Source organism: Bacteroides sp. L10-4 (genome assembly GCF_013373675.1).
GTDB classification, from domain to species: Bacteria; Bacteroidota; Bacteroidia; order Bacteroidales; family Bacteroidaceae; genus Bacteroides; species Bacteroides muris.
Genome location: NZ_JABXJH010000046.1, coordinates 1 through 42,632, shown reverse-complemented (window position 1 = coordinate 42,632; position 42,632 = coordinate 1). Strand labels below are relative to the sequence as shown.

Annotated in this window: 40 protein-coding genes, 1 tRNA gene and 2 pseudogenes; 8 read left to right on the top strand and 35 right to left on the bottom strand. The window is 46.9% G+C overall.

Going from position 1 to position 42,632, the window contains the following annotated elements:
- Positions 1–135: 135 nt before the first annotated feature.
- The 8 genes from HU824_RS20060 to HU824_RS19825 form a co-directional block, all read right to left on the bottom strand.
- Positions 136–330, bottom strand: a complete 195-nt coding sequence (locus tag HU824_RS20060) for a DUF1573 domain-containing protein (RefSeq protein WP_353889732.1) — start codon at positions 328–330, stop codon at positions 136–138.
- A 496-nt stretch (positions 331–826) separates the two neighbouring features.
- Positions 827–3,085 (bottom strand): bifunctional (p)ppGpp synthetase/guanosine-3',5'-bis(diphosphate) 3'-pyrophosphohydrolase, encoded by a 2,259-nt coding sequence (locus tag HU824_RS14565; RefSeq protein ID WP_176469211.1) that lies wholly within the window; start codon positions 3,083–3,085, stop codon positions 827–829.
- 76 nt (positions 3,086–3,161) lie between these two features.
- Positions 3,162–4,478, bottom strand: coding sequence for a lytic transglycosylase domain-containing protein (locus HU824_RS14560; RefSeq protein ID WP_136011390.1), 1,317 nt, complete (start codon positions 4,476–4,478; stop codon positions 3,162–3,164).
- A gap of 27 nt (positions 4,479–4,505) precedes the next feature.
- Positions 4,506–5,342, bottom strand: a complete 837-nt coding sequence (locus tag HU824_RS14555; protein ID WP_136011389.1) for a DUF5683 domain-containing protein — start codon at positions 5,340–5,342, stop codon at positions 4,506–4,508.
- On the bottom strand, positions 5,343–6,227 hold the full coding sequence (locus HU824_RS14550; protein WP_136011388.1) for a ParB/RepB/Spo0J family partition protein: 885 nt from the start codon (positions 6,225–6,227) through the stop codon (positions 5,343–5,345).
- Between the two features lie 130 nt (positions 6,228–6,357).
- Positions 6,358–7,131 (bottom strand): ParA family protein, encoded by a 774-nt coding sequence (locus HU824_RS14545; RefSeq protein WP_136011387.1) that lies wholly within the window; start codon positions 7,129–7,131, stop codon positions 6,358–6,360.
- Between the two features lie 335 nt (positions 7,132–7,466).
- Complete coding sequence (locus HU824_RS14540) at positions 7,467–7,931, bottom strand: HU family DNA-binding protein (protein ID WP_176469214.1); 465 nt, start codon at positions 7,929–7,931, stop codon at positions 7,467–7,469.
- Positions 7,932–7,942: 11 nt separating this feature from the next.
- Positions 7,943–8,065, bottom strand: coding sequence for a hypothetical protein (locus HU824_RS19825; RefSeq protein ID WP_255260528.1), 123 nt, complete (start codon positions 8,063–8,065; stop codon positions 7,943–7,945).
- Between the two features lie 250 nt (positions 8,066–8,315).
- On the opposite strand from HU824_RS19825, the gene HU824_RS14535 reads away from it, so the two are divergent.
- Together HU824_RS14535 and HU824_RS14530 are read left to right on the top strand one after the other, a co-directional pair.
- Positions 8,316–8,843, top strand: coding sequence for a hypothetical protein (locus HU824_RS14535; protein ID WP_176469210.1), 528 nt, complete (start codon positions 8,316–8,318; stop codon positions 8,841–8,843).
- Entirely contained in the window at positions 8,840–9,517 is a 678-nt protein-coding gene (locus HU824_RS14530) for a hypothetical protein (protein ID WP_176469209.1), read from the top strand. Before HU824_RS14535 ends, HU824_RS14530 begins: the two co-directional genes overlap by 4 nt.
- 25 nt (positions 9,518–9,542) lie before the next feature.
- On the opposite strand, the gene HU824_RS14525 is transcribed toward HU824_RS14530, so the two are convergent.
- Both HU824_RS14525 and HU824_RS14520 read right to left on the bottom strand, forming a co-directional pair.
- Entirely contained in the window at positions 9,543–10,016 is a 474-nt protein-coding gene (locus tag HU824_RS14525) for a DUF456 domain-containing protein (RefSeq protein WP_176469208.1), read from the bottom strand.
- 45 nt (positions 10,017–10,061) lie between these two features.
- Entirely contained in the window at positions 10,062–11,498 is a 1,437-nt protein-coding gene (locus HU824_RS14520; RefSeq protein WP_176469207.1) for a DUF1080 domain-containing protein, read from the bottom strand.
- 156 nt (positions 11,499–11,654) lie between these two features.
- On the opposite strand from HU824_RS14520, the gene surE reads away from it, so the two are divergent.
- From surE to HU824_RS14505, 3 genes are all read left to right on the top strand, one after another.
- On the top strand, positions 11,655–12,419 hold the full coding sequence (gene surE, locus HU824_RS14515; RefSeq protein ID WP_136011381.1) for a 5'/3'-nucleotidase SurE: 765 nt from the start codon (positions 11,655–11,657) through the stop codon (positions 12,417–12,419).
- Between the two features lie 24 nt (positions 12,420–12,443).
- Positions 12,444–13,586, top strand: coding sequence for a lipid-A-disaccharide synthase (gene lpxB, locus HU824_RS14510; RefSeq protein WP_176469206.1), 1,143 nt, complete (start codon positions 12,444–12,446; stop codon positions 13,584–13,586).
- A 104-nt stretch (positions 13,587–13,690) separates the two neighbouring features.
- Positions 13,691–14,440 carry a NigD-like protein gene (locus tag HU824_RS14505; protein WP_176469205.1) on the top strand — a complete coding sequence of 250 codons (750 nt, stop codon included), beginning with the start codon at positions 13,691–13,693 and terminating at the stop codon, positions 14,438–14,440.
- A gap of 114 nt (positions 14,441–14,554) precedes the next feature.
- Here the strand turns inward: HU824_RS14505 and HU824_RS14500 are convergent, their stop codons facing one another.
- The 3 genes from HU824_RS14500 to rsfS are packed head-to-tail and all read right to left on the bottom strand — an operon-like array spanning position 14,555 to position 17,768.
- Positions 14,555–15,397: a phosphatidate cytidylyltransferase gene (locus HU824_RS14500; protein ID WP_176469204.1), complete on the bottom strand. Its 843-nt coding sequence runs from the start codon at positions 15,395–15,397 to the stop codon at positions 14,555–14,557.
- Positions 15,387–17,399, bottom strand: a complete 2,013-nt coding sequence (gene ftsH, locus HU824_RS14495; RefSeq protein WP_176469203.1) for an ATP-dependent zinc metalloprotease FtsH — start codon at positions 17,397–17,399, stop codon at positions 15,387–15,389. Before ftsH ends, HU824_RS14500 begins: the two co-directional genes overlap by 11 nt.
- A 9-nt stretch (positions 17,400–17,408) precedes the next feature.
- A complete protein-coding gene (gene rsfS / locus HU824_RS14490) occupies positions 17,409–17,768 on the bottom strand; it encodes a ribosome silencing factor (RefSeq protein WP_005824036.1) in 360 nt (119 codons plus the stop codon).
- Between the two features lie 217 nt (positions 17,769–17,985).
- Between rsfS and HU824_RS14485 the strand changes: the two genes are divergently transcribed.
- Positions 17,986–18,059 (top strand) — tRNA-Gln (locus HU824_RS14485).
- Positions 18,060–18,524: 465 nt separating this feature from the next.
- On the opposite strand, the gene HU824_RS14480 is transcribed toward HU824_RS14485, so the two are convergent.
- From HU824_RS14480 to HU824_RS14450, 7 genes are all read right to left on the bottom strand, one after another.
- Complete coding sequence (locus HU824_RS14480; protein ID WP_176469202.1) at positions 18,525–18,884, bottom strand: hypothetical protein; 360 nt, start codon at positions 18,882–18,884, stop codon at positions 18,525–18,527.
- 73 nt (positions 18,885–18,957) lie between these two features.
- Positions 18,958–19,515: a flavodoxin family protein gene (locus HU824_RS14475; RefSeq protein ID WP_217994209.1), complete on the bottom strand. Its 558-nt coding sequence runs from the start codon at positions 19,513–19,515 to the stop codon at positions 18,958–18,960.
- A gap of 5 nt (positions 19,516–19,520) precedes the next feature.
- On the bottom strand, positions 19,521–19,664 hold the full coding sequence (locus HU824_RS14470) for a twin-arginine translocation signal domain-containing protein (protein WP_176469201.1): 144 nt from the start codon (positions 19,662–19,664) through the stop codon (positions 19,521–19,523).
- 6 nt (positions 19,665–19,670) lie between these two features.
- Positions 19,671–20,852 carry an iron-containing alcohol dehydrogenase gene (locus HU824_RS14465; RefSeq protein WP_176469200.1) on the bottom strand — a complete coding sequence of 394 codons (1,182 nt, stop codon included), beginning with the start codon at positions 20,850–20,852 and terminating at the stop codon, positions 19,671–19,673.
- Between the two features lie 21 nt (positions 20,853–20,873).
- Positions 20,874–22,325, bottom strand: a complete 1,452-nt coding sequence (locus HU824_RS14460; protein WP_255260527.1) for a flavodoxin — start codon at positions 22,323–22,325, stop codon at positions 20,874–20,876.
- Positions 22,326–22,338: 13 nt separating this feature from the next.
- The gene (locus HU824_RS14455; protein ID WP_255260530.1) at positions 22,339–23,367 is read right to left on the bottom strand and encodes an alpha/beta hydrolase; all 1,029 of its coding nucleotides are present in this window, start codon (positions 23,365–23,367) and stop codon (positions 22,339–22,341) included.
- A gap of 35 nt (positions 23,368–23,402) precedes the next feature.
- Positions 23,403–23,558, bottom strand: a complete 156-nt coding sequence (locus tag HU824_RS14450) for a hypothetical protein (RefSeq protein ID WP_176469197.1) — start codon at positions 23,556–23,558, stop codon at positions 23,403–23,405.
- A 324-nt stretch (positions 23,559–23,882) separates the two neighbouring features.
- On the opposite strand from HU824_RS14450, the pseudogene HU824_RS14445 reads away from it, so the two are divergent.
- Positions 23,883–24,798: pseudogene (locus HU824_RS14445) on the top strand (helix-turn-helix domain-containing protein).
- Between the two features lie 31 nt (positions 24,799–24,829).
- Here the strand turns inward: HU824_RS14445 and HU824_RS14440 are convergent.
- From HU824_RS14440 to rsmA, 4 genes and pseudogenes are all read right to left on the bottom strand, one after another.
- Positions 24,830–25,086 (bottom strand): annotated as a pseudogene (locus HU824_RS14440) (hypothetical protein).
- 382 nt (positions 25,087–25,468) lie between these two features.
- Positions 25,469–27,322, bottom strand: coding sequence for a DUF349 domain-containing protein (locus tag HU824_RS14435; RefSeq protein ID WP_136011315.1), 1,854 nt, complete (start codon positions 27,320–27,322; stop codon positions 25,469–25,471).
- A gap of 116 nt (positions 27,323–27,438) precedes the next feature.
- Positions 27,439–28,779: a magnesium transporter gene (gene mgtE, locus HU824_RS14430; protein WP_176469212.1), complete on the bottom strand. Its 1,341-nt coding sequence runs from the start codon at positions 28,777–28,779 to the stop codon at positions 27,439–27,441.
- A 32-nt stretch (positions 28,780–28,811) separates the two neighbouring features.
- The gene (gene rsmA, locus HU824_RS14425; protein WP_136011316.1) at positions 28,812–29,606 is read right to left on the bottom strand and encodes a 16S rRNA (adenine(1518)-N(6)/adenine(1519)-N(6))-dimethyltransferase RsmA; all 795 of its coding nucleotides are present in this window, start codon (positions 29,604–29,606) and stop codon (positions 28,812–28,814) included.
- A gap of 135 nt (positions 29,607–29,741) precedes the next feature.
- On the opposite strand from rsmA, the gene HU824_RS14420 reads away from it, so the two are divergent.
- Entirely contained in the window at positions 29,742–30,719 is a 978-nt protein-coding gene (locus HU824_RS14420; protein WP_136011317.1) for a lysylphosphatidylglycerol synthase transmembrane domain-containing protein, read from the top strand.
- 12 nt (positions 30,720–30,731) lie between these two features.
- On the opposite strand, the gene HU824_RS14415 is transcribed toward HU824_RS14420, so the two are convergent.
- The 11 genes from HU824_RS14415 to HU824_RS14365 form a co-directional block, all read right to left on the bottom strand.
- Complete coding sequence (locus HU824_RS14415; RefSeq protein WP_136011318.1) at positions 30,732–31,292, bottom strand: cysteine peptidase family C39 domain-containing protein; 561 nt, start codon at positions 31,290–31,292, stop codon at positions 30,732–30,734.
- A complete protein-coding gene (locus HU824_RS14410) occupies positions 31,285–32,793 on the bottom strand; it encodes a radical SAM protein (RefSeq protein ID WP_176469195.1) in 1,509 nt (502 codons plus the stop codon). Before HU824_RS14410 ends, HU824_RS14415 begins: the two co-directional genes overlap by 8 nt.
- The gene (locus HU824_RS14405) at positions 32,780–32,986 is read right to left on the bottom strand and encodes a hypothetical protein (RefSeq protein ID WP_136011320.1); all 207 of its coding nucleotides are present in this window, start codon (positions 32,984–32,986) and stop codon (positions 32,780–32,782) included. Before HU824_RS14405 ends, HU824_RS14410 begins: the two co-directional genes overlap by 14 nt.
- A gap of 23 nt (positions 32,987–33,009) precedes the next feature.
- Positions 33,010–34,146 carry an HlyD family efflux transporter periplasmic adaptor subunit gene (locus HU824_RS14400; RefSeq protein WP_176469194.1) on the bottom strand — a complete coding sequence of 379 codons (1,137 nt, stop codon included), beginning with the start codon at positions 34,144–34,146 and terminating at the stop codon, positions 33,010–33,012.
- A gap of 11 nt (positions 34,147–34,157) precedes the next feature.
- A complete protein-coding gene (locus tag HU824_RS14395; RefSeq protein ID WP_176469193.1) occupies positions 34,158–36,359 on the bottom strand; it encodes a peptidase domain-containing ABC transporter in 2,202 nt (733 codons plus the stop codon).
- Positions 36,356–37,252: a hypothetical protein gene (locus HU824_RS14390; protein ID WP_136011323.1), complete on the bottom strand. Its 897-nt coding sequence runs from the start codon at positions 37,250–37,252 to the stop codon at positions 36,356–36,358. The genes HU824_RS14395 and HU824_RS14390 overlap by 4 nt, the downstream gene beginning before the upstream one ends.
- A gap of 15 nt (positions 37,253–37,267) precedes the next feature.
- Entirely contained in the window at positions 37,268–37,510 is a 243-nt protein-coding gene (locus HU824_RS14385) for a hypothetical protein (protein WP_136011324.1), read from the bottom strand.
- A 36-nt stretch (positions 37,511–37,546) separates the two neighbouring features.
- Positions 37,547–37,834: a DUF3244 domain-containing protein gene (locus HU824_RS14380; protein ID WP_176469192.1), complete on the bottom strand. Its 288-nt coding sequence runs from the start codon at positions 37,832–37,834 to the stop codon at positions 37,547–37,549.
- A 298-nt stretch (positions 37,835–38,132) separates the two neighbouring features.
- Positions 38,133–40,001: a tetratricopeptide repeat protein gene (locus tag HU824_RS14375; protein ID WP_176469191.1), complete on the bottom strand. Its 1,869-nt coding sequence runs from the start codon at positions 39,999–40,001 to the stop codon at positions 38,133–38,135.
- 171 nt (positions 40,002–40,172) lie between these two features.
- On the bottom strand, positions 40,173–42,041 hold the full coding sequence (locus HU824_RS14370) for a tetratricopeptide repeat protein (protein ID WP_176469190.1): 1,869 nt from the start codon (positions 42,039–42,041) through the stop codon (positions 40,173–40,175).
- A 171-nt stretch (positions 42,042–42,212) separates the two neighbouring features.
- Positions 42,213–42,632, bottom strand: a 420-nt coding sequence (locus HU824_RS14365) for a helix-turn-helix transcriptional regulator (protein ID WP_369692703.1), incomplete at its 5' end; no start/stop codon positions are given.

The window sequence follows — 42,632 nt, the reverse complement described above, 5'->3', positions numbered from 1 at the left end:
CTGATAGAGGTCGTACACCTCCTGGTAGTTTACTTTTTCTTTTGCCATAATCTTTGTTAGTAATTGGTTATGGCGCAAAGATATGCTGGGTTGCGATGCGTGTCAAGGCGGAAAATAGAATGGTTACCTTAAAGACTATTTTATAAAACCTTTAACGCGAATAATTTCAATGTCATTAGTCGCATTTGATTTAATGAAGATTGCTTTATTAAAGACTCCCTTTTTGTTTCTTATATTAACTAAGACTTCTATACTTCCGACTTCTCCTCTGGACAAAGGAGGGCTTTTATTCACAGCTGTGAGGCAATTGCATGAAACATCTGTCTTAATCTCGATTGCCCAATATTTGCGTAAGGGAAATAGATTAAAATTTCAGATGTTTGTTTCTCCATTATGGTACCAAAATCAATAACTTTATCTTTAAATAGAAGAAGACTTTCATTATTCTTACCCAATGAATCTAATTGGAAATTTTTTAAACAGGCTCTCAGTATTCAGAACCAATGTATTGGAAACTTTATTTGTACAGCTAACCAGGAAGATTCCAAGGCATAAAATTAGTTGTGTTCTCATTATTATAATGGTTATTTATAACGACTTTAATTGTGTCAATAAAGGTGGTATTTAATTCCACTATGCATATTTATTTTTAATTGCTTTATATAAATATTCAAATTACTATCAGTGTATTCACTACCAGAATATTGCTTTACTGTCAGTTGAATGTCGGTTGGTTCGCTGGAGGTTAATTGGCTTTTAACTATGTTGAGAATACTTTTTCTTAATCTATTTTTATAAGGAAAGTTAATTCTGCCATGCTTTTGCTTTAATCCTCTATTCTCACCACCTGCTTGATGTTCTGTATCTGCTTCAGATTATTACAGATAGTACGCACGTCCTCCACATCGTGTACGTAGAGCTGTATCTTTCCTTCGAAGATGCCGTCGTTGGTTTCGATGGTCAGTTTGCGGATGTTCACGTTGAGCTGGCGGGAAATGACCTGGGTCACTTCGTTCAGCAGTCCCATGCTGTCTATACCTTTTATATATATAGTGACGAGGAACGACAAATCCTTGTGCGTGTCCCACTCGGTGGCGATGATGCGGTTTCCGTAGCTACTTTTGAGGCGGGCGGCAACGGGGCACTGACGCTTGTGGATGATGACGCGGTTTTCTTCATCGATATATCCCAGGACATCATCGCCCGGAATAGGGTGGCAGCAGTCTGCCATGATATAATTCTTGGAGATGGCCTCTTCGGTCAGTTTTAGAATCTGTTTGGTATTAATCTTTTCTTGAGGGGCTTTTTCTTCCGGCTGCTCCTTGTTCTCTTTATTGTCTTTGTTTCCAAACGAAAAGGTGAGATATTTCTTCCAGTTGCTGCTCTGTCTTTCTTTGAATGCATTCTTATCTGCATCACCCAATACAATCTTCTTGCTACCGACGGCTACGAGCAATTCATCCCGGGTATGGAATTTATGCAGTTTGGTCAGTTTGTCCAATGCGGCGTCATCAATGCGGATATCTTCATTTTTGAAGAAGTCGGCGATTATGGTTTCACCCTCTTTTTGGTAAGCCTTTGCTTCTTTACGCAGGATAGAAGCTATTTTGGCACGGGCACGAGCGGTGGTGGCATATACTTCCCACTCCGGCTGCACGCGCTGTGACTTGGAGGTCAGTACCTCTACCTGGTCACCGCTTTGCAGCTTGTGGCTTAGGGGGACTAGTTTGTGGTTTACTTTGGCGCCGATGCAGTGGCTGCCTATGTCGGTGTGCAGGGAGAAGGCAAAGTCCAGTGCTGTGGAGTTCTGCGGCATGGTCTTGAGGTCGCCTTTCGGGGTGAAGACGAAAATCTCCGATGCAAACAGGTTCAGTTTGATGGTATCGAGAAAATCGATGGCGTCCGGTTGCGGGTCGTCCAGAATTTCCTTGATGGTACGCAACCATTTCTCCAGTTCGCCTTCATCTTCGCTGCCTCCGCCTTCTTTGTATTTCCAGTGGGCGGCAAAGCCTTGTTCGGCAACGTCATTCATACGCTCACTGCGGATTTGCACCTCAATCCACTGCCCGTGGTTGCCCATCAGGGTGACGTGCAGGGCTTGGTAGCCGTTGGCTTTGGGATGGCTGACCCAGTCGCGCAGGCGGTCGGGGTGGGGCTTGTATATCTTGGAGATGGAGACATAGATGTCGAAGCAGTCGTTCAGCTCCTCTTCCATATTGCGCGGTTCGAAGATGATGCGTACGGCAAGCAGGTCATAGATTTCCTCGAAAGGTACATGCTTGGTCTGCATCTTGTTCCAGATGGAATAGATGGATTTTACCCGGGCGAGGATACGGTATTTCAGGCCCATCTTATCCAATTGGGCACGTATAGGGGTAGTGAAGTCTTTGAATACCTTGTCACGCTCAACGGCGGTGGCTTCCAGCTTCTTTTCTATTTCGCGGTATTCTTCGGGGTGTTCGTATTTGAAACTCAGGTTCTCAAGCTCGGTCTTTATCTTGTATAAGCCCAGCCGGTTGGCAAGCGGAGCATAGATGTAGAGTGTTTCGCCTGCAATCTTGAACTGCTTGTTGGGCAGCATGGAGCCAAGCGTGCGCATGTTGTGCAGACGGTCGGCTATCTTGATAAGGATGACACGGATGTCGTCGGACATGGTGAGGAGCAGCTTCTTGAAGTTCTCCGCCTGCGCCGAGGCACGGTCGCCGAAGATGCCGCCGGAAATCTTTGTCAGCCCGTCTACAATCTGGGCGATTTTGGGGCCGAAGATGTTTTCGATATCCTCTACGGTGTAGTCGGTGTCCTCCACCACATCGTGCAGCAATGCCGAGCATATGGAAGTAGACCCCAGTCCTATCTCGTTGCAGACAATCTTTGCCACGGCAATGGGGTGCATGATGTAGGGCTCGCCGGAACGACGCTTGATGCCCTTATGCGCCTGGTTGGCAAAATTGAATGCTTTGGTTATTATTTCGACGCGCTTGCGGTGCTTGGTGCCCAGATAGTCGTTCAACAGTTCTTGGAATGCCTGTTCGATCATTTCATCTTCGGCTTTTTCCTTTTCCTTCTGACTTATGTTTTCTTCCATATACTGCTTTCTCCTTTCTTCACTTCACTTTTTGCAAAAATAAGCAATTTTCAACACGGGACAAGCGTTTATGTCTTTATTTATAAATCTTCAAGCGCTTTCCTGCGGAGATTCTGGTACTGCGCAATCCATTCCAGCTTTTTAGCTGATTGACAGTGACGCCGTATTTCCGTGCGATGCTGCCAAGGTTCTCGCCACTGCGTATCTTGTGGTAGGTGACATTCCCCGTAGCGGTACTGCCTTTGCTGTTGCGTGCCGTCGAGCGTGTATCGGAAACGGCTACTACTCTGCGGTTCTTGAACAACTCGTTGCTGCGGTGGGCATAGATGGTATCTTGTTTGTCGATAAAGGCACTGATGTGGTTGATGGGGAGGCGTAGTGTCTGCGGCTTGCTCTCTCCGGGGATGATGCTTTTCTTGAACTGGGGGTTCAGGCTCTTTATTTGGTCCAGGCTGATGCCGCATATATCGGCAATCTGCTCGAAATGAAGGTTGCGGCTTATCTGCACCGTATCTGTTGCCTCCGGAATGTCGGTTTCCATGGGGCAGATGTTGTGTTTGCAGTAATAGGTCATTACGTAGTTGGCGGCAATGAAGGCCGGTACGTAACCGCGTGTTTCTTTGGGCAGGTAGTTGTAGATTTCCCAATAATCCGTTTTCCCTCCCGAGCGGCGGATGGCTTTGTTGATGGTGCCCGGACCGCAGTTGTAGGCGGCAATCACCAAGTTCCAATCTTTGTAGATGTCGTACATGTCCTTCAGATAGTGTGCTGCGGCCCAGGTCGCTTTTATCGGGTCGCGGCGTTCGTCTACGAGGCTGTTGCTTTCCAGTCCGTATATCTTTCCGGTGGCGAGCATGAATTGCCATAGTCCGCAGGCTCCCGCACGGGAGACGGCAGAAGGGTTGAGGGCAGACTCTATGACGGGCAGGTATTTCAGTTCGAGCGGCAGGCCGTAGGCATCCAGTGCTTCTTCGAAGATGGGCATATAGAAATTGCAGGCGCTCAGCATGAAGGCAACTTGGTTGCGCAGGCGTCCGGCATACATGTCGATGAACTTGCGTACAATTTCGTTGTAGGGCATTTCCATGACGGTCGGCATGCGCGACAACCGGTCTATGTATACGGAGTCGCTGAACATCGGGTTCACGGTAGAGGTGCTGCAGTCTTTTCCCAAGTCTATGTAGTTCTTGGCTTTCCAGTCATTGAGCAGGCTGTCCAGCGGATAGGTCATGCTTTTGGGCAGTTCGATGGATTCTTGGCGTTCTGTACCGTTTTCGCGGATAAGCACTTCCACGCTTTCCTGCGCATGCGTGGCCGGAGCGGCGAAGAGGGTGCAAAGCAGAATCGAGGCTCCGAGGATAATTCTTCTGGTATGGATGGACTTATGTATCATATAGGTATTATGCTTTAATTTTCGTTTTTAGAATCGGAAACTGCATTGTACGCCGACGTTTCTTTTAGAGGAGCCGGTCATCTGGCTGTTGATTATGGCAGGCTCCACTTTCATGCTGAGGTCGGGGGTGATGTCGAAGTTGGACAATTCTGCGTCTACGTATGCGTCGACAACAGACAGCAGGTATACGCCGATAAAGGCGAAGATGCTCAAGTCGCGGTATCGCCGGAAAGTGTCCTTGCGCTTCCGCAGTATTTCCGTCAGCTGGCTGTTGCTGTAATTATGGTTGGGCGGAAGCAGGTCGGTGATGCTGCTGGAAGTCCAGTTTTCGTTTACGGCATCCTTGTAGGCTGCCGAATAGTCCTTGTACATCTTGCCGTTCCACGTGAGGGCGTAGGCACAACCGGCAAATCCACCATAGAAGATGGGCAGTTTCCAATATTTGCGGTTGTAGATTTGTCCGCCTCCGGGAATGACGAGAGCAAGCCAGGTGGCTTTCGTAGGATTGGGCACCCATCTTTTGGGGTCGATGGCCTTTTGCAGGCTGTCTGTAGGCACGGGCTGTTCCTTCAGGTCGGGGCTGGCGGTCATTTCCAGCATCTTCCGTTTGTTTTCGGCTGCAAGACTGTCGGCCACGGCAAGGCTGTCTTTTCCCATGGTGGGCCGTCGTCGTATTCGGTCTGTCGTCCGGTTCAGACTGTCGGCTTGCGGGCGCACGGTGTCGAGAGTATCGGTCTGATGCCGCTGTGCACGCTTTGAAGCGGCGCGCGGACGGTCCTGACCATACATAGCAATCCCTGCCATCTGTAAAAAACAGAGCAGCAGGGCAATGGCTAACTGATGTATTCTTCCTTTTTTCCTCATTTATTTCTTCAGCGTATCAAGAATGCCGATGATACGTTCTAATTCTTCTTCGTTATTGAACGGGATACTGATTTTGCCTTTTCCTTTCTCCGAGCAAGTGAGCTGCACTTTGGTACTGAAAAAGCTCGAGAGCTGTTGTTTCAGCATATTGAATTCTTCGGGCAGTTTGGCGCGTTTGGGGGCAATCTTGCGACCGCCGCTCTTCACGGTTTCGCCTTCGCTCAGCGACTTTACTATTTCTTCCACTTTGCGCACGGAATAGCCATGCTCCAGGATTTCCTCGAAGATCTTCACCTGCAGTTTGGGGTCGCCCAGCGTCACCAACGCGCGGGCATGTCCCATGTCTATCTGCTTGTTCTGCAGTCCCATCTGGACGGGAGCGGGCAGTTTGAGCAGGCGCAGGTAGTTGGCAATGGTGGTACGCTTCTTGCCTACGCGTTCGCTGAGGCGCTCTTGCGTCAGTCCATATTGCTCCAGCAGATGCTGGTAAGCGAGGGCTATTTCTACGGAGTTCAAGTCTTCGCGCTGTATGTTTTCGATGAGCGCCATTTCCATGACGTTCTCGTCATCTGCAGTGCGGATATAGGCGGGGATGCTGGTCAGTCCGGCAAGCTGCGAAGCGCGGAAACGACGCTCGCCGGCGATAATCTGGTATTCGTCGTCGCTAAGCTTGCGCAGGGTGATGGGCTGTATGATGCCGATTTCGGAGATGGAATCAGCTAACTCCTGCAACGCAACCGGGTCGAATTCATGACGGGGCTGGTTGGGATTGACCGTAATCTTCGACAACTCTATTTCATTGATGGAGGAGGAACCTTCGGTCTGCACTTCATCTATGGAGAACAGGGCGTCCAGCCCGCGTCCTAATGCATTTCTTTGTGCCATCTGTTTATTTACTATATTGACGATTTACAATTTACTATTTAGCCATGCGGGGTGATTTTGTTGTGTATTGTAAATATGGTATTTATCACTAACCCCTAATCATTAATCACTAACCGCTTATCCTTAACCACTAATCCCTTCTTGCGTTTCTGCTTATCAGCTCCTTGGCAAGTGCCATGTGGTTCTTGGCTCCGGTTGAGTCTGCGTCATAGAGAATGGTGGGCAGGCCGTAGCTGGGAGCTTCGCTCAGTTTTACATTACGCTGGATGACGGTGTTGAATACCAATTCCTGGAAGTGGCGTTTCACTTCATCGTAAATCTGGTTGGCCTGGCGCAGACGCGAGTCGTACATTGTCAGCAGGAAGCCTTCGATTTCGAGGGCGGGGTTCAGCTTCGACTTGATGATTTTAATGGTGTTCAGTAGTTTGCTGATGCCTTCCAGTGCGAAATATTCCGCTTGTACGGGGATGATTACCGAATCGGCGGCAGTCAGTGCATTGACCGTAATCAGACCCAGAGACGGGGAACAGTCTATCAAGATATAGTCAAACTCATTCTTCAGCGGAGCGAGTACTTCTTTCAGTATCTTTTCGCGGTTTTTCAGATTGAGCATTTCTATTTCGGCACCTACCAGATTGATGTGGGAGGAGATGACCTTCAGAGTGTCTATCTCCGTGTCATGAAGGGCCTCGCATACGTCTGCACGGTCGATAATGCACTCGTAGATAGTACATTCCGACTGCTTGATGTCCACACCCAATCCGGAGGAGGCGTTGGCCTGCGGGTCGGCATCTACAACAAGCACTTTCTTTTCAAGCGTGGCAAGCGAGGCTGCGAGGTTGATTGTCGTCGTAGTCTTGCCTACACCACCCTTTTGGTTAGCCATAGCAATTATTTTTCCCATAATCTCAATATTTATTGGCAGCGAAATAAGTGATAATTCCGGATAGTGCCTACTAAAAAAGAGGAAGATTGCCAAAACGGTTGATAAGTCGCCTGTTTTGTTAATAACTCCACAAGGCGGTGTGTCTCTCCGTATTCGGCGGTTCGGTCGTTATTTCCCTCTAATTAGCAGGCAAATATACATATTTATCTTGAAACAGGGAGGCTTTTTTGCCTCGCTTGCAGAAGATTAAGATTTGTTTTATGCTTTCATGTCTTTTGCTTGTTTTGTAAATAGCTTATTTTCACTGTTCTTTATACTGAAAAAGAATGTGTATTAATAGGCCGATTGGCATATTAGTCTATCGAAGCCCTTTCCCGTTCCAGTGTCTCGGGCCGCAGCATTTCTTTAGGGAAATATTTGCTCAACGGGTAACGGTAGAAGTTCATGTTTTGCCGCAACCTGTTTACAAGCGTGCGGTCGGGCTTGAAGTAGATGCGCGACACCTGTACTTTGCCTGGGGTCACATCGTCGGGGTGCTCAAAGCCCTCGCTTGTGATGGACAGGTTGAAGGACCCTAGACCCTTGATGGTGACCGACTCGCCTTCGCAGAGTGCCTCTTCGATGTACTTGGGCAAGTCCACCAATACACTCTGCACGTCGCCCTCGCTCATGCCTTTGCGGCGGGCCATGCGGCGGCCCAATATCTCTGTTGTCACTCCTCCGCGCATTTGCAAGGTTCGTTGCACGGCATAGTATAGTTGTTTCATTCCTTCCTTGGTGCGGAAGAGTTTCTTTCTTACCAGATAAATCATGTCTATATCCTTTCTTGTTATGGTTGTATATCCGTTGGGTTGCGCATGCCTGCCTGGCGTATGCCCCATCTCTTTCCGGCAGGCAGCGCATTGCCGGAAATGATGCGCAAGATGGCATCTTGTGTGTCGTAAGTCGGCATGTTGTGTTGTTCAAGTTGGCATCTTGTGCGGCAAAGGTAAGTGTGTTTCGGCAGATATGCAAGTGTTTTCCGAAGAAGTAAGGCAAGGATGTCTTCCGTGAGAGTATGACTCTTTCATTTAATGGAGTTATCGGGAGTTAAAATGAAAGATTCGTAGAAGGGGATAAATATTTTATTGCTAATGTTTTGAAATGCAAATGTTTTTTGGTATATTCGAACGCGGAATCTTTAATCAAAAATAGGGTTGGCTATGAGGAATTATTTCATCTTTTTAATTTTTGTTTCGTCTATAGCGTTAAGTGCATGTGGGCATGAAGAAACTGTTGTTCAAGAAGATGCGGATAGCCTCGAAACTTCTCAAGAACTTGTTACGGATTTGAATGATGCCGCATTTGCTGCATTTATCTTCCCGGCAAACCATAGAAAGAGCAATGAATTTGATTTATTTAATCCTGAAGGTATGGATTATGCCATAGCTGTAAAACAAGAATTTGATTTCGCTCAAATGATGAGTCTGGTGCAAGATTTGGATGCTGCAAATGAAAAGGCAAAATCTCTTTTCCCTAATGTGCATTATTGTGATGATTTGGATTTCTTAAAAGAGTATGTATCTAATATTGTGGAAATTGGAGATAAATCTCAAATTAGGCTTTTTACGGATGAAATGTGCAAGAGTATTGACAATGCAGGGCTTAGCACGGAAAGAACATTAGACTTGAAAGCAATGATGGCGATAGCAGAAAATAGTTATTCTCTTTGGATAATTGAAGAAAAATGAACAGACAGGTTGTTGTAAGAATGGTGGTTGTGCTGTTCGCACTGCTGGGCTTGAGCTTGTTTCCGCTTAAAGCCCAGAAAATATATGCCACTGACACGGAAACAGGTGAAAAAACATTTGTGCTGACCTATGGCTGGGGAATCACGGGATATGCTTCGTCTCATGGCATTTCGGCTTGGGACGTAGATGGCAAAGGTGGAGGCGTGGCCAACCTGCTCAAAGCTATGTGCTACTCTTCTTCCTCTGAAGTGGGCTATGGAGGGCTTCTCTATGGCAATACGCATTCGCAACGTTTTCAGGCAGAAGGAGTGAAAGAACGGGTGAATCTCATCTATGTGGCACCGCAGGTCTCTTACTTGAAACGTGCCACCATGTTCCCGTCATGTTTCAGCACCATGGGAGGAGGAGTGGGGTATTTGCACTACCGGAGCAAGACGGCTCTTTCGGGTCATCCTGATGACATAAAGGTTTCCGCTTCCAGTGCGGGAGTCAATGGCTTCATAGGTTTTGAATATACTTTTGCACGCCATTGGGGCATTAGCTTGGAGGTGGATGCGCTTTACTCGCCTGTCAAGTTGGGGAAAGGCGGAAGGGAGCCGATTCCTTTCAAGCCGAGAGGAAAGTTCGGCCTATTCTTGCTGACCACACAGATAGGCCTGTCTTGTCATCTGTAAACGATGGACGTGCTTTCGCTGCAATTTATAACAGTGCTTCTGCGAACTTCCAGCAGAAGTAAGCACATATCACGCATTTCGCTACTGTGCCCAGCAGGAATCCAAGTAGCGAGCCCAGTCCCGATTTCAAGGCCCGGTTTGCGTTGCTGCCTCCCATCAGCTCACCGATGAAGGCTCCGAGAAAGGGGCCGAGGATGATGCCCCAAGGCATGAAGAACAGCCCTATGATGCTGCCTATGAGACAGCCGCGTGTGCCCCATCGGCTGCCTCCGCTGTATTTGCTGCCCAGCATCGGGACGAAATAATCCAGTATCTGTACAAGGACGACTGCCGCCAGCCATAAAAGCAACTGCATGGTGGAAAACTGCGCCTTGTCCGTGAGGTGTAGGAGCAACAAGCCCGTATAGGCTACGGGCGGTCCCGGAATCATAGGCAGGATGCAGCCTGCCAGTCCGGCAATCAGGCAGAGGATGCCCAAGATGATGAGAAGAATCTCCATAGGTGTATCGTTTCTGTTGGTGAAGATGACGTCAGTTGTTCTTTGCTACTCGAATTGGTTGTATATGACAATGGGGCGGGAGCGGCGTGTGCTCATCGACGGGAACCATATATCATCGGCTGTGAGGCCGCATTGCTTGATGGCTTCGGCGCAATATTCCAGTCGTCCGAAGTCGGCATCGACATTGTTTGTGCCGAATGTGAATTTGATTCCACGTGCCTTGGCGCGACGGATAATCTCGAAACTGGGAATCCGGTAGCGTGCATTGATTTCCAAAGCGATTCTATGTTGTTGCAATACATCCAATACACGTTCAATTCGTTCGTCAGTCCAGTACTTGTCGTAATCATGCGCCATTGTGTCGGGCAGGAAGGTAGGGTTGGCATAAATGTCGGCAGGCTCGTTGGTCAGAATCAGGACTGTTTGGTCGACAAGGTGGTTCATATACTGCTCAAGCGTAATGTCGTCGAAGAGTGCTTCTTCGGCTCGGTAGATACGCGAATTGCGTCCCTTGTGGTCTATGATGGTCATGGCGTCGGTAAACAGGTAATCGAAAATCCCCAGTGATTCCTGCGAGAAAGTAGCTGTCCACTTACGCCCTTCACCTTGCACCCCGCATAGGAATGGCAAGCCTTTTACTTCATTAAAATAGTCGTATACTTCTTTGTCATCGGCCAGCATACGTCCTACACCACCCTCGCCGGCATTGGGGGCAACACCATAGTTGATGCCGTAATTCATGGACATGGCGTGTGCCATTTCCTTCGTCAGCCCTCCTTTCAGGTGAACGTGGTAGTCTATGACCGGAAAATCGCGTTGCTGTAGCCTGATTATTCCGTCCGTACGTTCGTCTGTCGGAGCGAGTGTATCCGCTTCGTTGCGTGCTTCCTTGGCAAGTCGTTCGATGGCGAGATTCCGGAACGACACTTCGCCGTGTATGCCTTGCAAGGCAATGGAACCTTGGCTTAGCAGTTGCCGGGCGTGCTCTTCTGTACGGTATGGATGTTCGGGTTCGGTATAGCAGACGACTTCGGTTCCGCCAATGCAGACCATGATGTTTTGTCCGCGTACGGTTATCTCGAAGTCAAACCATTCTCCATCTTTTGCGAGTGAGCGGTAGAGGTTGCGCACAGAGGCGAGCGAGCCGCTCTTGCGCGTACCGTCGATGTCTCCGTTACGGAATATCACCTCATAACCGGACTCACCGTCCGTATGAAAGAGGAGGCGTGCTTCGGAACCGGGTTTTGTGAAGGCTTCGCCGGTGAGCCGGAAATTCTGGTATTCTTTGTCGTTGAAGAGTTTCCGGCCTTCTGTAATGACCGGGTCTGCCGTGCGAAGCGTAGATGTCCCGTCATCCCATTGGTCAAGTGGCTCGGGGGAATTGTTTCTGCCGCAACTTGTCAGGACTGCCAGAAACAGAATGATTGCAGCGGTTGCAGCCTCGATGCGTACGGCAATGGTAGGATGGCAAAAAGTGTTCATTATGGAATGGATTTTATGAATGTTTGTATTTCAATTGTTGGCGGTGCAAAGTTAGCCTTTTCTGAGAATATCTTCGGATACAAAAGAATTATTATCCTTGTAGCATGCAGTTTAAAGCCTTTTTAGCTACTTTTGTGCGACAATAAAAAGAAGATTATGAAAAATCAGAGACCTTTGATATTGATTTCCAATGATGACGGTATCATTGCGAAAGGTATTGGCGAGTTAATCAAATTTCTTCGTCCGCTGGGCGAGATTGTGGTAATGGCGCCGGATGCGCCCCGCTCTGGAAGTGCGTGTGCGCTGACTGTAACGGAACCTATCCACTACCGGCTGGTCCGTAAGGATGTCGGGCTGACGGTATACAAGTGTTCCGGTACGCCGACCGACTGTGTGAAGCTGGCCTTTCATACGGTGCTCGACCGCAAGCCCGACCTGGTGGTGGGCGGCATCAACCACGGCGACAATTCTTCTGTAAACCTGCACTATTCCGGTACGATGGGCGTTGTGATAGAAGGATGCCTCAAAGGAGTGCCTTCCATCGGATTTTCTCTTTGCAGCCATGAGCCGAACGCCGATTTCGAGCCTGCAGGTCCTTACATCCGCGAGATAGCCCGGCTGGTATTGGAGAAGGGGTTGCCTCCATTGACGTGCCTCAATGTCAACTTCCCAGATGCCAAAGAGCTGAAGGGGGTGAAGATTTGCGAACAGACCAAGGGACAATGGATGAACGAATGGGAGAACTTTGCTCATAGAGGGGATGCCCATTACTATTGGCTGACCGGTGAGTTTGAGAATAACGATGCTGAAAATGAGAAAAATGACCATTGGGCGCTCGATAACGGCTATGTGGCAATTACCCCGACCACGGTGGATGCAACGGCATACGGCTTGATTGATGAACTGAAAACATGGTTCTGAATTAATTGACAATTATCAATTGATATGAAGTATTACTTGATTGTCGGTGAAGCTTCCGGCGACCTGCATGCCTCCCATCTGATGGCTGCATTGAAGGAAGAAGACCCGCAAGCGGAGTTTCGTTTCTTTGGTGGCGACCTCATGGCTGCAGTGGGTGGTGTGATGGTGAAGCACTACAAAGAGTTGGCGTATATGGGGTTCGTCCCCGTATTGCTGCATCTGCGCACCATCTTTGCCAATATGAAGCGTTGCAAGGAGGATATTGTTGCATGGCAGCCGGATGTGCTGATTTTGGTGGACTATCCGGGCTTTAATCTGGATATAGCCAAGTTTGTCCATGCCAACACAAGGATTCCTGTCTTTTATTATATCTCTCCCAAGATTTGGGCATGGAAGGAATACCGCATCAAGAATATTAAACGGGATGTGGATGAACTGTTCTCCATCCTACCGTTTGAGGTGGAGTTCTTCGAAAAAAAACATCACTATCCGATACACTACGTCGGCAATCCGACAGTGGATGAGGTGACGGCTTTTCTTGCTTCCGGCTCAGAGACATTTGACGACTTTGTCCGGGCAAACGGACTTTCGTCCAAACCTATCATTGCCTTGCTGGCCGGTAGCCGCAAGCAGGAAATCAAGGATAATCTGCCAGACATGCTTCGCGCGGCAGCTTCTTTTCCCGATTATCAGCTCGTACTGGCCGGTGCTCCGGGCATTTCTCCCGAGTATTACAAATGTTATGTAGGCGGGGCGGACGTGAAGATTATCTTCAACAAGACATTCTCCTTGTTGAGGCAGGCAGAGGCTGCACTGGTCACTTCGGGGACGGCAACGCTGGAAGCGGCCCTGTTCCGTGTGCCGCAAGCGGTGTGCTACCATACTCCGATAGGGAAGGTTATCGCTTTCCTGAAACGGCATATACTGAAGGTGAAGTACATTTCCTTGGTCAACCTCATTGCCAACCGGGAGGTGGTGAAAGAGCTGGTTGCCGATACCATGACAGTAGAGCAGGTACGCTCGGAGCTGAACCGTATCTTGTACGACAAGGAATATCGCTGCCGGATGCTCGAGGGATATGAGTGCATGGCATCCCGCTTGGGAGAGGCCGGAGCACCCGGACATGCTGCCCGCAAGATGGTGGCGTTGTTAAGGAAGCTGAAATAAAATCAGGATAGTTTCTAAGAAATTGTTAAAATGGAAGAAGCCGGTGCAGTAAATGCCCGGCTTTTGTATTCTCTATACAAAAACAAATGAAAAGAACTTTGATTATGAAAAAGCTGTATGGGTTATTTATGGCAATATGTTTGGCAGTGATGCCCGTCTTGCAATCATGTGATGATGGCGATGGATATTCTTTGGGTGATTTTACCCCGCCTTTGTGGGCTACTGTGCGTGTTACGGGGAATGCCTTTTACTTGAACTGCGATGTCTGGGGGACGCTTTGGCCGGTGAATACGGACATAGGATGGTATGATGCCGTGGATGGACAACGGGTGATAACCGTATTCAATCCTTTGCAGGACAACTATGCAGGATATGACCATGCCGTGAAACTGTTGCGCTTGCAAAACATTCTGACGAAAGAGGTGGAAACGCTGACTCCCGAAACAGAAGAAGATTTCGGTAACGACCCCGTGTTTATAAATAAAGGTGACATCAGCATCAGTGGTGGTTATATGAACATCTTTTTCATGCAGAACCTGCCATTCTCAACAGAACAAAAACACCGCATCAGCCTGATGCGTCCGCAAAAGGATGATGCCTTGTATGGCGAAGACGGATATATCCACTTGGAACTCCGTTATAATGATTATGATGACCTGTCGGGACGTCGCGGTCTTGGTGCTGTCTCCTATAATCTGAACAGCCTGGAGATTTCCTCAGAAACCAAAGGCATCAAACTGAAACTCAATTCGGAAAAGAATGGAGAGGTGGAAGTAACCTTTGATTTGAAAACAGTGGGAAGTAATGAAAAGCTGACTACTAATGTGGATCTGTCCAATATGCAGTTGAAGTAAGAAAAGGGTTGTGATAGTATATAGTAAGAAAGAGCACCCGGGATTTTGATGTCATCCATCTGCCCGGGTGCTCTTTTTATATGTTTTATGCAGGTTTGTTCGTGTGAACCGTTGTTAGAACATCGTCAATGCATACAGATAAACGACTGCTGCGGGAATTGCCATCAGGGCACTGTCGAAACGGTCGAGCATCCCTCCATGACCCGGCAGAATGTTGCCCGAATCCTTAATTCCCAATTGGCGTTTCATGAGTGATTCGGTGAGGTCGCCCCATGTACCGAAAATGACTACGACGATTGCCAGACCTACCCATTGCCACCACAGCATGAAAGAGAAAAAGTACGCAAAGACAAAAGATGAAGCGATGGAGAAAATTCCGCCGCCGATACTGCCTTCCCAAGATTTCTTTGGGGAAATGCGCTCAAACAGACGGTGTTTGCCTATCAATGAACCGGTACAGTAGGCACCCGTATCACTCAACCAGATGAATACGAAGATGGAAAGCGGCAGGATGGGGTTGTAGGTCACACTGCTCGTTTCCGTGGAATATTGAAAAGCAAGTACATTCAGCAGGGCGAAGGGGAGTGCCACGTACAATTGGCTTAGCATGGAGTAGGCCCAGTTACCCGTCGGGTTCTTTTTCTTGAGGTAAAGTTCCGTAATCATCATGTAGAGCAACAGTCCCAAATAAGGAAGGAATATCCGTGCTCCTATAGACTGCTGGGTACAGAAGCTCATTAATGCAAGGAAAAGGTAAGCTCCCCCCAATGCAGTGATGGTCTTGTTTATGCTTACTTCGCCGCTCCTGTTGACTAATTGGGCAAACTCATGTACGCTCAGTGCACTGATAATGGTGAACAGTATACCGAACGAAAGGGGGCTGTAAAGAATACAGCCCACCAATACTATGACGAATAATACACCGGTAACGGCACGTTGGATAAAGTTATTTTTCATGCTTTTCTTCTTTCTTGACTTCCTTTTCTGCTTCTATGGCTTTTTGTTCTTCTTCTTGCTCTGCTTTTTTCACCTCGGCAGCAGTCTTGTTTGCACTGATTTCCTCCGAACGGGAAGCCCATGGACGTTTTCCAAAGATGTGTTCAACGTCTTCGGCAAAGATTACTTCCTGATCAATCAGCAGTTGTGCCAGCCGGTTGTGTCCTTCTTGGTTTTCGGATAGTATTTTCTTGGCACGTTCGTACTGTTCGTTGACCATCTGCTTCACTTCTTCGTCAATCAGTTCCGCAGTCTTTTCGCTATACGGGCGGTTGAAAGAATATTCCTCATTATTATAATAACAGAGGTTGGGGAGTTTTTCGCTCATACCCAAATAGGCAATCATACCGTATGCCTGCTTTGTCACACGTTCTAAGTCATTCATGGCTCCGGTGGATATTCTACCCAAGAATAGGTCCTCGGCGGCACGTCCTCCCAAGGTGGCGCACATCTCATCGAGCATCTGTTCCTTGGTGGTGATTTGCCGTTCCTCCGGCAGATACCAGGCTGCGCCCAAAGCGCGTCCGCGGGGTACAATAGTTACTTTAATCAGCGGATTGGCGTATTCTAGCAACCAAGAGATGCTGGCATGGCCGGCTTCGTGTATGGCAATGGAACGGCGTTCGGCCTCGGTAGTGATTTTGGTTTTCTTTTCCAATCCACCCACAATACGGTCTACGGCATCCAGGAAGTCTTGCTTTCCGACGAACTTCTTGCCGTGGCGGGCGGCTATCAGGGCTGCTTCGTTACATACATTGGCTATGTCTGCTCCCGAGAATCCGGGAGTCTGGCGTGCCAGAAGGTCTACATCCACACTATTGTCTATCTTGATGGGGCGCAGGTGTACGCCGAATACTTCCTTACGCTCATTAAGGTCGGGTAGGTCTACATGTATCTGGCGGTCAAAACGTCCGGCTCGCAGCAATGCTTTGTCCAAGACGTCCACACGGTTGGTAGCGGCCAAGATGATAACGCCGCTGTTGGAGCCGAAGCCGTCCATTTCAGTCAGCAACTGGTTCAATGTGTTCTCGCGCTCGTCGTTGCCACCCATGGCGGCTGCTTTGGCACGTGCACGGCCTACAGCGTCAATCTCGTCGATGAACACGATACAAGGTGCTTTTTCCTTTGCTTGGCGGAACAAATCGCGAACACGGGAAGCTCCCACGCCGACAAACATTTCCACAAAGTCGGAACCTGCCAAAGAGAAGAAAGGTACGTTGGCTTCTCCGGCCACGGCCTTTGCAAGCAGGGTCTTTCCGGTTCCCGGAGGACCTACCAGCAAGGCACCCTTGGGTATCTTACCTCCCAAATCGGTATATTTTTGAGGTTCTTTCAAGAACTCGACAATTTCTTCTACTTCTTGCTTGGCTTCGGCAAGTCCTGCCACATCCTTGAATGTAATCTTGATGGGGGAACCTTTTTCAAATAATTGGGCCTTGGACTTTCCTACGCTGAAGATGCCTCCACCTCCGCTCATGCCTCCACCTCCGCTCATGCGTCGGGACATGAAAATCCAGAAACCGATAAGGAATGCAAAAGGGAGAATCTGCCACAGAATGGCACCGAAGTAGTTTCGCTTCTTTTCGTAGTTGATGGAGCCGTCAAAGTGGGCGTCGTCTCTTTCCTTTTGCAGGAAATTCCCCAAGCTCTCGCGTGAAGGGGCCTCGGTCGTAATAAGCGGATTCTTGCCTACTCGGCTGGAGTCCTGACGAAATACGTTCCCTATGTGGTGCGGTTTGACGTAAGCTTCGACGGAGTTGTCATCGTAACCGATTACTTTGCTTATATAACCGTTTCGTACATATTGCTGGAATTCATCATAAGAGATATTTTTGGTTGCCGTACCGCTTTCGTTGGTCAGGTACAGCCCTAACAGCATCATTGCTATAATCATATACAGCCAGTTCAGGTTGAACTTGGGCATATTTACTTTATTGGGTTTCTTGTTGGTATTATTATCCATACGTTTTGATTAATCGAGGTCAGGAATTTGAGTTAATTTGGCATCTGCCCAGAGGTGTTCCAGATTGTAGAATTCCCTTGTTTCAGGCAGGAAGACATGCACTAATATGTCCGAGTAGTCCATAGCTACCCATTCAGCATTGCGCAGTCCGTCTACGGCAAAGGGCTTGGTATCGGCACCCTTGCGTGTGAAGTCCCTTATGGATTCTACAATGGCTGTCACTTGGCTGGGAGAGTTTCCTTGGCAGATGACGAAATAATTGCATATTGTATCGTCGATTTTTGTCAAATCTGCGATGACGATTTTTTTTCCTTTTTTATCTTGAATACCTTCTGTTATCTGTTGAATCAGTTTCTTCGTTTCGTTCATTATACATTATTATATTAAAACAGTTGACAAATATACGTTGATTTCTCATATCAAACACGCAAAAGAGGAAAACTCTTTCAATTTTTGTTTTTTTTTAGTTATATAATCCTTTGGATTACGGTATCTTATCAGTTTTTTGCAAAAAAAATGCTCGTTTTTGTTTTGATTTATAGAAATCTTTGTATCTTTGCAACCGCAAAACGGAAATAACAACCATTGGGCTATGGTGTAATGGTAACACTACAGATTCTGGTCCTGTCATTCCTGGTTCGAATCCAGGTAGCCCAACCACTTATTAGTTATTTACAGTTAAAAAGGCGCTAAAATGGTAGTTTTAGCGCCTTTTTGTATTCTATCCGCAGGTATCCGAATATTGGGTCAGTCCGAAAACTCTGTGGGTATGTTAAATTTACGCTGTTAGTTTGCATAATCTGAGCTGTTTTTGTCTTGTTACATCCGTTTTTTGTCTGCAAACCTTGTATTCGTCAGGATCCGGAATTGGGGCCTGTTCATTGCAAAACCATTCAGGGGAAGCCTCCGGAAGCCCCCTTGGTCATGCCAGGCATACGCTTCCCGGTTTCGTCCCGGCGTTTTTCCATTTTCACGGGAGGAAATAAAAAAACGCCCCGGCGAAATGAAAAATCACCGGGACGTTTTCGAGTGTTTCCTGCGCGGAAAACGGGCGTTTAGCCCAGCGGGTTCTCGTTCTGGTCGCCATCATTGCCACCGCCTCCGGTGGTGTTGTCTTCTCCTTCGTTAGCACCGCCTTGACCGCGGAGAAGTCTTGCGGTATTCGAAAGTCTTGCAAAGGTTCTTCAGTTCCTTGCAGGGCGTGAAGACGATGCGTGCTTTCTTGATGTTGGCGGCGGTGAACTTTTCGGCAACTTCCACACCTTCGGTGCTGATGGCTACACGGAAAGAGCCGAGCAGCTGCCGCAACAGCCGCAGCAAGGCACCGCGCCGCGCGGCGGTGCGGGTGTTGGCCGGGGTGCCGTCGGGTAGCAGGCCGCCCTTGTAGGCGATGTCTATCGAGCGGGCATTGTGACCGCGGTCGCAACGCGAAGCGGTGCAGTGTATCACAATCAGGTTGATGGGGCGGGAAGTGGTCACGTTCATGGTCAGGCGGTCAGAATGGGGAACCGAAAGCGACTGTTATCAAGGAAATCTGCCGGGGCGTGAGCAGCAGGCATCAATGAATGTGATTCAGCAACCACGCAATATTCTGCCCAAGATTCTTCATGTTGGCGACGCCTTCTTTGTCTTTCATCGCTTCACCGGGAAGACGTCCGTAAGCAATGTTCCAATAAGTGGAACCCACGACATACAATTCTTTGTTGAGAAAGAAATGATTGATGGTGTCGATGGTATTCATGGCTCCGGCACGTCTGGCAACGGCTACCGCACTGCCTATTTTGTGGCGGAACATTCCCGGATTGGTATCGCATACGACACTGGCACGTTCGATGACAGCTTTCAGCGTAGATGAAATGTCGGCGGAATAGGTCGAAGAGCCGAGGATGATGGCATCCGCCTCGGTCATCTTTCGGTAAAGGTCCTGAAAAATATCATCGCCAAACACGCAGTTTTTCTTTCCTACACAGGCGAAACAGGCTTTGCAGGGATTTATCGTATGTCCTGCCAGCTGTATGTGTTCCGTTTCGTAACCTTCCTTTTCCAATTCGCCCAATACAAGATTCAGCATATCCGCCGTATTGCCGTCCTTGCGCGAACTGCCGTTGATTGCCAATACCTTTATTTTTTCTTGTTTTTTTCTTTATCAGATAATCCCGGCACATCAGTGGCATGAACGCCACCGATGCCCAGTCCTATCCCTGCCGCTACTGCGCCCATCTTTTTGAGTGCTTCACGGCGTGTCATATTTTTTTTAGCATTCATTGTCGGTTATTTATAGGATTCAGCGAATATTCGTACTATATCTTCATCCGACATTTGCACCCGGTCGCCCATGAACATGATTCCCATTACTTCGCGCGTGTTGTGCATGAAGGTTTCGAACTCGCCGGGCGTGATGCCATAGTCAGACATCTTCAGTTCCGCCACACCGCAGGCTTCCTGCAAGCGAACAAGAGCCGTGATGAAATCTTCCGGTTGTGTGGCCTCCGGCATGCCCAACAGTTGCGCCAGTTCGATGAAACGGTCGTCGCAACCGTGATTGCGGACGAAATAGCTGAAATAGGCCTTGCTAATCATTATCAGTCCCGCACCATGCGGTAGGTTGGGATGATAGGCGGAAAGGGCGTGTTCCAGTCCGTGTTCGCTGGTCAGCAGTGTGAGCGTCATCACGGCTCCCGACAGGGTGTTGGCGAATGCGACGCGGGTACGGGCTTCCAGATCGGAACCGTCTTTCACGGCACGCGGCAGGTATTCTGCGATGTTGCGGATGGCCTCGCGTGCGTTCATGTCGCTGGCAAGGTTGGCACTGGCGGCAATGAATCCTTCAACGCTATGAAACAACGCATCGAAGCCTTGAAATGCGGTATATCGAGGCGGCACGGTGAGCGTCAGTTCCGGATCGACGATGGCGAGGACGGGGAAGAGCGACGAGTGCATGATGAATGCCTTTTCGTTCGTATCTTCTTTCGTGATGACACCGCAACCGTCTGTTTCCGACCCTGTGCCGGCGGTGGTCGTAATGGCGACGATGGGCAGCGGACGGTTTTTTATCGGCTGTCCTTTGCCGGAGCCGACAGCTACGTAATCCCACAAATCGCCCTCGTTGGTAGCCAGCAGTGCGATGGCTTTCGAGCAGTCCATGACGCTACCGCCACCCAATGCTACCAGAAAATCAGCATTGTACGCACGTGCGGCATTCGCTCCGGCTTCAGAGTTGGTTACTGTCGGATTTGGCATGATGCCGTCGAATACCTCGGTTTCCACACCTGCCTGATGCAGTTGTTCTTCGGTACGGGCAAGATAACCGTTGTCGCGAGTGGATTTGCCGTTGGAAATGACAATCAGCGCCCGTTTGCCCGGCATGGGGTGCGCGTGAAGGTTGTTCAACTGTCCTGTCCCGAAAAGGATGTGGGTGGGAATGTACTGGTCATAATTCAGATTCGTTTTCATTGTCTTATGCTATTAATCATATTAATACCAATCGTGCTTCTCGTTCCGGTCGAGTGCGGTGATTCGGGCCATTTCATCATCGGTCAGCGAGAAGTCGAAAACCGAGATATTCTCTCTGATATGGTCGGGATTGCTCGAACCGGGGATAGCAACCACGCATCGTTGCAAGTGCCATCTAAGAATCACCTGCACTACTGATTTGTTGTGTTTGGCTGCAATTTCGGATAATACTGGATCACGCAAAAGTTCTTTCTGATGTCCGCGGCCTCCGAGTGGATACCATGCCTCTACAACGATACCAAGGTTATGGAGATGTTCCATTACTTCCGTGTCCTGATAATAGGGATGAGCCTCGTTCTGCACCAACACAGGTTTAATATTCACCTTCGGCAAAAAATTATTGATTTCCTTTACATAGTAGCACGATACGCCTATCGACCGGATTTTACCCGCTGCCACATATTTTTCCATCGCTTTGTACGCTTTCACGTCGTTCGTTCCCGGATGGTGCAACAGCATCAAGTCGATATAGCCGATGTCGAGTTTGCGCAGACATTCTTCAATGGCGGTTTCTGGGTCGGCGTATTGATTGGGATAGAGTTTAGTCGCCACAAAGATTTCCGTACGCGGCACACCCGATTCGCGGACACCTTGTCCCACTTCCTCCTCATTGTCGTACATGTGTGCCGTATCTATCTTGCGGAAACCGGCGGCAAGCGCGGCTTTTACGGAATTGACGCAAGTGGCTCCGTGCAGGCTGTAAGTTCCCAGTCCGAGAATCGGCATGTCATAACCGCTGCTTAATTTCACTGTCGGGGCGTTTCCGTTCGTCCCTTTCGATAGGTTAAACACCCCTGCATTCGTATCATTATTAAAATTCAGGTTCATACTTTCAATCCACTTTTCAATTGTTTCTTTCGATTCGTTTCCGTTGAACCGCCGTCCCTGTTTCCATTCGGCTCCGGTCGCCAGATGATGCAGGTCAGTATCGCTCGACCCGATGCCGCTGGAGTGCGAGGTGCAGAACGGAACGACGGTCTTGCCCGCGAGGTCATGGCTTTCGAGGAAAGTGAAAATGACTTTCGGAGCTTTGCCCCACCAGATGGGATAACCGAGGAAAACCACATCGTAGTCGGCGAGGTTTTCGCATTTGCCTTTGATTGCGGGACGTGCCGACGGGTCGTTCTGCTCGCGGTTGGCACGGGACGATGAATTGTTGTAGTTCAAATCCTCGGACGTGTACGCCACTTCGGGCTCGATGCGCCAAGTCGTCGCATCGGCCGCCTCGACAATCCGGTCGGCAATGCCTTTGGTCGTGTTTGTGCATGAAAAATAGACCACTAAGGCACGGCCGCCCGTAGGTTGTGGGTCGGGAGCTGGTGTCGGTTCTTCGATTTTCATCGGTTCATCGGTCGTACTGCAAGCATTGGAAGTAAGCAACAGCCCCGGCAATATCATAGATAATAACCACATTTTCATTGTCTCATTATTTGAGATTATTTTGAAAGAATGCTTGTATTTTATCGAACGGGATTACTGATAGATTGTCGTAAAGATCGGTATGGCTTGCGTCGGGGATAATCATTAATTCCTTGTTATCGCCCTGCAGTTTCTTGAAGGCATCCTCGCCGAAATAACGGGAATGCGCCTTTTCGCCATGAATGACAAGCACGGCGGTTTCGATTTCGTCCGCACGGCTCATCAGCGGGAAGTTAATAAAAGGAATGGCTTCCGTTACATTACGTCCCTGATTGGAGTTGAGAGAACGTTTGTGATAACCGCGAGGGGTCTTGTAATAGGCGTGATAGTCTTTGAAGAACTGCGGAGCGTCGTCAGGCAATTCATCAGGAACGCCACCGCCCGGCTTCGGGAAACCGTTGCGGAAATCCTCCGTGCGTTGGATTGCAAGTTTTTTGCGGAGCACATTGCGTGCTTCGACACTGTTATCGGCATCGAAATAGCCGTTGGCATTCACACGGCTCATGTCGTACATAGTAGATGCGACGGTAGCCTTGATACGCGGGTCGGCTGCTGCTGCGTTGATAGCCAGTCCGCCCCAGCCACAGATGCCGATAATGCCGATTCGCTCGGCATCTACCAAGTCATTGGTCGCAAGGAAATCGACAGCGGCAGAAAAATCCTCGGTATTGATGTCGGGCGACACTACGTAGCGGGGCTCGCCGCCGCTCTCTCCTGTGTAGGAAGGGTCAAAAGCAACGGTCAGGAAACCGCGCTCGGCCATTGTCTGGGCATAAAGCCCGGCAGCCTGTTCCTTGACAGCTCCGAACGGTCCGCAGACAGCGATAGCTGGCAATTTGCCGTTGGCATTCTTCGGCACATACATATCGGCCGCTAGTGTAATGCCATAACGGTTAGTAAATGTTACTTTGCTGTGGTTCACTTTGTTGCTTTTTGGAAACGTCTTGTCCCATTCGGCAGTTAAATTCAGATTTTTCATGTTCTTTACGTTATTCAAATCATTTGTTCTTTTGCAAGCGGCTCCTGTGATAAGCATGGCGCATATCATAAGGAGCGCAGTTAATTTTCTGTTCATAAATTTGTTGCTTTTATTTTTCTTACTGTTTTTGCAGGCACACCTGCGATAATGGTATTGTCGGGTACATCTTCCTTACATAAACGTGGAAAATCGGAATCCGTTTCCGAAATCTGCTTTTCGCTCCGCATTCTTTCTATAATATCATTCATTGTTTTATTTATTATTTATAGGTGCAAAATTAAGGCGTTCCATAATGCGACACGATACCTGTGTTACGGACGGAAGTACCCCGATTACAGATTTTTAAGACAGGTGTCCCGTTATGATAATCATAAAGTACCCAGTTTACGGATAGAAGTACCCGAATTACGTGTTTTGCCCTATGATGCTTTTATTATCGGGGAAAATGCATTTCCTTTGTATTGCTAATAAGAAATATGTATTAGACATCATATAGAATAAAGTTTAAGGGTGCTGTAAATCATCTTATTCTATATAAACTCTATTATTGAAAGAAAAGTATTTATAGAATTATGGATCATACTGCGGATATAGTAAAGGCTGACACCATCGAACAGTATAATCGGTTTTTTGGGTTCGAGACACACCACCCGTTGGTCGGCATCGTGTATTTCGACGGCTCTGTGCCGCAACCGACTCACCGGATGACGCTGGGATTTTATGCGTTGTTTCTCAAAAAGACGACGGGGTGCATCATCAACTATGGAAAGACGGTCTATGATTTTGATGATGAAACCGTAGTGAGTTTCGCACCGGGACAGACGATTGCCATTCACCGGCTGGAGGACGGTCCTGCTCCGGAAGCCGTCGGTTTGTTATTCCACCCCGATTTTCTGCATCACACCTCGTTGGGGCAGAAAATGAAACAGTATTCGTTTTTCTCCTATGCTTCCAACGAGGCGTTGCATCTATCGACGGAAGAGCGTATCATTCTGCAAGATTACATGGAGAAGATTGTTCGTGAGTTGCAGCATCCTATCGACAAATTCTCCAAATCGCTTATCATTTCCAACATCGAGGTGTTGCTCAACTATTGCATGCGTTTCTACGAGAGGCAGTTCATTACGCGCGAGGACATGAATCACGATGCGTTGGCTCGTTTCGAGCGGCTTCTGGACGATTATCTCTATTTGGGGACGGCAGCGAAGGAAGGCATCCCGACTGTAAAGTATTTCGCAGACAAGATTTGTCTTTCGCCCAATTATTTCGGGGATTTGGTGAAACAGGAAACGGGCAAGACGGCGCAGGAGTACATACAATTGAAGATGATTACCGTAGCCAAAGAGCGGATGCTCGATTCGGCAGGTACAATCAAACAGATTGCTGAATCGCTGGGCTTTCAGCACCCGCAGCATTTCGTCCGGTTCTTCAAACGACAGGGGGGGCTGCACGCCGAAAGAATTCAGGAACAGGATGACGGTTTCTTAAATAATCTGATATACAAAAAAAATGATTTGATTCACATTTTCATTCTCTTCATCTTTAAAACTGAACCCCAAATGTCCGATGATGAGATAGCCGGCAATTCCTTGCTCGACTTCACAAGGTTGATGGTACACTTCTCCAATTTGTAGAGCAACGCTATCCCTTATCCACTTTATGCACCCTGAACTTCTGTCCGAAGAAGTGGCCTTGAGAAAGACGGTTGTTGTCTGCACGTTCGATTGCTCGTACATAGTGAGGTCTGTTCCATTCCACATCATCTAAACGCACCATCACGCAGTGTGTCTTCGGATTCAATGTGGGATTTTTCTCGCCTCGTGAGTAAAAAACATCGGAAATGAAGAATGAACAACAAACGGTGACCACTTCAATCAGCGGCAAGTACTACTCTCCCTGAAGATGGCGTACGGGGCACATAGCATCACGACATGCAGGGCAACAATAGAGCGTTTCAGCGCGAAGTGCAAGATTTACCGGGAGGCTTTTGAGCGTGCCCATAAGAGTGGAGTAGAAACATTGTTCAAGCGGGTGGCTCTGTACGCGATGACTATATGATTGAAACTTGTACTAATAAGGTGTATAAAAAATATACCCGCCTCCACGGCTGCATAGCTGTAGAGGCGGATTCCTTTTTTAGTAAGTCTTATCTTGTATGTTATTCTTGGTTTTTGATGTTCTCGTCTACCATTTTTATCTTTTCTTTCACAAGTTCGATGTCTGCTTTCAGCTTTTCCACCTTGCGGTTAATTTCTGTCAGCAAACTGTTTCCCTTCTTGGAAGAAGTGGTCAAAAAGCCGAGATTGTTTTCATATGTCTGAAGATCGTTCTTCATATTGTCGAAGGCGCGTACCAATTTCTCGCGTTCCCGGTAAAGGGCTTGTGGACTACCTTCCTGAATGGAGCTGATAGTCGACTTGAAGTTACTTAGCTTCTTGTTGGAGGCGCTGATGTTGAAGCGTTCAAACAATTTGTCTACTTGGCTGTGATATTGCTTATAGATTCGGTCTTTCTCTTTGAAAGGTACATGCCCTATGCCGTTCCACTCTTTCATGAGGTTGCGTACCAGTTGGATAGTTTCCTCTGTATCCATTTGGTCATCGATAGCGTTCAGTTTTTCGATGATGGCTTTTTTCTTTTCCAGATTTTCCTGCTCTACGCTGCGCTGTGAAGAAGTGGCTTTGTTCTTTTGTTCGAAGAAGTAATCACAAGCGGAGATGAAACGTTTCCATACGGCATCCGAATATTTTTTGGCTACCGGACCGATGGTTTTCCATTCTTTCTGGAGTTTGGCCAGTTCATCGGCGGTTGTTTTCCAGTCGGTACTGTCCTTAAGAGCTTCTGCTTTTTCGCACAAGGCACGCTTCTTTTCCAGGTTTTCGTTCATACCTTCCTTCAGGGTCTTGAAGAACTCTCCCTTTTTACGGAAGAACTCGTCGCACGCTTTGCGGAAACGTTCGAAAATCTTCACATTCATTTTTTGTGGAGCGAAACCGATGGTTTTCCATTTGTTTTGCAGTGCGATGACTTCTTGCGTCTTGCTCTCCCAAGAAGCAAAGTTTGTCAGTTCTTTGTAGTCGATGGTTTCTATGATTTCGCAAATTACAGTCTTTTGGTCAAGATTGTGTTGTTCCACTTCCTTCAACGCTTCGAAATGTTGTTGGTGACGTCGGTTTACGGCCGTAGAGGCAACTTTGAAACGTGCCCAGATTTCGTCGCGTAGTTCCTTGGCTACCGGCCCCGTATCACGGAATTCCTGATGCAGCTTCTGTAACTGATGGAAAGCTGAAACTACATCAGCTTCATCTGCCAACTTTTCGGCAGCTTCACAAAGATGTGTCTTGATTTCCAAATTCTTCTTGAAATCGTATTCGCGAAATTCATTGTTCAGTTTCAGAAGGTCATAGAATTTCTCAACATACAATTGATAGTTTTTCCAAAGCTCGTTGACCTTGGCTTGCGGAACGAGTTTAACTTCGTTCCATTGCTGTTGTAGTTTCTTGAACTCCGTATAGCTTTTGTTGGCGTCATCCGGAGATTCAACCAGTTCCTTCAGCTCTTCGATGATGGAAAGCTTTATCTGCAGGTTCATTTCCTTCTGCTTCTCCAGTTCGGCTGTGAGCGCACTTCTTTTTTCTTTGATGACGGACATGATATTCTTGAACTCTTCCTCTACACTGTCTGTTTGTGGAACAAAGTTCTCCGCGGCGCCTCCGTTTTCAATAAACAGTTTTTTGGCCGCTTCCTGTTCAGCATTGTGCAGCTTGTAGAAAGATTGCTTCAAACTGTCTATTTCAGGTTTTGCCACGTTCTCCACGTCGGCAACCACCTCTTTGAGTTTGGTAAGTATTTCCTCTTTCGTAAGCTTCTGAACTGGCTCTATCGGCTTTTCCGAAACGATTTCTTCAGCGGGAGTTTCTGTTGTTGCCGGTTCAGAAACCTCTGCTGCCTTCTTTTCTTCTTCTAATTCCACCGGCTTTTCGGGGAGATTAGTGTCATGAGTGTCCGTCATTGTATTTACTTTTTTAGAAACGGGTTCCTCCCGTTTGGGTTATATTAAGTTACAAATTAATGAAATAAAATGATTACTTCATACAATTAGCCTTGATTTTTTTCTATTTTTTGTTTTTATGACAGTAAGACAGTGATGCCCATGTACAGCATCATGCCTATAATGTCATTGGTGATGGAGATAAACGGACCGGTGGCAATGGCCGGGTCAACCTTCAACTTCTCTAAAGTCATGGGAACCAGCGTTCCGAAAATGGAAGCGAACATGACGACTGCAAAAAGGCTGATGGAGACGGAATAAGTAACCGTGGCCGTAGCTCCGAACCGGATAAAATTATAGATGTATACCAGCAGAGAGATGATGGTTGCATTGATGACCGCTACTACCGCTTCCTTGGCTACCTGTTTGAAGATGTCTTTGGCATCCAGTGAACTGTTGGCAAGACCTTGCACGATGATGGCCGATGACTGGGTTCCTACGTTTCCACCCGTACCGCCAATCAACGGAATATAAAGGGCCATTTCCGGATGGGCGGCGAAAGTCGTGTCGAAGTTACTCAATATCATGGAGTTGCCTATACCGCCCAGCATGCCGATGAGCAGCCATGGAAGGCGGGCAGAAGTCTGGCGCATGACATTGTCGTCCGTTTCTACATCTTGAGATAAACCGGATGCCAGCTGGTAGTCACGTTCCGACTGTTCGCGGACTTCGTCCATGACGTCGTCTACGGTAATCTGGCCTACCAGACGTCCGATACTGTCTATAACAGGAGCTGCCACCAAGTCATACTTTTCGATGATTTGTACCACTTCGTCAATGGGGGTGTCTACATGGACGGAGATAGGATCTTTCCGCATCACATGCTTTACCTTAGAGACAGAAGGGGAAGTTATCATTTTCTTTAATGGGAATACCCCTTGCAGACGGTCTTCGTCGTCGATGACGTATACATAGTAAATTTCATCTAACTTTTCAGCTTGCAGGCGCATTTCCTTCAGACACTCCGGCATACTCCAGTTTTCATTGACAGTTACCATTTCCGTACCCATCAAACCACCGGCAGTGTCTTCATCATATTTCAGCAGGTCAACGATGTCACCCGCCTGTTCTATATCTTCGATGTGCGAAAGTACTTCCTCCTGCTTGTCCTCATCGAGTTCGCGCATCAGGTCTACGGCATCGTCCGTGTCCATATAATCCACGAAACGCTTGGCAATGGTTTCCGAAGGAAGAAGTTCCAGGAATTCTTTCCGGACATCTTCGTCCATTTCAACCAGTACGTCCGCTGCCGTTTCGTTGTCAAGGAGGCGGTAAACGAAGCGGGCTTCCTCCAAGCCGAGGTCATTGCACAGTTCTGCAATATCTGCCGGGTGTAGGTCGGTCAAAAGTGTTTTGACATTTTCCGCGTCTTTCTGTTCTATCAGGCTTTTGACTTTTTCTATGTATTCTTCGTCTATTTCCATGATTGTTCGTGTTTAATCACTAACTGTTAATCATTAATCGTTTTCAATGCCTGCTCCACCTGGTTGGTTAGCTGAATAAATTCCTTTACGGACAGTTGTTCCGGGCGTTTATTAAATAATACGTCCTCCGTCAGTGGACAGTCTTTACCGAGTATCGGTTTTATAGAGTTTCGCAAAGTCTTGCGTCGTTGGTTGAACGTGGTTTTCACTACTTGCTTGAACAATTTTTCATCGCACCCTAAATCATGCGTTTCATTGCGCATCATGCGGATGACGGCACTTTTAACTTTTGGGGGCGGATTGAAGACATGTTCGTGTACTGTAAACAAGTATTCTACTTTGTACCATGCTTGTATCAGTACGCTTAGGATTCCGTATGTCTTGCTGCCCGGTCCGGCTGCTATACGTTCGGCTACTTCCTTTTGTATCATACCCGTACAGCAGGGAATGAGGTCCTTATATTCCAGCATTTTGAAGAATATCTGGCTGGAGATATTATATGGATAGTTTCCTGTCAGCACAAAGGGATGTCCGCCAAACAACTGTTGCAGGTTCATTTTGAGGAAATCGTCCTCGATGATGTTGTCTTCCAGTTGCGGATAGGCTTCCCGCAGGTAGGCCACTGACTCGTAGTCCAGTTCTACTACTTTGACGTTGCGTTCTTTGGGCAGAAGGAACTGGGTCAGTACCCCCATTCCCGGACCAACTTCGAGGATGGGGATTCCGGGACAGGTGTCTACTGTGTCGGCAATGTCCTGCGCCACTTTCAGGTCATTCAGGAAATGCTGGCCGAGAAACTTTTTAGGTTTAACTAATTTCATTTATCAACTAAATCATTACTTTTGCTCCGCAAATATAGGTAGCAGTGTGAATAGCAACCTATATTTATACGGAGCAAAGGTAGTTCTTTTCGATGAAGAATGAAGAATGAAGAATGAAGAATTTGGGAATATCGTATGAATAAGCTGTTAAAAAAGATATTGAAAATCATCTTACCCATTTTCTTGGGCGGTTTTATCCTCTATTGGGTGTATCGTGATTTTGATTTTTCGAGGGCCGGAGCAGTGCTTCTGCGTGGTACGAATTGGTGGTGGATGTCATTTTCGTTGTTTTTCGGTGTCATGAGCCATGTGGTTCGCGGCTGGCGTTGGAAACAGACGCTGAAACCGCTTGGTGTCCGTCCTGTGACGAGTGATTGCGTGGATGCCATTTTTGTGTCGTATGCGGCCAATCTGGCACTGCCTCGCATAGGCGAGGTTTCCCGTTGCGGAGTGCTTGCCAGATATGACAATGTCTCTTTTGCCAAATCGCTTGGAACCGTGGTGACCGAACGGCTGATTGATACATTGTGTATTCTGTTGATTGCCGGACTCACCTTTTTGTTGCAGATGCCTGTCTTTTTTCGATTTTTTGCTGAAACCGGAACAAAAATCCCCTCGCTGATGTATCTGCTGACTTCCCCTTGGTTTTATGTTGCTCTTTTTTGTGTAGTCGGTGTGTTGGTGCTTCTTTATTACCTGCTGCGCATGCTCTCTTTCTTTGAGAGGGTGAAGGGGGTGGCACTGAATGTATGGGAAGGGATTCTGTCACTCCGCGATGTGAACAATGTGCCTCTGTTCATCTTTTATACGGTTCTTATCTGGCTCTGCTATTTCTACCACTTCTATATTGCTTTCTATTGCTTTCAGTTTACAGAACACCTTGGGTACCTTGCCGGACTGGTGATGTTTGTCGGTGGTACCTTTGCCGTCATTGTTCCCACGCCCAACGGGGCAGGACCTTGGCACTTTGCCGTCATCACCATGATGATGCTCTATGGCGTGAATGCTACAGATGCCGGTGTCTTTGCACTGATAGTGCATGCAGTGCAGACATTGCTGGTTATTGTGCTGGGAATCTGGGGAGGAATACATTTGTCCTTGGTCCGCCGGTAGCGACGGCTGTGCCTACCAGCGGAATAGCGGAAAGATTTCTACCGACCAGTAATCCCACCATCGGTTCAGTTTCCGTTTGCATTTCTTGCTCCAGTCGTACAGTTCCCACCACTTCAGGTGATAGTCCGCCTTCTCCGAAAATTCGGGAGTGGGGAACAGAGTCATGCAAATGCCCTTTATCCATAGCGTGTTTAGCTCCTTGGGCCAATATTGCATGGGTCCGAAGTCTGGTTCCCACACAATGAATCGCTCTCCGTGCATTCCGTAACATACGGCATAACCGATTCTGCCGAAATCGTTTTTGGCAAAAAGAATGATGGGCAGTTTCATTCGGGCAAGTAGTTCGATGTCTAACAGGCGTAAGTCGGCCTGCATTCCGGCACGGATAGCAGCTTGTTTCATGCCGCCTAAAGAGAGTTTGCCGTCCACGGTGCACCATTCTGTCAGTTTTTGTACCTCTTCCGTTCCGCCATAATACTTCATTACGGTCAGCAGGCATGCCACTTCCAGGCTGCATCCATCTTTGGCACGTACAAACGATTTTTTGATTTTGTCTAATTCGTCTTCACTCATAATCAAGTCTGTTTTTCATTTCTGGGGCAAATTTGCATCGTGGGTCCGGAAAGTCCCAGCAATCAGCCCCATAAGCTTTTATTATATCACTCCAGCAACGGTTCTGGTAACCGAAGCAAGAATCGAACAATGCACACTTGTGACATTGGCTCCGTGTGCTGATGTCGCTTCGTGTCAGATTGTACAGTTGCAGCGCCCGTTGTGAATTCCATACTTCTTTCAGGCTATTCCTGCCTACATCTCCTATGATGAAATGCGGGTTCCAGTAAAGCTGTTCGCAGATGGTTGCTTGTCCGTCAGGCAGGATGAAAAGGTGTGTGGTAAGTGCCGAGCATTCGCTGCCACTGAAGTTGCAACTGCCCCCTTCCGTCTTTCCGAACTGTTTGTTCATGGTCTCTTCTCCCAAGATGATGGGAAAGGAACTGTGTTGTGCCATAAGCGGGCGCATTTGTTTGAAGAGAGTGGCTATTTGTTCTTGTTTAGGCTTCAGGCAAATGAATTCATTGATTTCTTTTGTGATGGAATTGCTTACAGGTACAATTCGCCAGTCTCGTATCCGTTTCAGCGTAGTGAGTTTCTGTAGCATGCGGGCCAGCACGCCGATGTCGCAATTGTAAGTGGTCAGCACGGACGAAACCTGATAGTCCAAACTGCTTTCGTCCAGCATTTGCAGGCCTTCCAGCACGGCTTCCGTATACCCTTTGCGTGTCCCAATGGATGTTTGCAGTACTATCTCGTCGCAAGCATCCAGCGACACTTGTATGGTTCCCCGGTAACCGATGTCGGTAAGTGCGGCAATCCTTTCGCTGTTCATGGGCATCTTGGTTGATATATATTCGGGGGCGATATCCAGTTCGACTAACTTCTTTAAGACGGATTGCCAGTCTTTGTGCAAAAACACTTCCCCTCCAATCAGGTTCACCTGCCGCACTTGTATTTGGGCAGCTTCGTCTATCAGTTCCATGATGCGTCCGGTGGGCAACGGTGTGTCTGCTATCGTGCTTGTGTCGGCATAGCAATATCGGCAATGTGTGATGCATCGGTTTGTCAGCATGAATGTGACTATTGCCGGTCTGGTGTAGAGCCGTCGGGTTTTCAAGTCCAGTTTTTTCCAGATGAAGCTGTCGGCATCCAGACGGTCGAACCGTAGATTCCCTTCGGCTTTTTCCGCCTCAATCAGCACCCGTTTAGGGAAGTAGATTCTTCCTTGCTGCGAATTGGTGTAGATGGGTTGCGGGTTCTCAATGAATTCGGCCACCCATTTTTCTATTGTCCGGGGGCTTTTGCAGAAATAGTCGCAAAGCAGCGGAAGAGTTTCCCTTATAGTCCGGTTGTGGGTGAAAAAGCTTAGCAAGGCTGCTTGCAGCGGGTGTATGAAAGTCTGCCAGTTGCGGGAACAGTCTTGGTCTGTCCCGCCTCTGGAGAATAGCACTACCCGATGTATGTCATGCCTTAAGTGATAGTGCGGGTTGAGCAGATATACTTTATCAAGGTTTATCATTGTCTTCAGAGGTTGTTTCCTTTTGGCCGGTGTTGTTGATTCCCGACAAATAACATCCTAATCCGCAATTCTTCACAGGTTCCGTGTCGGTTCCTCCTTGCACGTCCATCAGTTCGTTGATGTCCAGCAATTCTTCTTCCTGATTTTTCCGGTCGCATTTTTCGACAGTCTTTTTTGATTCTTTCTGTTCCATGTTGCATATCTATTTAAGTTATCTTAATTCCTTTCTTTGAACAACTGCATGACAGGCGAGAATATCCTGTCGAGCACACTTCTGCTCGATGTGATGATTTCCGCTTGTCCGCTCATGCCTATCTCATAATCCGGTTTTTTCCCCTTGGTGGTAATCATTCCGTCCGGGAATTCCACCTCCACCGCATAGCTTTTGTTGTAGGGGACAAAGGAGATGGAGGTGATTTTCCCTGATAACGTGCCATACGTATGTGCTGGATACTTGTTCAGCGCGATGTCCACCTTGTCGCCGGCGGTTATTTCAGATACCTCGTTTTCCGATAGTCTGATGTGTCCTACCGGGTTTCCTTTTTTCTGCGAGACAACGGTGCATAGCGTGTCGCCTTCGTTTATCTTCCGGTTCATGCTCCAGCTCTTTCCCCAGATGACGGTTCCTTTGTTGCGGCTTTTCAGCAAGTTGTTGCTGTCCCATGTTCTCAGGCTGTTGACCATGTTCTCGTAGGCTATCTCCAGTGCCCTGTGGTGTTGGGCCATCTCCATTTTATGGTCGATTTCCAAGTCGAACATTTCCCGCTTTATTTTCAGCAGGTCCAGTTCGTCCGCCTTTCCGCTCCGGGCGAGTATTTCCAGTTCCTTGTCCAGATACTTTTTCTTTTGCGGATAGAGGTCGAACTCCCGATACATCAGGCAGGCCCTTACGGCTTGTGTGAATTGTTCGTATGCCGGGGTCATTTCTCCCATAATCAGGTCGAAGGGATAATCTTGCAGGTAGCCGATGTCCATGGTGCGGTAATACTCCTCTACATTGGTCAGTACCTGGCAGAATCTTTTCACGTCTTTCAGCGAAGCCGTGTTTTTCAGTATTCCCAGCGTGTCGTTTTCTTTGACCTGCGACCGGTTTTCCACGAAGAACCTTTCTATCATGCCGGCACGGTTCGCCGTAATCCACTCCACGCTTCCCGTGTCGTCTATGCGTATGTGCTTTTTCACGGTGTCGGGATACTGGAACAAGGCTGCTCCTGCCACCAGCAATGCCACCAGCCCATATACGATGTAGCTTCCCGTATGTATCAGCCAGTCGGGCATGTCGCCCAGCATGTCGTTGCTGTCTCGGCTGTATATTTCCACTTTCTTCGTGTCCGGTTTATAAATCTCTTCCATATCTCGGTCTGTCATGCACTGAGTTCCAGTTGGTTTTTAACTAATCGGAAGTAGTCTCCTTGTTTGGCTATCAGTTCCTCGTGCGTGCCTTTTTCTGTGATTTCGCCTTCTTTCAGGACAACAATCTGGTCGGCGTTTCTTACGGTGCTGAGCCGGTGTGCCACGATGATTACCGTCTTGTTCTTGAAGAACAAGTCCAGGTTGTGCTGTATGGTCTTTTCGTTGTCGGTGTCGAGCGCGTTGGTGGCTTCGTCAAAGAACAGATAGTCCGGGTTGCGGTAGATGGCGCGTGCTATCAGCAGGCGTTGCTTCTGCCCTTGGCTCAGTCCTTGTCCGGTGTTGCCTATTTTCGTGTTGTATTTCAGCGGCAGCGATTCAATGAAGTCGCGTATGTTTGCCATTTCCACGGCATAGAGCATCCGTTCCTTGTCGATGGCCTCGCCGTCGGGAGCGATGTTTCCGGCTATGGTGTCGCCGAATATGAATCCTTCCTGCATCACCACTCCGCAATGCTTGCGCCATTCCTTGAAGCTGATGCGCTGTAGCGGGCGGTTTCCTATCCTGATGTCTCCTCCGGTGGGCGGATAAAAGCCCAGCATCAGTTTCACCAGTGTTGTCTTTCCGCTTCCGCTGAGGCCTACGATGGCTGTAGTCTTTCCTGCCGGAATGTGCAGTGAAAGGTTCTTGATGACCTGCCTTGATTTTTCCGATCCGTAGGAGAACAGCACATTCTGTAGCCGTATGTCTTCATTTCCCGTGATGTCCGCTTCCGGGCTGTTGTTGTCTGCCTCTTCGTCCGGTTTTCCGTGTATTTCGCCTAAGCGTTCCAGGCTTAGCCTGGCATCCTGTGTGCTCTGCATGAATGCCACGAACTGGCTGACGGGGCCTTGCATCTGCCCGATGATGTACTGTATGGAGAGCATGATGCCCAGCGTGATGTCTCCTTGCAGCACGGCAGTGGCCGACAGCACGGTGATAAGTATGTTCTTCACTTCGTTGATGAGCACGGCGCCCACTTGCTGCCATTGTCCCAGATTGAGCGAGCTCATGTTGATGCGGAACAAGGCAGCCTGGATATTTTCCCATTCCCACCGCTTTTGCTGCTCGCATCCCAGCAGCTTGATGTCCTGCATGCCGTAAATCAGCTGCATCAGGTTGTTCTGGTTCAACGACATCTGCTCGAAGTTCTTCCGGTTCAGGTCGGCCCGTTTGCGCATGAAGAGCCTCACCCAGCCTATGTAGAGCAGGCTGAACAGGGCGAATACGAGGAATATCTTCCAGCTGTAGACGGCAAGCACCACCCCGAAGATGGCCACGGTGATGGCAGCGAAGAGTATTTGCAGCACCGATTGTGTCAGGAAACTCTCTATCTGGTTGTGGTCTTCGATTCGTCTTATCAGGTCGCCTGCCAGCTTGCTGTCGAAGAACTTCATGGGCAGGCGCATCAGCTTGGAGAGGAAGTCGGAGATGAGCGACACGTTGACCCTCGTGCTGATGTGCAGCAAGATGCAGCGGCGGATTACCTCGATGAGGGTGCGGCTGAACACCAGCATCAGCTGTGCCGCCAGTATCAGCCAGATGAAGTTCAGGTTCCGGTGACCTATACCTTGGTCTACGATGGTCTGCGTAAGGAAGGGGAACACCAGTTGCAGGATGCTTCCTGCCAGCAGGCCCACCACCAGCTGCACCAAGGCTTTCCGGTAGGGGCGCACGTAGTGCAGCAGATACCAGAGCGAGAGTTTCTCATACTTGATGGGTTCCGCCTCATAGAACTGCGGGGTGACGTCAATCAGCAGTGCGATACCTTTCTCCATGCCTCCTTGCCGGGTGCTGATCCAGCAGTTTTTCAGTTCCGCTTCTTCGTATTTCAGCAGTCCGTAGGCAGGGTCGGCAATGTAGAAGAAGGTTTTCCCTCTTTTTTTCTCCACTTTGTATAGCACCACGAAGTGCTCCTGGTTCCAGTGCAGTATGCACGGCAGTTTGGCTTGCGATTTCAGCCTTTCGATGGTGGTGCGGATGCCGGTGGCGCGCAGCCCTATGCTTGCTGCCGCTTCGCTGATGCCCAGCAGGTTCACTCCGGTGCGCTGGATGAACGATTGCTCCCGCAGTTGCTGCACGGAGAACGTCTTTCCGTAGTGCCGGGCTATCATGCGCAGGCAGGTGGGGCCGCAGTCCATGCCGTCTAGTTGCTTGTAGAATGGGAATTTCTTCATCGTTTCTGTTTTTTGGTGTCTATGTATTGTATCAGCCGGTCTGCCACCTCGTCCAGCCGTTGGTTCTCCTGTTCATAGAGGCTGCACAGGGTCTTTTGCTGCTCCACAAGGCATTCCCGATTGCCCAGCATGTCCATTATGCGTCGGCTCAGCTTGTGCGGTGTCATGCGGCGTATCTCCCTTGGCGGCAGCACCAAGGCAGGCACGTGGGCAAAGACGCATTCGGTCTGTATGTTCCAGTCGTCTGCCACCAGTGCCAGGTCGCATAGGGGCAGCAGTGCCTGCAAGTCTTGCGGACGGTAGACGGCAATGTTGTCGGGCAGTGCAAACAGCTTTTCGTCTGCTTTCCCTTGGTTGGTCAGCACTACGAACTGGTGGTCCGGGTGGTCTGCACTGTGCCTCCTGATGGCTTGGTATGCCTGTTCTGCATTGTCTGTGCAGCCGTTCCCTTTCTCCAGTATGCCGATGATGACTGTTGCCGCACGTCTCTCTTTTATCTCCTCCAGTTTTTCGATGAAGTCGGCTTCCCTTGCTCCTTTCGACAGGGGCGTGTAGGGCGAAGGAGGCAGATAGAGCGTTTCGGCATCCAGTTTGCCGTTTTGCGCCTCTTCCTGCGTGGTCACAAAGAGGTAGTCTATCCCGTGCCGGCGATAGAGTGCCGCACGCTCCTGCAACAAGAGGTCGAGCAGCGTCAGGTCGGGGACAAACCAGTGCAGGTCGTCGGGATATAGCACTCGTCCGATGCCTTTGCCCAGCAGTCCGGAGGTGAAGACGGAATCGGAACTGTCCGTATAGTACACTTCATTTCCTTTCCTGCTTATCAGGCATGCTAATCGGACGGTGACTCTTACCCTGCCGGTCTCCTGCCGTATGTCGAAGAGCAGACTGTACATTTGCGCGGCAGTCGTTTAGTTGTTGTCCGACTTTAATCCTAATGCCGAATAGAGCGTGGCTCCATTATAGTGGTACGTGCTCTGATATTTGTCGTAAAGGATGTCGGTGCCCAGCTCATAACGGAAATAAGCGAGGTACTCGAAGAATGTGGAACGCGACAAATCCAGTTTCCTGGCAAACTCTTCGGGGGTGCCTGTGCACCGGTGCTGAATCATGAAGTCCATGCGCAGCACTTTCTTTAGGTCGATTCGTTTCATGATGCTTCTGTATTTTGAGTCATTATTCATTGATTCCTATTTATGGAAGTTGCCTTCCAAGTGTCTGTTCCCTGGCCCTGTCAGTTCCAGCAGGTATGTTCCCGATGGCAAGTTGCTGATTGGAATGAGGATGTTGGCAGTGGCCGTTTCAGGAATCATTTGCTGATACTGCGTTTCTCCGGTGGTCGGGCAGATGATGCGGATTGTGATATCGCAATCCGGTTTATCGTTTTGGATGTTGATGAAATTGCCGGAAAGGTAGGCGGAGATAGGGATGGTGGGGAGGCTGCGTTCTATTCCGATATTGTCCCATAATCCTTTCATGTCAATAAATTCATTTGTTTCTTCAATTTGAGAAAACACAATCTCACGAGTAGAAGAAAAAACATTCGGAATAAATAGAAGATAAGATGTAATACCTGCTATTAATACTACTTGGCATACAATTTTTCTTTTCATACAATATTCTAATATTTAATTTGATTGCTGCAAAGTTAAAGTATAATTAGCTAATATTCGTAGACGTAGTAAGGACTTAATATAGACATAAAATAGGAGGTAATAGGTTGTTTTATAGCTTATTACCTCCTTTGTAAAAACCTAAAAATGGACAGTGGCTTCCTCAGAAATCCCAAATCCATAAATCTAAGGTCTGATTTTCACTGAATTTATTTGTTTGTTGTAGTATGTGTTCTTTCAGACGATATTTTTGTTTAGACACAGAAGCTGGAGAGATGCCTAAAGCAGTTGCAATATTGGTATTATTCATGCTGAGTTTTATAAGGCAACACAGATGCACTTCATATTCCGTCAACAAAGGAAGTTTTTTTTGTAGTCGGTCTGTAAAATGGTCGAATATGTCATTGACAGATTCTTCAATATCTTTCCATTGTGTAGTATCTACGTATTTTGGGGTAGTAATTAGGTTGTGTAGTATCTTGGTGTTTTTTACCAATTTTTTGGATAAAGTTCTTTCTCTGTCGTGTAGACGTTGACTCTCTTCTGTTAGTTTATTTAATTTTTTTAGTTCCTCTGATTGTGTGTTGAGAGAAAATATGTATTGTTCTATATTCTTTTGAAGCTTTTTGTTCTCTATGATTAGCATTTCATTCTGTTTTTGTACATTGGAATATGTTTTGTTGAGTTCTTCAAGTTGTGCTTGCATTCCTTTGTTGGTTTCTATTTGTATTGCAAGTTCTTGCATTTTCGACTGGTTTTGTCTGATTAAAATTTTATTTTCATTTATCTGTATTATGCTGTGGCGTATCTCTTCCTCTTTTTTTTGTATGATTCGCTCTTTTTTCATCAACTTACGCTGATAGGTATAGATAAGAAATGTTATCGTACAAATCAATAAAATGATAACTATGAGGGTATTACGGGTATTTCTATCTTTTTCTATCTTTAATTGATTCTTTTCGTTGATGAGTTTCTGCTGGTTGTATTTCTCTTGCATTTCGGCTAATTCTTGATTCTTATGCGAATTGTATACAGAATCTAATCCGTTGAGTAAACTGTCGCAAAACGATATGGCTTCTTTATATTTATGTTCTTTTTTGCTCAGTTTATAGAGGGAATTATAAGCAGAGGTCGCTGTTAAAATATTACTTTTGTTGGGTGATGTAGCTTTAATTAGGTGATAATATGCGGAATCTGTTTGACCAATATTGCTATAAATGTTGCCGATAGCTAAATGCACTTGTTCTTTAATAGCTCCCTTACTGTTGTTAATAGCCTGTTTGGCATAATATATTGCTTTTTTATAATCTTTTATTTGCATATAAACTCCAGATAGTTCGTTTGACGCGGCTGCTACTTTGGGAAAATTGTGTTGTTTTTGAGCATTTTCAATAGCTTTTTGGTAGAAATCAATAGCAGAGTTATATTGCTTAAGTTCTGTATAAGTTCTGCCGAGATAGATTTGTGAAGCTATGATATATTTAGGAGTGCTGGCTTGAAGTGCATATTGGTATGCTTTGTTGAAAGCATTAAGTGCATATTCATTATAAGAATGGAGTACATATATGCTCCCTAATTCTGCATTAATAAGATGGCATAATTGATAGTCATTTGCCATTTTTTCATATTCTGTAGCTTTAAGGAAAAATTCTTGCGCTTTTTCTATATCTTTATTGTTATGGTAGATTCCTCCCCTCAAATACAGCACCAATGCTTTCCGTTGTGCATCCTCCTGCTTCATAAAGTAGTCATATGCAATGTTGGCTAATGAATCATTTTGCTCTATATACATCTTATATTTTGCTTGAGTCATCAACAATGCCCAAGTGGCATGTTCCAATTTCTGCGCAGCATCCGGCATTTCCATATTCTGTAATATATGCAATGCGCTGTCTGGGTACTCATACATGATAGCTTCTGCATGTATCAGCTCCGGCAGTGATATGGAAGAGTGTTTTTTTGAAGAACAAGCGGTGAAAAATAAGAGAATAGCTGATGCTACTATGACTGTAGTAAAATAGACATTTTTCATTGCGTATTGTTATAAATATGATGGAATATGATGCAAATATAAAACATTTTTCTAATTGCCGTCAAAACAGGATAATTCTGCTAACGAATTTTTGCATCAACCGTTCCCGCTCATTTGCCGTAAGGGTAGTATACTTAGTGTAATAATATTTTTAGAATTGGTTTGATATTGTTAGAAGTCCCAAATCCATAAATCTAATGCTTGATTTCGCCCCAATGTTTCGTTTTGCTGTGCAATGTGTTCCTTTAACCGATATTTTTGTTTGGAGACCGAGGCGGGAGAAATACCCAAGGCTGTTGCCATATTGGTATTATTCATATTGAGTTTTATCAGGCAACAAAGGTGTATTTCGTATTCGGTTAGGGTGGGCAGTTTTGTTGATAGTCTTTTTGTGAAGTTATCGAATATGGAGTTGATGGCTTCTTCTATATTTCTCCACTGTGTGACATCAACATATTTGGGGGCTATGACCAGCTCGTTTAGTACTTTGGTGTTTTTAACTAATTGTTTGGATAGTATTCGTTCCCTGTCGTGCAACCGTTGGTTTTCTTCGGTCAATTCATTCAGCCTTTTCAGTTCTTCCGATTGTGCGTTGAGCGAGGTAGAGTATTGTTCTATGTTTCTTTGCAGAGTATGGTTTTCATGGGCCAGTGCCTCGTTTTGTTGTTGTATTTCAGCGTATGTTCTGTTTAGTTCCTCTAATTGTTCCTGCATGTCTTTGTTAGCTTCTATTTGGGTGGTAAGTTCCTGCATCATCGATTGGTTATGCTTGATTACAATTTCATTTTCACTTATTTGCATCATGCTTTGGCGTATCCCTTCTTCTTTCTTTTGTATGATGCGTTCTTTCCTCATCAGTTTATGTTGATAGTTGTATATAAGAATTGCTATGACACAAATTAGTACAATCAATATTATCAGTGCATTTCGGGTATTTTTGTCTTTTTCTATCTTTAGTTGATTCTTTTCGTTGATAAGTTTTTGTTGATTGTACTTTTCTTGCATTTCGGCTAATTCCTGTTCCTTATGGGAATCAAAAATAGAATCGAATCCATTCAAGAATTTGTCATTGTAAAATATAGCTTCTTGGTATTTTTTCTCTCTTTTACTTAATTCATATAAAGCATGGTAAGCAGCATTCACCGTATTGACACTTGCTTTATGACCTACAACTTGATTTAAATAATAATATGCGGAATCTATGGGACCTATTTCTCTGTAAATATTCCCGATTACCAAATTTATTTGTCCTTTAGATACTCCTATATTGCTACTGTTAATAGCCTGTTTTGAATAGTATAAAGCTTTTTTATAATCCTTGATTTCAATATAAATACCAGCAAGTTCATTAGAAGCAATTGCTACACTTCTTGTTATATGTTTTTCTTTGGCAATTTCAATGGCTTTTTGATAATATTCAATTGATTGATTGAACCTTTCCAATTGACCGTAAGTCCTACCAAGATAAATTAAAGAAGCAATGATATACTTACAGTTTTGTGATTGAAGTGCATATTGGTATGATTTATTAAATGCTTCAATAGCATACTCTTTATAAAAACGGAGTATGTATATACATCCTAATTCTGCATAGATTAAATGGCACAGTTGATAGTCATTAGTTTTCTCTGCATACGTTGTTGCTCTTAGAAGAGAATTTTGTGCCTCTTCTATATTTCTGTTATCATGAAAAATTTCTCCTTTTAGATACAGCACTAATGCCTTTCGTTGTGCATCCTCTTGTTCCATAAAGTAATTGTACGCGATATTGGCTAAAGAGTCATTCTGCTCTATATACATCTTATACTTTGCTTGCGTCATCAACAATGCCCAAGTGGCATGTTCCAATTTCTGCGCAGCATCCGGCATTTCCATATTCTGTAATATATGCAATGCGCTGTCTGGGTACTCATACATGATAGCTTCTGCATGTATCAGCTCCGGCAGTGATATGGAAGAGTGTTTTTTTGAAGAACAAGCGGTGAAAAATAAGAGAATAGCTGATGCTACTATGACTGTAGTAAAATAGACATTTTTCATTGCGTATTGTTATAAATATGATGGAATATGATGCAAATATAAAACATTTTTCTAATTGCCGTCAAAACAGGATAATTCTGCTAACGAATTTTTGCATCAACCGTTCCCGCTCATTTGCCGTAAGGGTAGTATACTTAGTGTAATAATATTTTTAGAATTGGTTTGATATTGTTAGAAGTCCCAAATCCATAAATCTAATGCTTGATTTCGCCCCAATGTTTCGTTTTGCTGTGCAATGTGTTCCTTTAACCGATATTTTTGTTTGGAGACCGAGGCGGGAGAAATACCCAAGGCTGTTGCCATATTGGTATTATTCATATTGAGTTTTATCAGGCAACAAAGGTGTATTTCGTATTCGGTTAGGGTGGGCAGTTTTGTTGATAGTCTTTTTGTGAAGTTATCGAATATGGAGTTGATGGCTTCTTCTATATTTCTCCACTGTGTGACATCAACATATTTGGGGGCTATGACCAGCTCGTTTAGTACTTTGGTGTTTTTAACTAATTGTTTGGATAGTATTCGTTCCCTGTCGTGCAACCGTTGGTTTTCTTCGGTCAATTCATTCAGCCTTTTCAGTTCTTCCGATTGTGC

What these genes read in the sequence shown, in the direction of transcription:
- HU824_RS14565 (WP_176469211.1), bottom strand. Translation starts at nt 3,085, where the DNA reads ATGGAAGAAAACATAAGTCAGAAGGAAAAGGAAAAAGCCGAAGATGAA.
- HU824_RS14560 (WP_136011390.1), bottom strand. Translation starts at nt 4,478, where the DNA reads ATGATACATAAGTCCATCCATACCAGAAGAATTATCCTCGGAGCCTCG.
- HU824_RS14555 (WP_136011389.1), bottom strand. Translation starts at nt 5,342, where the DNA reads ATGAGGAAAAAAGGAAGAATACATCAGTTAGCCATTGCCCTGCTGCTC.
- HU824_RS14550 (WP_136011388.1), bottom strand. Translation starts at nt 6,227, where the DNA reads ATGGCACAAAGAAATGCATTAGGACGCGGGCTGGACGCCCTGTTCTCC.
- HU824_RS14545 (WP_136011387.1), bottom strand. Translation starts at nt 7,131, where the DNA reads ATGGGAAAAATAATTGCTATGGCTAACCAAAAGGGTGGTGTAGGCAAG.
- HU824_RS19825 (WP_255260528.1), bottom strand. Translation starts at nt 8,065, where the DNA reads ATGCCGACTTACGACACACAAGATGCCATCTTGCGCATCATTTCCGGC.
- HU824_RS14535 (WP_176469210.1), top strand. Translation starts at nt 8,316, where the DNA reads ATGAGGAATTATTTCATCTTTTTAATTTTTGTTTCGTCTATAGCGTTA.
- HU824_RS14530 (WP_176469209.1), top strand. Translation starts at nt 8,840, where the DNA reads ATGAACAGACAGGTTGTTGTAAGAATGGTGGTTGTGCTGTTCGCACTG.
- HU824_RS14525 (WP_176469208.1), bottom strand. Translation starts at nt 10,016, where the DNA reads ATGGAGATTCTTCTCATCATCTTGGGCATCCTCTGCCTGATTGCCGGA.
- HU824_RS14520 (WP_176469207.1), bottom strand. Translation starts at nt 11,498, where the DNA reads ATGAACACTTTTTGCCATCCTACCATTGCCGTACGCATCGAGGCTGCA.
- surE (WP_136011381.1), top strand. Translation starts at nt 11,655, where the DNA reads ATGAAAAATCAGAGACCTTTGATATTGATTTCCAATGATGACGGTATC.
- lpxB (WP_176469206.1), top strand. Translation starts at nt 12,444, where the DNA reads ATGAAGTATTACTTGATTGTCGGTGAAGCTTCCGGCGACCTGCATGCC.
- HU824_RS14505 (WP_176469205.1), top strand. Translation starts at nt 13,691, where the DNA reads ATGAAAAAGCTGTATGGGTTATTTATGGCAATATGTTTGGCAGTGATG.
- HU824_RS14500 (WP_176469204.1), bottom strand. Translation starts at nt 15,397, where the DNA reads ATGAAAAATAACTTTATCCAACGTGCCGTTACCGGTGTATTATTCGTC.
- ftsH (WP_176469203.1), bottom strand. Translation starts at nt 17,399, where the DNA reads ATGGATAATAATACCAACAAGAAACCCAATAAAGTAAATATGCCCAAG.
- rsfS (WP_005824036.1), bottom strand. Translation starts at nt 17,768, where the DNA reads ATGAACGAAACGAAGAAACTGATTCAACAGATAACAGAAGGTATTCAA.
- HU824_RS14480 (WP_176469202.1), bottom strand. Translation starts at nt 18,884, where the DNA reads ATGAACGTGACCACTTCCCGCCCCATCAACCTGATTGTGATACACTGC.
- HU824_RS14470 (WP_176469201.1), bottom strand. Translation starts at nt 19,664, where the DNA reads ATGAATGCTAAAAAAAATATGACACGCCGTGAAGCACTCAAAAAGATG.
- HU824_RS14465 (WP_176469200.1), bottom strand. Translation starts at nt 20,852, where the DNA reads ATGAAAACGAATCTGAATTATGACCAGTACATTCCCACCCACATCCTT.
- HU824_RS14460 (WP_255260527.1), bottom strand. Translation starts at nt 22,325, where the DNA reads ATGTGGTTATTATCTATGATATTGCCGGGGCTGTTGCTTACTTCCAAT.
- HU824_RS14455 (WP_255260530.1), bottom strand. Translation starts at nt 23,367, where the DNA reads ATGCTTATCACAGGAGCCGCTTGCAAAAGAACAAATGATTTGAATAAC.
- HU824_RS14450 (WP_176469197.1), bottom strand. Translation starts at nt 23,558, where the DNA reads ATGAATGATATTATAGAAAGAATGCGGAGCGAAAAGCAGATTTCGGAA.
- HU824_RS14435 (WP_136011315.1), bottom strand. Translation starts at nt 27,322, where the DNA reads ATGACGGACACTCATGACACTAATCTCCCCGAAAAGCCGGTGGAATTA.
- rsmA (WP_136011316.1), bottom strand. Translation starts at nt 29,606, where the DNA reads ATGAAATTAGTTAAACCTAAAAAGTTTCTCGGCCAGCATTTCCTGAAT.
- HU824_RS14420 (WP_136011317.1), top strand. Translation starts at nt 29,742, where the DNA reads ATGAATAAGCTGTTAAAAAAGATATTGAAAATCATCTTACCCATTTTC.
- HU824_RS14415 (WP_136011318.1), bottom strand. Translation starts at nt 31,292, where the DNA reads ATGAGTGAAGACGAATTAGACAAAATCAAAAAATCGTTTGTACGTGCC.
- HU824_RS14410 (WP_176469195.1), bottom strand. Translation starts at nt 32,793, where the DNA reads ATGATAAACCTTGATAAAGTATATCTGCTCAACCCGCACTATCACTTA.
- HU824_RS14405 (WP_136011320.1), bottom strand. Translation starts at nt 32,986, where the DNA reads ATGGAACAGAAAGAATCAAAAAAGACTGTCGAAAAATGCGACCGGAAA.
- HU824_RS14400 (WP_176469194.1), bottom strand. Translation starts at nt 34,146, where the DNA reads ATGGAAGAGATTTATAAACCGGACACGAAGAAAGTGGAAATATACAGC.
- HU824_RS14395 (WP_176469193.1), bottom strand. Translation starts at nt 36,359, where the DNA reads ATGAAGAAATTCCCATTCTACAAGCAACTAGACGGCATGGACTGCGGC.
- HU824_RS14390 (WP_136011323.1), bottom strand. Translation starts at nt 37,252, where the DNA reads ATGTACAGTCTGCTCTTCGACATACGGCAGGAGACCGGCAGGGTAAGA.
- HU824_RS14385 (WP_136011324.1), bottom strand. Translation starts at nt 37,510, where the DNA reads ATGAAACGAATCGACCTAAAGAAAGTGCTGCGCATGGACTTCATGATT.
- HU824_RS14380 (WP_176469192.1), bottom strand. Translation starts at nt 37,834, where the DNA reads ATGAAAGGATTATGGGACAATATCGGAATAGAACGCAGCCTCCCCACC.
- HU824_RS14375 (WP_176469191.1), bottom strand. Translation starts at nt 40,001, where the DNA reads ATGAAAAATGTCTATTTTACTACAGTCATAGTAGCATCAGCTATTCTC.
- HU824_RS14370 (WP_176469190.1), bottom strand. Translation starts at nt 42,041, where the DNA reads ATGAAAAATGTCTATTTTACTACAGTCATAGTAGCATCAGCTATTCTC.